The organism is Dorea formicigenerans, assembly GCF_025150245.1.
Lineage (GTDB): Bacteria > Bacillota > Clostridia > Lachnospirales > Lachnospiraceae > Dorea > Dorea formicigenerans.
The window spans coordinates 3137886-3188304 of record NZ_CP102279.1; the positions used below are offsets into that span (position 1 = coordinate 3137886).

At 36.8% G+C, this 50419-nt stretch carries 52 protein-coding genes and 2 pseudogenes (1 of these 54 running past the window's edge); 27 read left to right on the plus strand and 27 right to left on the minus strand.

The genetic code is table 11. From position 1 onward, the window contains the following. From NQ560_RS15310 to NQ560_RS15340, 7 genes are all read left to right on the plus strand, one after another. Positions 1–627 carry the 3' portion of a hypothetical protein gene (locus NQ560_RS15310; protein ID WP_040015611.1) on the plus strand. The gene continues 129 nt to the left of window position 1, outside the view, so 627 of the gene's 756 nt are visible here — the last part of the coding sequence; its start codon lies off the left edge, out of view; the stop codon is at positions 625–627. A gap of 642 nt (positions 628–1269) precedes the next feature. Next, complete coding sequence (locus NQ560_RS15315) at positions 1270–1683, plus strand: hypothetical protein (protein WP_005334777.1); 414 nt, start codon at positions 1270–1272, stop codon at positions 1681–1683. Between the two features lie 205 nt (positions 1684–1888). Further along, complete coding sequence (locus tag NQ560_RS15320) at positions 1889–2047, plus strand: hypothetical protein (protein ID WP_226901469.1); 159 nt, start codon at positions 1889–1891, stop codon at positions 2045–2047. Positions 2048–2078: 31 nt separating this feature from the next. Continuing rightward, complete coding sequence (locus tag NQ560_RS15325; RefSeq protein WP_005334774.1) at positions 2079–3281, plus strand: hypothetical protein; 1203 nt, start codon at positions 2079–2081, stop codon at positions 3279–3281. 33 nt (positions 3282–3314) lie between these two features. Further along, positions 3315–3512 (plus strand): hypothetical protein, encoded by a 198-nt coding sequence (locus NQ560_RS15330; protein WP_005334773.1) that lies wholly within the window; start codon positions 3315–3317, stop codon positions 3510–3512. A gap of 19 nt (positions 3513–3531) precedes the next feature. Beyond that, positions 3532–3813 carry a hypothetical protein gene (locus NQ560_RS15335; protein WP_005334771.1) on the plus strand — a complete coding sequence of 94 codons (282 nt, stop codon included), beginning with the start codon at positions 3532–3534 and terminating at the stop codon, positions 3811–3813. A gap of 97 nt (positions 3814–3910) precedes the next feature. Continuing rightward, entirely contained in the window at positions 3911–4642 is a 732-nt protein-coding gene (locus NQ560_RS15340) for a hypothetical protein (RefSeq protein ID WP_005334769.1), read from the plus strand. Positions 4643–4861: 219 nt separating this feature from the next. Here the strand turns inward: NQ560_RS15340 and NQ560_RS15350 are convergent, their stop codons facing one another. The 4 genes and pseudogenes from NQ560_RS15350 to NQ560_RS15365 all read right to left on the minus strand — a co-directional run bounded on the left by NQ560_RS15350 (position 4862) and on the right by NQ560_RS15365 (position 6646). Further along, positions 4862–5572 carry a DUF6040 family protein gene (locus tag NQ560_RS15350; RefSeq protein WP_008369915.1) on the minus strand — a complete coding sequence of 237 codons (711 nt, stop codon included), beginning with the start codon at positions 5570–5572 and terminating at the stop codon, positions 4862–4864. Next, a pseudogene (locus NQ560_RS15355) lies at positions 5550–5879 on the minus strand (MobA/MobL family protein); the annotation flags it as partial. The gene NQ560_RS15350 and the pseudogene NQ560_RS15355, both read right to left, overlap by 23 nt. A gap of 132 nt (positions 5880–6011) precedes the next feature. After that, positions 6012–6341, minus strand: coding sequence for a type II toxin-antitoxin system RelE/ParE family toxin (locus NQ560_RS15360; RefSeq protein ID WP_005334765.1), 330 nt, complete (start codon positions 6339–6341; stop codon positions 6012–6014). Next, entirely contained in the window at positions 6338–6646 is a 309-nt protein-coding gene (locus NQ560_RS15365; protein ID WP_029471590.1) for a type II toxin-antitoxin system RelB/DinJ family antitoxin, read from the minus strand. Before NQ560_RS15365 ends, NQ560_RS15360 begins: the two co-directional genes overlap by 4 nt. Before the next feature lie 389 nt (positions 6647–7035). On the opposite strand from NQ560_RS15365, the gene NQ560_RS15370 reads away from it, so the two are divergent. The 5 genes from NQ560_RS15370 to NQ560_RS15390 all read left to right on the plus strand — a co-directional run bounded on the left by NQ560_RS15370 (position 7036) and on the right by NQ560_RS15390 (position 10884). Next, positions 7036–7590, plus strand: coding sequence for an RNA polymerase sigma factor (locus NQ560_RS15370; RefSeq protein ID WP_005334762.1), 555 nt, complete (start codon positions 7036–7038; stop codon positions 7588–7590). Continuing rightward, positions 7580–8335, plus strand: coding sequence for a hypothetical protein (locus NQ560_RS15375; RefSeq protein WP_005334761.1), 756 nt, complete (start codon positions 7580–7582; stop codon positions 8333–8335). Before NQ560_RS15370 ends, NQ560_RS15375 begins: the two co-directional genes overlap by 11 nt. Beyond that, positions 8326–9192, plus strand: coding sequence for an ABC transporter ATP-binding protein (locus NQ560_RS15380; protein WP_005334760.1), 867 nt, complete (start codon positions 8326–8328; stop codon positions 9190–9192). The genes NQ560_RS15375 and NQ560_RS15380 overlap by 10 nt, the downstream gene beginning before the upstream one ends. Positions 9193–9196: 4 nt before the next feature. Next, positions 9197–10363 carry an ABC transporter permease subunit gene (locus NQ560_RS15385; RefSeq protein WP_005334758.1) on the plus strand — a complete coding sequence of 389 codons (1167 nt, stop codon included), beginning with the start codon at positions 9197–9199 and terminating at the stop codon, positions 10361–10363. Between the two features lie 80 nt (positions 10364–10443). Next, the gene (locus NQ560_RS15390) at positions 10444–10884 is read left to right on the plus strand and encodes a hypothetical protein (RefSeq protein ID WP_005334752.1); all 441 of its coding nucleotides are present in this window, start codon (positions 10444–10446) and stop codon (positions 10882–10884) included. Positions 10885–11044: 160 nt separating this feature from the next. On the opposite strand, the gene NQ560_RS15395 is transcribed toward NQ560_RS15390, so the two are convergent. After that, positions 11045–12340: a tyrosine-type recombinase/integrase gene (locus NQ560_RS15395; RefSeq protein WP_005334751.1), complete on the minus strand. Its 1296-nt coding sequence runs from the start codon at positions 12338–12340 to the stop codon at positions 11045–11047. 86 nt (positions 12341–12426) lie between these two features. Next, on the minus strand, positions 12427–13056 hold the full coding sequence (locus NQ560_RS15400) for a helix-turn-helix domain-containing protein (protein WP_003505395.1): 630 nt from the start codon (positions 13054–13056) through the stop codon (positions 12427–12429). A gap of 174 nt (positions 13057–13230) precedes the next feature. Between NQ560_RS15400 and NQ560_RS15405 the strand changes: the two genes are divergently transcribed. The 9 genes from NQ560_RS15405 to NQ560_RS15445 all read left to right on the plus strand — a co-directional run bounded on the left by NQ560_RS15405 (position 13231) and on the right by NQ560_RS15445 (position 20155). After that, positions 13231–13461 carry a helix-turn-helix domain-containing protein gene (locus NQ560_RS15405; protein ID WP_040015609.1) on the plus strand — a complete coding sequence of 77 codons (231 nt, stop codon included), beginning with the start codon at positions 13231–13233 and terminating at the stop codon, positions 13459–13461. A 144-nt stretch (positions 13462–13605) separates the two neighbouring features. Further along, positions 13606–13920 carry a relaxasome subunit MobC gene (locus NQ560_RS15410; protein WP_040015697.1) on the plus strand — a complete coding sequence of 105 codons (315 nt, stop codon included), beginning with the start codon at positions 13606–13608 and terminating at the stop codon, positions 13918–13920. Beyond that, positions 13920–14225 (plus strand): hypothetical protein, encoded by a 306-nt coding sequence (locus NQ560_RS15415; protein WP_040015608.1) that lies wholly within the window; start codon positions 13920–13922, stop codon positions 14223–14225. The genes NQ560_RS15410 and NQ560_RS15415 overlap by 1 nt, the downstream gene beginning before the upstream one ends. Beyond that, positions 14201–15922 carry a MobA/MobL family protein gene (locus NQ560_RS15420; RefSeq protein WP_040015607.1) on the plus strand — a complete coding sequence of 574 codons (1722 nt, stop codon included), beginning with the start codon at positions 14201–14203 and terminating at the stop codon, positions 15920–15922. The genes NQ560_RS15415 and NQ560_RS15420 overlap by 25 nt, the downstream gene beginning before the upstream one ends. After that, the gene (locus NQ560_RS15425; RefSeq protein ID WP_005334741.1) at positions 15900–16610 is read left to right on the plus strand and encodes a DUF6040 family protein; all 711 of its coding nucleotides are present in this window, start codon (positions 15900–15902) and stop codon (positions 16608–16610) included. Before NQ560_RS15420 ends, NQ560_RS15425 begins: the two co-directional genes overlap by 23 nt. Positions 16611–16767: 157 nt before the next feature. After that, positions 16768–17553: a response regulator transcription factor gene (locus NQ560_RS15430; protein ID WP_233420480.1), complete on the plus strand. Its 786-nt coding sequence runs from the start codon at positions 16768–16770 to the stop codon at positions 17551–17553. Next, positions 17554–18486 carry a sensor histidine kinase gene (locus NQ560_RS15435; RefSeq protein WP_005334739.1) on the plus strand — a complete coding sequence of 311 codons (933 nt, stop codon included), beginning with the start codon at positions 17554–17556 and terminating at the stop codon, positions 18484–18486. It begins immediately after the preceding gene. Between the two features lie 63 nt (positions 18487–18549). Next, positions 18550–19461: an ABC transporter ATP-binding protein gene (locus NQ560_RS15440; RefSeq protein WP_040015606.1), complete on the plus strand. Its 912-nt coding sequence runs from the start codon at positions 18550–18552 to the stop codon at positions 19459–19461. Position 19462: 1 nt separating this feature from the next. Continuing rightward, positions 19463–20155, plus strand: coding sequence for an ABC transporter permease (locus NQ560_RS15445; protein ID WP_005334737.1), 693 nt, complete (start codon positions 19463–19465; stop codon positions 20153–20155). 167 nt (positions 20156–20322) lie between these two features. Here the strand turns inward: NQ560_RS15445 and NQ560_RS15450 are convergent, their stop codons facing one another. Next, positions 20323–20562 (minus strand): DUF6061 family protein, encoded by a 240-nt coding sequence (locus NQ560_RS15450; RefSeq protein WP_015515747.1) that lies wholly within the window; start codon positions 20560–20562, stop codon positions 20323–20325. Positions 20563–21014: 452 nt separating this feature from the next. After that, positions 21015–22211, minus strand: a complete 1197-nt coding sequence (locus NQ560_RS15455; RefSeq protein ID WP_005334733.1) for an ATP-binding protein — start codon at positions 22209–22211, stop codon at positions 21015–21017. Positions 22212–22482: 271 nt separating this feature from the next. Between NQ560_RS15455 and NQ560_RS15460 the strand changes: the two genes are divergently transcribed. The 3 genes and pseudogenes from NQ560_RS15460 to NQ560_RS15825 form a co-directional block, all read left to right on the plus strand. Beyond that, positions 22483–23379: a helix-turn-helix domain-containing protein gene (locus tag NQ560_RS15460; protein WP_005334731.1), complete on the plus strand. Its 897-nt coding sequence runs from the start codon at positions 22483–22485 to the stop codon at positions 23377–23379. Between the two features lie 253 nt (positions 23380–23632). After that, positions 23633–25036 (plus strand): alanine/glycine:cation symporter family protein, encoded by a 1404-nt coding sequence (locus tag NQ560_RS15465; protein ID WP_005334730.1) that lies wholly within the window; start codon positions 23633–23635, stop codon positions 25034–25036. A gap of 77 nt (positions 25037–25113) precedes the next feature. Beyond that, positions 25114–25182 (plus strand): annotated as a pseudogene (locus tag NQ560_RS15825) (LPS biosynthesis protein); the annotation flags it as partial. Positions 25183–25302: 120 nt separating this feature from the next. Here the strand turns inward: NQ560_RS15825 and NQ560_RS15475 are convergent. Next, positions 25303–27063, minus strand: coding sequence for a diguanylate cyclase domain-containing protein (locus NQ560_RS15475; RefSeq protein WP_005334728.1), 1761 nt, complete (start codon positions 27061–27063; stop codon positions 25303–25305). 211 nt (positions 27064–27274) lie between these two features. Here NQ560_RS15475 and NQ560_RS15480 point away from each other — a divergent pair, with 211 nt between their 5' ends. Continuing rightward, the gene (locus NQ560_RS15480) at positions 27275–29338 is read left to right on the plus strand and encodes an ATP-binding protein (protein WP_005334726.1); all 2064 of its coding nucleotides are present in this window, start codon (positions 27275–27277) and stop codon (positions 29336–29338) included. Between the two features lie 64 nt (positions 29339–29402). On the opposite strand, the gene NQ560_RS15485 is transcribed toward NQ560_RS15480, so the two are convergent. From NQ560_RS15485 to NQ560_RS15505, 5 genes are all read right to left on the minus strand, one after another. Continuing rightward, positions 29403–30116 (minus strand): hypothetical protein, encoded by a 714-nt coding sequence (locus tag NQ560_RS15485; protein WP_005334724.1) that lies wholly within the window; start codon positions 30114–30116, stop codon positions 29403–29405. A 138-nt stretch (positions 30117–30254) separates the two neighbouring features. Then, positions 30255–31580, minus strand: a complete 1326-nt coding sequence (locus tag NQ560_RS15490) for an AAA family ATPase (protein ID WP_005334723.1) — start codon at positions 31578–31580, stop codon at positions 30255–30257. Positions 31581–31725: 145 nt separating this feature from the next. Continuing rightward, a complete protein-coding gene (locus NQ560_RS15495; RefSeq protein ID WP_005334722.1) occupies positions 31726–32664 on the minus strand; it encodes a PP2C family protein-serine/threonine phosphatase in 939 nt (312 codons plus the stop codon). Continuing rightward, positions 32651–33883 carry a hypothetical protein gene (locus tag NQ560_RS15500; protein ID WP_005334721.1) on the minus strand — a complete coding sequence of 411 codons (1233 nt, stop codon included), beginning with the start codon at positions 33881–33883 and terminating at the stop codon, positions 32651–32653. Before NQ560_RS15500 ends, NQ560_RS15495 begins: the two co-directional genes overlap by 14 nt. Next, on the minus strand, positions 33876–34874 hold the full coding sequence (locus NQ560_RS15505; protein ID WP_005334719.1) for a serine/threonine-protein kinase: 999 nt from the start codon (positions 34872–34874) through the stop codon (positions 33876–33878). The genes NQ560_RS15500 and NQ560_RS15505 overlap by 8 nt, the downstream gene beginning before the upstream one ends. 201 nt (positions 34875–35075) lie before the next feature. Between NQ560_RS15505 and NQ560_RS15510 the strand changes: the two genes are divergently transcribed. Both NQ560_RS15510 and NQ560_RS15515 read left to right on the plus strand, forming a co-directional pair. After that, positions 35076–35273 (plus strand): hypothetical protein, encoded by a 198-nt coding sequence (locus tag NQ560_RS15510; RefSeq protein WP_005334717.1) that lies wholly within the window; start codon positions 35076–35078, stop codon positions 35271–35273. A 115-nt stretch (positions 35274–35388) separates the two neighbouring features. Next, on the plus strand, positions 35389–36378 hold the full coding sequence (locus tag NQ560_RS15515) for a serine/threonine-protein kinase (protein WP_005334715.1): 990 nt from the start codon (positions 35389–35391) through the stop codon (positions 36376–36378). A gap of 1324 nt (positions 36379–37702) precedes the next feature. Here the strand turns inward: NQ560_RS15515 and NQ560_RS15520 are convergent. The 13 genes from NQ560_RS15520 to rpmH all read right to left on the minus strand — a co-directional run bounded on the left by NQ560_RS15520 (position 37703) and on the right by rpmH (position 50227). After that, positions 37703–38578: a DUF3881 family protein gene (locus tag NQ560_RS15520; RefSeq protein ID WP_005334712.1), complete on the minus strand. Its 876-nt coding sequence runs from the start codon at positions 38576–38578 to the stop codon at positions 37703–37705. Positions 38579–38580: 2 nt separating this feature from the next. Further along, positions 38581–39867, minus strand: coding sequence for a serine--tRNA ligase (gene serS, locus NQ560_RS15525; protein WP_005334710.1), 1287 nt, complete (start codon positions 39865–39867; stop codon positions 38581–38583). Positions 39868–39881: 14 nt separating this feature from the next. Continuing rightward, positions 39882–40421: a DUF4446 family protein gene (locus tag NQ560_RS15530; protein WP_005334708.1), complete on the minus strand. Its 540-nt coding sequence runs from the start codon at positions 40419–40421 to the stop codon at positions 39882–39884. A 1-nt stretch (position 40422) separates the two neighbouring features. Continuing rightward, entirely contained in the window at positions 40423–41331 is a 909-nt protein-coding gene (locus NQ560_RS15535; protein ID WP_005334706.1) for a ParB/RepB/Spo0J family partition protein, read from the minus strand. A gap of 17 nt (positions 41332–41348) precedes the next feature. Continuing rightward, complete coding sequence (locus tag NQ560_RS15540) at positions 41349–42113, minus strand: ParA family protein (protein ID WP_005334704.1); 765 nt, start codon at positions 42111–42113, stop codon at positions 41349–41351. Between the two features lie 907 nt (positions 42114–43020). Further along, positions 43021–43740, minus strand: coding sequence for a 16S rRNA (guanine(527)-N(7))-methyltransferase RsmG (gene rsmG, locus NQ560_RS15545; RefSeq protein ID WP_005334703.1), 720 nt, complete (start codon positions 43738–43740; stop codon positions 43021–43023). Between the two features lie 135 nt (positions 43741–43875). Continuing rightward, on the minus strand, positions 43876–45798 hold the full coding sequence (gene mnmG, locus NQ560_RS15550; RefSeq protein WP_005334701.1) for a tRNA uridine-5-carboxymethylaminomethyl(34) synthesis enzyme MnmG: 1923 nt from the start codon (positions 45796–45798) through the stop codon (positions 43876–43878). Further along, entirely contained in the window at positions 45764–47176 is a 1413-nt protein-coding gene (gene mnmE / locus NQ560_RS15555) for a tRNA uridine-5-carboxymethylaminomethyl(34) synthesis GTPase MnmE (protein WP_005334699.1), read from the minus strand. Before mnmE ends, mnmG begins: the two co-directional genes overlap by 35 nt. 317 nt (positions 47177–47493) lie before the next feature. Continuing rightward, positions 47494–48375 (minus strand): RNA-binding cell elongation regulator Jag/EloR, encoded by an 882-nt coding sequence (jag, locus tag NQ560_RS15560; protein ID WP_005334695.1) that lies wholly within the window; start codon positions 48373–48375, stop codon positions 47494–47496. 14 nt (positions 48376–48389) lie between these two features. Continuing rightward, positions 48390–49451 carry a YidC/Oxa1 family membrane protein insertase gene (locus tag NQ560_RS15565; protein WP_040015605.1) on the minus strand — a complete coding sequence of 354 codons (1062 nt, stop codon included), beginning with the start codon at positions 49449–49451 and terminating at the stop codon, positions 48390–48392. Positions 49452–49484: 33 nt separating this feature from the next. Next, positions 49485–49697 (minus strand): membrane protein insertion efficiency factor YidD, encoded by a 213-nt coding sequence (yidD, locus tag NQ560_RS15570; protein WP_029731685.1) that lies wholly within the window; start codon positions 49695–49697, stop codon positions 49485–49487. A gap of 7 nt (positions 49698–49704) precedes the next feature. Further along, entirely contained in the window at positions 49705–50043 is a 339-nt protein-coding gene (rnpA, locus tag NQ560_RS15575; RefSeq protein ID WP_005334689.1) for a ribonuclease P protein component, read from the minus strand. Between the two features lie 49 nt (positions 50044–50092). Beyond that, entirely contained in the window at positions 50093–50227 is a 135-nt protein-coding gene (rpmH, locus tag NQ560_RS15580; protein ID WP_005334681.1) for a 50S ribosomal protein L34, read from the minus strand. Between the last annotated feature and the right edge of the window lie 192 nt (positions 50228–50419).

Consider the following 50419-nt stretch of genomic DNA (forward strand, 5'->3'; position numbering starts at 1 on the left):
TATGTTCCGGAAGAAGAAAATAAAGATAATGAATACGTGGAATTTACGATAAATGATTATGATAAAAATAATGCCAAGCTTGTATATTATGACACGATTGAAGAAGCTATTCAACTTTCCACTTTGAATGCTGAAAATGAGGAACTTTCGGTTCCTGCTGATTTTCTTAATCATGTTGATGAAACCTTGCATATATGGCAAGGCAAAAAATATGATACGATTTTCTATCGGGCTGGAAATGATAACGATGATATTCAAGGCTTAGTAATGGCTCGTTGTAAAAAGCAGATACAGAATGGGCATACACAATACGCATTTATAAATGCTACACCGGTTACAACGAAACGAGATAGAATTTTGTTAGATGATATTACAGAGCTTATTCACTCTTCTTTGAAATTAAGTGATTTCCAACAAGACTTAAACCCCGATTATCCAAGCAAGCGTTTTGTTTACGGCTATGCACATGATAAAGAAATCTATTCATTGGAAGTAGAAGGACAAAAACCGGACGGTGTAATTGAAATCAATGTATATGACAGAGTCATGTATCTATGGTATTACAATGACTTACAAAGTAACAAAAGAGGTGACTGTTTAAGCTATTCGGTAGATGTACCTAAATAAAATGACATTTTTACATAATACTATATTATTAGTTAGGCAGACGGAGTGATCCAGACACGGTGGCAGGAAAATCTTTCAGATTTTTCTGCCATGTCTTGCAAGTGGCTGGTTTACTTCGTCTGTGAGCGAGCCTGTGGCGAGCGAAGATTAAGCCCCCGTTATCTAACAAGGGGGGCACAAAAAACAAAAGACACTATACACTAACAGGCGGAAAACGCTGTATTTACAAGGCAAAACCGCATTTTATAAGATGTGATATAAAAAGTATCTATTTCACAAAAGAAAAACAATAAATTTAAACATTATAATATTTTAATTTTTGTGGTAATGATATGCAAACTTTTTAGGAGGGAAGATATGGATTGTAAAATGACTGATATTATTGCTATTATTTCAAGTATCATTGCTATTGGTTATTCAATTTATTCCATAATTACTAAAAGTTATATTCGTCAATACAACCTTGAAAAATTTGAACATTTTTCTTTAAATCAGAAGAAAGTTTGTATTGTTTTCAATTTTATTATGACACTTATAATTGGGATAAGTGGGGTGTATATATTGCTATTATACTTATTCTAATGGGATTGAAAGCATTTATGTAGCAAATAGCAAAATTTTATAAGTGAAACGAGGTACTCTATGGAAAAAAAGGAACTTATCAAACTATATTTACAAAATGTGGATAAAATGTTTGGATATGCCAACATGAACGCATATATTGATGAGCGATTAAAGAAGTATACGAAATACTGTCAAAGTAAAAAGCCAGAAGAACAGATTATTATATGGCTGAAATTATTGCATGAAAATTTCGGAAAAAAGATTGTTTATTTAGGAAGTTACTTAGCATTACAAGAAAAGGATATGAGCTATTTAAATAATGCGTTCAATTCGGCAGTAACATGGGGACAACTCACAATAACAAACAGCGGTTGCGACCATTCCATTCACGCTTGGAATATTTTACCACATATATTCTGTGCAAACCGCTTTCGTGACATTGAAAAAATATTTCCAAAAGAAAACGGACTTAGTAAGAATGCAGATTTATGAGTGGTTATAAGAAGTATCTGCCAAAAAGAAAACACCGATAAAGCCTGTAAAATAGGGATATATCGGTGTTATAAGAACTTATGAAAAGATAATTAGAAATTTATTTTATGTTTTAATGGACAAAACAATTGTCAAGGATGGATGGCTATATAGAAATGGATTTTTAAGGAAGAACTGTAAAATAAGATTAACGGATATTACCCAGATGAAAAGAAAAAAGAATTTATTTGGAGAAGCTCTTATTTTATATAAAAATCAGAAAAAAATCGCTAAAATTTCTGCCCGAAATAGAAATGTGGACTGGCTGCAAGTAAAGATTGCAGAAATAAAAAAGGATAAGAAGAAATTAGAACGTAAAAAATGAAAAATGTGAATCATATAGGGAGATTGAGTTTATGGATAATGTCATTAGATTAAGTAAATTTGTAAAAAATTTAGGAATAGTAACAACAGTTCTTTTTTTAATAATCGTACTGGTAACATTTGTTACAGGAAATATGGGGGTTGCGATATGTTTTATGCCTTTTGTATTTTTAGGTATTGCTTTAATTTTGGCATACAAGAAACAAATAATTGTAGTAAATGAAGATGAAATTGTATTTAGCTATCTGGTTAAGAAAACTCAGCATATAAAATATAATGATATTCGTTGTATTTTAATGATTCCATTAAATGGTAGAACAGATGTCATATTAATTGATAAGATGTACAATAGACTTGTTACTCTGGAGCAAGTGTATGTAAATTATGATATTTTATATGATACACTTATAAAACATGAAATAGATCTTGTGGATTTTGGTGAGTTAGTTGAACAGAACAAAGATGTATCAAAGTATGTACCTGCTTTAAACTGGATAGAAAAGAATTTCTATAAATCTATATGTAATGAGAATACAACTATCAAAAATATGTCAAAAACAATAGAAAAAGAAAAGCGTAAAAAAACAAAGCAATTTTTAAAAGCTTTAGGTTGGATTCTAATAATTGCTGATGCGGTAGCATTTTTTATTGGTGGCAAAACAATGTTAGTTATATTTATAATGGTTTTGATGATTACATATGCAGTGTATATAAAATATTATCCATATATATTTATAGAAGTCACCACAAAAAAAGGACAAGAACTGGCGTATCAATTACCATTTATGGGTGCAGCAATAGCAATGCTTTTATCCCTGAATACGAGTAAACTCTTTAATTATGAATTTGGAAACTATATGAAGATTACGGCAATTATTACTGCTTTACTTGCACTGCCATTTATTATTAAATCTTTAAAAACAGATGTACCACAGAAATTTGGACGTAAACTTTCAGTTGTATTTGCTGCTTTTATAATCGCATTTACAATTAGCTTCCCAATAAATTTTTTATTTACATTTGATGGGGCAACTCATGAAATTGCAATTGTAACAGACAAAAAGATTAGCAGTGGTAAAACTAGAGATAGAGAGTTATATGTAAGTTGTAATGGTAAAAGAGAAATATATACTGTTTCAAACAGTGAATATGAAAATACATCAATAGGCGATAGTAAAAGAATTTGTAGAAGAAAAAGTGCATTAGGATTGGAATATAGTACGATACATGATTAATATTTATTTAAAGATAAGGAAGGAATATATAAGATGAAAATATTGTTAGCAGTAGTTGGAGGATTATTATTACTGATATTCCCTTTTATAGTTATGAAAAAAGCAAAAGTAACAAAAGAAGAAAATACTGATGAAGCAAGGAAAAAATTTAATGTGTTTCTCATTTGTATGATACCTGTTCCTCTAATAGGCTTCATATTTCTTTTAATAGGGCTTAGAAGTTTTTTATAAAATTAAATAAAGGAGAAAAATGTTAAAAAACAATGATATATCAATACCAGAAGCCTGCTATGCAGATTTATGTAAGGTGGGTTTTTTTGAAAGAAAACAGGTTAAATTAACAATTATATGGAATGAAAAAATAAGCAGAAATAAACAAATACTTACACTTAAGAAGTTATATCCTGAATTAAATAAAGTGTCTACAGTTGAAATCTATAAAATTACAAAAAAACGAAGAAATGGCAATTTGCAGAGATGGGATGGGGATTTGCTGTTGACTTTTCGCATAAAGCAGAAAAAGCGGGGATAAAAATATTGTTAGAAGAATAACTAAAAATCTTGCTAATGTATAAGTTAAGTAAAAAATAGAATGAAAAATAATCATATAGCAGAGGAGATTGGGTAATATGAAGGAACAAAAGAAATCTTCTTGGGGAGCGGTTCTGGTGTCATTTTTAAAGGAATTTCTATTAAACTCATTCGAAGCCCCAGGTCATCTTTATTATGATGAAAATTTAACTAATGAAGGAAAAAGAAAGAAAAATTATATTTGGAGGGTGCTTCTACTGGTGACTGCGGTAGGAGTAGCTTTGCTTCCTGTTATAGCTTGGAACATGTTTGTTCCAGATGTGCTATGGGCAAAAATAGTTACCGTTGTAGTGTGTGAAGGCTATGTTGTTTTTATAGTAAGTATGGAGATTATCCAAATAAAGGATGAGCTAAAGGAAGATATGTTAAAAATAGGGGGATATAAAATTACTCCCAAAGGAAGTATTTCCCTATTTAAAGAAATTGATTTTAAGATTGCTCAAACAGAGTATTCTTATACAATATTGATTTCTAAGAAACCTTTAAAATGGCTTTATAAGAAGTTTTATGTTACAATCTATGGAAGACATGGAAAAGTAAAAAAGATTGAATTGGTTCGAGCAGACAAAAAGTATTCTACGAAATATGAGACAATGAATGGTACAGTCTTAGAAAAGTTGCAAGAAGAAAATAATAGGTTTTTAAGGAAATGCTTAGGTACTCCCAGTAAAAAGAGTATGACAGGCGTCGAATATTATTATGAGTGGGGACAAATACAATCCTTCTATGATGATCGTTCTTGTCAAACAGGAATTGTAATTATGTTTTAAAATAAGGAATATTGTATCTCTTGCTTCCGTATGCAGAAAGATTACATCGGTACAGAGAAATGTGGTAGTGATACACCAAAGAACACAGGCGAAACCTTATATCTCGGTTCCACAAGTAGCGAATCTTTCAAAAGAGAGAGATGGGTAAAACTTCGCTGTTTATATAATAGTAGGGGACGATGTTTTATCCCCTGCTATTATACGTTTTTTAGCATGTTTTCACCAATATTGCTTGGTACCTAACCGATTTTTCAAATAACATCTGATTCCAAGATATACTCCCTGAGAAAGTACGAAAAGCAATAGAAGATTTACGGAAAGTGCTTTTTTAATTGCTTCTCCAAAATAAATGATGACAGCAGTACTTGTCAGTATCATCAGTAGAGTAATAACATCCCAACAGTTTTTCTTATATAATTCTATAACCTTTATTTCTATCAGTATCGCCAGTATCCCTGTCCCTGCCACACATATTCCGACAACCAATATCAGAAATAACCAATATACCATTCCGGCTATAAAAGGATTTGGAATTTTTGTGCTAATCTGTGCCACAGATTGCCCGGCATCAATTGTCCAACCGATAAAAGTTTGTAGGAATGACGCTGCATCATGGAAGAATGATTTACAATCGGAAAGGAACACATCGGACTGTACTGCCTGAAAAAGAGTGGTTGTCAGCGAATACCATGCAAGAAGGAACAAGGTTGTTTGGAACATTACCGTTTTTGCTTTATACTGTCCGGCAAGTCGCTCTTTTTGTGTTCCGTATTTCGCTTTTTCATTCTGATAGGCTGTCCGGTCACAGGATTCACATTTTTCATAGAGTACCGGCTTTTCTACCGGTATCTCTACGATTTTCTGATGTGTCCGGGCATAATCCCGTTGTTGTGTTAAACAGCGTATTTTATTTTGATATTCCCCGATCATGACGTTTGCGCTTCGCAGCTTCTCTTTCTCGTTCCGCAATGCTCTGTCTGCCAGCTTCAAGTCGTTCTTTAATGCTTGAATATTCCCGGCTCTGTTCTCTTTGTTTAATTTCTCGTTCAAGATCAGAGATTCGTTGAGCTGCGTCTTCAGTTCCACGATAAGCTGGTCTTTCTGTTCCAGTTCTTCTTGTATCTCCTCGGTCAGGAGCAGAAGCTCTTCCAACTGTTCGGCGTTCTTTAATTCTCTGGATTCGTTCATCTATATCACGTCCTTTCTCTATCTGCTGTTCCAGTTCAGCAATTCGGTGTTATCCTCTGCTGATTTGGTCGTTTCAATCAATACGCTACATTCTTCCATCGTAATTCAGCCCTTTCTTTTTAATTTTGAATATGAAAAAAGCAGTCGATCATAAATGAAAGGCTGCTTTAAATCATATCCTTTATTGCTTTGTGTGGAGATTTAACTGATTGTCTATGTCCCGTCCGGCATACATTACTCTAAGTATTGTTACAACTTTTTTATCGCTGTCTGGAATATAAAGTACCACATAATTGTCTACTGGTAATACACGAAGTCCACGACTTTTCCACGGTTCTTTTTCATATTTTCGATAACGCTCCGGCATCGTATCCAGACTTAATATCTGTTCTTCCAGACGGTCAAGCTGTCCGCTTGCATTTTCCGGCGATTGTAATTCAAAAGAAATATATTCAAAAATCCCTCTCAAATCACTGTCAGCCTGTTCGGATAATTCTACTTCATATATCATAAGCCATAATCCTTGCGAATGTCAGCAAATGCTTTCTTCGCATTTTTTGTCCGTCCAGCCTGCATATCCGCATATCCTTTCTCCAATTCTTCATTGAACTCTGCTTCTGATAATGTGCTGATATCAACAGGTCTGTCAGATGGTATTTTTACTTCAAACGGAAGTCCTCTCTGTAAGATAATCTGTTTATAAAACATATTGATAGCACTGGAAGCAGGGATACCAAGTGTAGACAGGATACTTTCTGCTTTTTCTTTGACATCTGGTTCAATCCTTGCATATAAATTTGCTGATTTTGTAGCCATATAAAACATCTCCTTTCGTGAGTAGTATTTCCATCTATCTTTATTATATGCAAATGTCCGCACAATAGCAATACTAATTTTATGCTCCAATAATCTTATTGAATAACTGTAACAATACATCTTTTACGCCGGACGCATTGAATACAAGACCAACGGCTACTAAGGCAACTACCAAGAATCCGATAAGTTTGGAAAACTCACGCTTACAGGATAATCGAACTACTGCATACTAACCGCCACAGGGAACTCCTAATCCCTTGCTCATGAGGGGAAGAATAGTTTATCATATTGTAAAAAAATATAAAAAAATATAAAAAGTTTTTGTGTTTTTAAATGATTTGTTAAGGTTAGTTGTTTATATATAGAGAAGAATAATTAAGAGAAAAGTGATGGATATGATACAAGACTGGATGATAATAAACAAAATTAAGATGGGAGATCCTGATGCATGGGATATTTTAGTACATAAATATTATGATAGTGTGTATTTTTATTGTGTTCGCAGATGTTATGGAGACTGCGATATAGCTTCTGATTTAACACAGGATATTTTTTTAAAATTGGTAGAAAGTTTACCTAGATACCGATTCATAGGAAAATTTCAAAATTATCTATACACTATGGCTGTCAATACTTGCAATAATTATTTGAAAAAAAGACATATTGAGCAAATAGAACTCACAGATAATTTTACAACTGATTTAGACACTTCATTGATTGATGAAATATTACATGATGAGAGAAAAGAAACGGTTCAAAAAGCACTTGATTTACTTCCTGAAATACAACGAGAGGTTGTGATACTACGGTATTATCACGATTTAAAGGTAAAAGATATTGCGACAATTACTGGCGTGGGGGTATCTACTGTACAGTCACGTATTTATCAAGGCCTTAGAAAATTAGAAAAAGTTTTAGAAAGAGAGGAATTTTATGATGGATAAAAAAGATATTATATCGAAATTGGCTGGTTATAAATTAGAAGGTGATATAGAAGGACGTGAAAAAACCATCGAATTAGGATATGAAATAATGATTAGACTTGAAATGAGTCGACATTCTTACTTTGAGCTATTCCTGTCAACTTTTCGCTTCATACATGTTCATACTTGGATAATTCAATTATTCATCTTTCTATCAGGGATAACTATGGCATTAAATTTTAAAAATTTACAGCCGATAAGTGAAATAATGTTATGCATTACAGGTGTAATATTCATTTCGGCTTTATTTTTTTTAGATGAATTATTCAAAAGTTTTACTACAGGAATGTGGGAATTGGAACAGACATTCAAATATGATTTGCGACAACATATTATGATGAAATTATTGATTTTTGGCATTATTGATATGGTAATTGTTATTTTGCTTTCTCTTATGACTAAATCTATAGTATCTTTGCCTTTGTATCAGATATTAGTCTATGTACTTGTTCCATACAATATTGTTTGCATTATTTTATTTTCGCTTATAACTATATGGAGAAAGCAATTACATAATTATTTCCTATGGTGTATATCGGGAAGTATTTGTGTCGCAGTTATTTTAATTGCAAATATCTTTAAAATATATGAAATCCGAATGCTTTATTGGGGAATAGCATATTTCATTACAACGACAATATTAGGGATTATCTTATATTCTCAAACTAAAATAATCAAATGGGAGGTAGCTTCAGTATGGAATTAACTATTAATAATATAACAAAACAATATGGGAATGTAACTGTGCTTGATGATGTGTCGTATCGATTTACTCCTGGAATTTACGGAATATTAGGTGCTAATGGGGCGGGTAAAACAACTTTATTTCGTATTATTTGTGGACTGATGAGAGCAAATTGTGGAAATATACAATATGACCATAAAGATATTGCTCTGCAAGCAGAATATTATCGCTCGATTCTTGGATTCTTACCACAAGATTTTCGATACTATCCTGATTTTACAGGATTAAATTTTATGATGTATATCGCTTCATTGAAAGGCTTAAATGGGAAAATAGCAAAAAAGAGATGTTTAGATTTATTGATTCAGGTTGGCTTAGATGATGTGAAAAATAAAAAAATCAGAAAGTATTCTGGCGGAATGAAACAGAGACTAGGTATCGCTCAAGCAATGATTAATAATCCGGAAATTTTAATATTAGATGAACCTACGGTAGGGCTCGATCCCAAAGAGCGAGTTAAATTTAGAAAACTGATAAGTTCGTTTGCATCAGAAAAAATAGTATTATTGTCTACACATATTGTATCAGATATAGAATATATAGCAGATGAAATCATTATTCTAAAAAAAGGTAGAATTGAAAATACAGGCACAATAAGATATTTGTTGAAAGATATTAACAAGTGTGTATGGGAATGCCTGGTTCCAGAAAAAGAAGTAAATCGAATTGAGCAAGTATATACAGTAAGTAATCGTAAATATGGAGAAGACGGAGTTGTTCTTCGACTTATTTCAAGGGAAAAACCTTTTGCAAATGCGAAACAAGTTGATCCGGTTTTAGAAGATTTGTATTTGTTTTATTTTAGAGAGGGGGAATGAGAGTATGACATCGCTAATTAAGTTTGAACTTGGGAAAATATTGAGAAACCGAACTGTATTTGGTGGGATTGTTGTAGGATGCTTAGTCCTTCTGGGGATTTTTTTTGTTGGGTATCACTATTCACAGCTATCAATGAGTGAAGCGAGTAATAAGAAAAAGGGGTTTGAAAAGAGCCTCGATGTAATAATAGATGAAAAATATTCTGGAGAGTTTACAGATGAAAAAGTTAAAATGATTCTGTCTGATTCTATGAATAATTTCCAAGAGAATGAAGAGAAAAAAGTTGTTAATAAGCCTTTTTATCCATTTTATTGGGAAATGGGAGATACTTTTTTTTCAAAAGATGCCGAAAATGTTTATTCAGAAATGATTGAACAGGTTAATAAAGGCCAAAGATTAACAATAGAAGACGTGGATTTATATTCATTGGACGAGGTTGGATTTAAAAAATTTGATACTCCTTTGACATTAGGAAATTATGTTCCATGGACAGACTTATATCGAGTACTTGGATATATATATGCTCTTTTGTCCATAATTACAATATTGGTATCTTCCATAGTGTTTTCAGATGATAATTCTAAAAATATCAATCAGATTCTGTTAGTTACAAAATATGGAAGAAACAAAATGATATTTGCTAAATTGATTGCGACAAGTATTATTACAGTGAGTTTATTTATTATTTTTCAATTGGTCAACATAGGTGTTTTCTCTACAATGTATGATATGAGCGGATGGAATTCAGACATACAAACAAATTTGTCGTTGGGATTATTTGACTTCCCTTTGCAATATAACCATATTCAAATATACTTTTTAATTCTTGTCATGCAATTAGTTGGTATTGGATTTGTTGAGAGTGTAACATTGTTAATATCAGCTCTTATGCATTCATCTATGTCAGTATTAGCTGTTTCATTAGGGGTATATATATTACCATTATTGCTGGTGCAAATGATAAAAACAGGGGTAGGTAACAAAATTTTGTATTTGTTTCCAATAAATAATTTGAATGTACAAAATATATTAGGTATTCTATATTCAAAAGATGCTTTTTTCTTCCATTCCTTCTTCATTAATATAGGATTTATATTTATTTTTCAGCTCTTAATACGAGTAGGGATGCAACTATATTGCTTTATTTATATTAAACATTGGAAGTTTTAATGATTTTTTCAATGAAAATGCAATTGAAGAAAAAATATGATATCATGTGAGTAACAAATCGGAATTTGTGTGTGGAGGTGATGGTTGTGAAGAAAAAAGTAACAATAGCGTTTGTCATCACTGGCATTCTTGCTATAAGTACAATGATTATATTTTCAACATATAAGTCTTCGGAAGCCTATCGAAAAGCAAAAGCAAAGACACAGTGGGAGTGTTCTGTGGTCTGTGCGGAAAAGTCAACGCCTGATTCCTATGTAATTACATATTCTGACGCAAAAATTTTGTCTAATACAGGCGTGTTGACAGTTCAGAACAGAAACGATTTTGACATTACTGTACATCTGCTCTGTGAAGGAAAACAGGAACTTGTATCTGACAGTATTCCTGCTGGCGGTTGCTATTCTTTTCAGAATGTTACAGATAAAGAATACACGGTAGGTATTCATGCTGAGGTTGATGAAAATACGGATATAAAAGCATTTGTATATGATGGAAAAGACACTGAACCATATACAAGATAAATGGTTTCTAATTGCAAGATAAATTCAAGTTTGCCGAAATATTTTTATAACTTTCCCTATTTTACAGGCTTTTTAGCCTATTCATTAGTGAAATGATATGTATTTTCCCTTATTTTTGCCCTTATGAGATAATCGTAAGGGAAATAAGGGAAAGTTTTATTTAGTCGTTGCCTGCCACTTTATCAAGTAACTTTGCGGATTCCCGTTTGGCTTTTCTCGTGGAGTGGGCGTAGACATTCATTGTGGTACTGACATCTGAGTGCCCTAACAGTTCCTGCACATCCTTTGGTGCTGCTCCGTTTGCCAGAAGGTTGCTTGTGTAGGTGTGTCGCAACTGGTGAAAATGAAATCCTTCAAATCCATCCAGTTTCTGAGCAATCTTCCTGCAAACAATTCCTAACGTACTTGGCAGTTCCAGACTTCCATCCGGTCTTAAGCAGACAAAGGATATTTCCTTATAATCTTCTGGAACATTCTCTGTTCCGTCCAGATGATAGAACTCATAGTAAACTCTGTTTTTGTCTTTTACTTCTCTGTAGTAGTTTTTGTGGTAAAGTTCTCCGTACTGCATTCGGTTTTTAAGTTGTTCCTTTCGGGCATTGCGAAGAATCTCTGCCAGTGTATCTCCAAAATCAACAATCCTTACCTTTTTTCGTTTGGTTGGTCCGATGATATTCTTGTGCCTTGAACCATCATATCGGATACTGCGTCTGATTGTAAGGCACTGTTCTTCAAGATTTACATCCTGCCATGCCAGACCACAGGCTTCACCGATACGAAGTCCTGCATAATAAGCTATCTGGATTGGAAGAATTGCCGGTGGATTGTAATCCTGTAGAAATTCAATCAGTCTTTCATAATCCTCTCGTGGAATTGGCTGTATATCGCCATCCATGTCATCATCGGAAAACAAGTCAACCTCATCCGTCTGGTATTTCAGCTTAATATACTGCATAGGATTGAAGGTGATATATTGCTTTGGTGATACTGCAAATCGAAATGACTGCTGTAATACTGCCGAGAAAGAACGAATGTAATCTTTGCTGTAGCCTTTTCTTTCTGAACCATCGGGATAAGTGCCACCAAAGGAAAGCAGATCGAAGAAGGCTTGTAAATGCTCAGATGTTACATTTTTCAGCTTTCTTTCTGAAATTGGATGCTTCTTGATATTGGTAATAGCACCGAGGTAATTCTGGACTGTCCCATTACTGAGCGTACCGGTTTTTAATTCTTCCTCTGCCCATATATCAAGTAGTTCTCCAACTGTAATATTTTCCGACTTTGCAATGAATTTCTTGCTTTCGTAATCGTCCATTGCCTGACGGAGCAGTTTTTCCGTTTCATTTTTACTTTCTGTTCCAGCGTATTCTTTTTGAACAAGATTGCCGCTTGCATCTTCTACATAGAAGCGGTAGTACCATTTCTTTCCTTTTTTTCTTACAGATCCTTTTGCCATAATCGTGTGTCTCCTTTCGATATCAGACAATCGGAACTGATGAAATGCTTCTTGCGTGTAAGTATATCATAACTCCGGTTGTCGTTCTATACCGAATCGGAATCCTCATACAAAACTTCTGATAAAAGATTTTCAAGCCTTTGTTCTGCCATTTCCGGTTTCTTGGAATAGAGCCTTACAATATCTGCCATGTCATTAAAGGCATTAACAGTATGGGTGATCTCCCGGAGAAACATAATCTCGTTATATTCATCATTCGATTCAAACCCCATTACCTTTGCAATATCCGCTTCATTCGTGTTACCCTTGTAATTCTTGCAGGCAAACTGGAATGATTCCAGAAACAGGTTATATTGCTTTAACATCAACAGCAGTAAATCTTTGGAAAAAGCATCTTCCTTTTTACTAAGGTCGAGAGGTAGCTGTTTGAGAATATCGCCCATTGCATCACGAATCTGTAATTCTTTCTTATCCGTAATATCGGTTTCGTATTCATCGGTTTCACCTCTGAGCCATTCAATAGATACATGAAGTGCTTCCGAAAGACCTTCCAGCACCATCTTTTTGGTATTGTCAATCGAACCATTCTCATAACGCAGGATTGTGGAAGCGGTAACTCCCATCTTCTCTGCAACATAAGGCTGTGTCAGATTTAATTCCAGACGACGCTGTTTTGCTCTGCTGCCTATCAGCTTGCGTAGTTCTTTATCTTTCATGCTGATTGCCTCCTTTTTCGGTATGTATGAATTATAGCATGTACCTTATATGATTGCAATATGCAATTTAATGATTATTTTTAAAATTTCATAACGCTTGACAACGCAATATAAAACCGCTATACTAACAGCACAACAGAAATTGCATAATGCAATTTGCAAGGAGGTGACGAGATGACGGAAAGAAAGATTGCATTATCCATCGAGGAAGCAGCCGACTATACAGGGATTGGCAGAAACACTTTGAGAAAACTGGTTGAATGGAAGAAACTTCCGGTATTAAAGGTTGGAAGAAAAGTCCTTATTAAAACTGACATTCTGGAAAAGTTCATGGAAGTCAACGAGGGACGAGATCTGAGGGATAAAGGAAATGTAAAAGCTGTCACAAGAAATGTGGCAACTTAAAAAGGCGGCTTCTTACGAAACCGCCAAAGGTTCTATCAGACCGAAGCCATGATATACCTACACGCAAGAGGATTATACCATGTGCTTCTCCTGATATGCAACCGGGAACTGTTGTTTATCGGAAAAAGAAAGGATGAAGACGATATGGCGAAATCAACAAAGACTTATGAAGAAAGAATACGTGCATTAGAGAAAAAGGAACAGGAAAGCATTGAAGCTACAAAAAAGCTCATAGCACAGCGGAAGGAACTGGAAAAGAGAAAGAAAGCCGAGGAAAGTAAAAAACGAACCCACAGGCTCTGTCAGATTGGCGGTGCGGTGGAATCAGTTCTTGGATGTCCGATTGAGGAGGAAGATTTACCAAAACTAATCGGCTTCTTAAAAAGGCAGGAAACAAACGGAAAGTTTTTCTCAAAAGCGATGCAGAAAGAACCAGTCACAGACATGGAGGAAGTGTAATGGCGGAGGGAGTGGGTTTTCCATTCCCTTCATTGCCTTTGAATGAAGGGCGCACTTATGGACAACCAGAGGTCGTCCTTATAAGTTTGCCACAAGTGGCAACCGGTCTGCGCTTACGCTTGCCGGGCTCGTTCCGTCGGCGGGGCTTTCAGCCAGACCTGCTCATGCCGCAGGGGGCACTCTTGCGCAGAGGGCGTTCCGACAGCTTCACTCCTGTCAAACCTGAAGAAAGTGCTGTCGGAAATCAATGCCGGATACGGCAGAAAGGGGGAATCGTATCATGGCGATATTTCACTTTACAGTAAAGATTGTCGGACGCAGTAAAGGAAAATCTGTCATATCCGCATCGGCATATCTTAATGGAGATGTGATGAAAAATGAGGAAACAGGCAGGATCAGCTACTACACTTCCAAAAAGGAAGTCGTCTACACCAGTCTGATGATGTGTGAAAATGCACCTCCTGAATGGCTGCATGTACCGGAAGAAAATATAAAAAGGTTTCAACAGTCTATCCGTTATAAAAGGGCAGGCGATAAGGAAGCCGCACTGGAAAAGTTTAAAATCACATTTCAGAAACAGCGGCTATGGAATGAGGTATTGAAGATAGAAAAAAATGCAGATGCACAGCTTGGACGCTCGTTTGAATTTTCCTTACCGAAAGAATGGAGCAGACAGGAACAGATTGATTATACAACCGAATATATTCAAAAAACTTTCGTGGACAAGGGAATGTGTGCCGATTGGAGCATACACGATAAGAACGATGGAAACCCACATGTCCATTTACTTGTAACCATGCGACCATTCAATCCGGATCATTCATGGGGCAACAAAGAAGTCAAGGACTGGGATTTTGTCAGAGATACTGAGGGAAATATCGTGGTTGATGAATCCCACCCGGATTGGTGGCAGGATAAGAAAAATCCAGACCGTCATGGAATCCGTATTCCGGTACTTGATGAAAACGGAGTACAGAAAGTCGGGGCAAGAAATAGGAAACAATGGAAACGGGTTCTGACCGATGCTACCGGCTGGAACAATCCAAAAAATTGTGAGTTATGGCGAAGCGAATGGGCAAAGATGTGTAACTGGCATTTATCCATAGACAATCAGATTGACCACCGCTCTTATGAAAGACAGGGCAAATTAAAAGTCCCTACTATCCATGAGGGTGCAGACGCAAGAAAGCTTGAGCAAAAATATCTCAACGGACAAATAAGGAAAGGTTCATGGAAGGTCGAGGAAAACCAGATGATTAAAAAACAAAATGCACTATTGCAAAAGGTAATTGAAACCTTTGGTAAGGTATCCGGTGCATTGTCGATGTGGAGGGAGTGGCTGAATGACATTAGAAGAAAGCAAAGAAGTAATTCCCATGATGGAAGCAATGATTACACAGATAGAGGAACAGCAGAATATCATGGCAGAGATGCTTCAGGAGATACAGGAAAAGGACGAGAAGCTGATGTGTTTTCAGGAGCAGGAAGAACGATTGAAGCAATTAGAGAGCGAATTATCAGAGCTGCTTCAAATCTTGCCGGATACAGAAGAACTGTTGATGCTTCTGGAAGAAAAGACAGACCAGATACAGAAACTCACAGACGAAAATCAGCAATGGCAGAAATTGGCACAGAAATTAAACAGCGAGAACCGGCTATTGCAGAAACAGAACAGCGAATTACTGAACTTGAACAGCAATTAGAGAAAGGAAGGTTGATTGATGAACGAATTAAGAAACTCAAAGAGCGACGATCAACTGGAAGAGTTGCTTCTGCTGACAGAGCAGATGCAGGAAGAACTCGACCAGAAAGACCGGACTATTCGGGAACTGAAAATGCAGCTCGACGAATCGCTGACCTTGAACGAGAGGTTAAACAGCGAGAACAGAGCAGGGAACATTCAAGCCTTAAAGAACGACTTGAGGAAAACAAAAGAATTGTTGCAGAGCGAGAAAGAGAAAACGCACGCTGCCGAAATCATGACAGAGGAATGTCAAGATAAGCTAAGGCAGGCAGAACAGGAACGGGACTATGCACTCTCTCATCAGAAAAAAGTAGAGATACCGGTTGAAAAGCCGGTACTCTATCAAAAGTGTCAGAATTGTAATCAGACAGCTTATCTGAAAGCCAAAGAAAAGTATGATACGCAAAGGGAAAAACTGGCAGGCAGATATAAAACAAAAACAGTCATGTATGAAGCATTGATGTTTCTGCTGATATGGTATTCCGCATCAACTACTCTTTTTCAGATGATACAGTCAAAGGTATTTATTTCTGATTGCAGAATATTCTTTGATGCAATCGGAACTTTCACACAGACTATTGCTGGCTGGATTGCACTGATAGGAAAGAATGTGGCACAGATTAGTAATGGAATATCCAATCCAGTCATTGCCAGAATTATATACTGGCTGATAAGAATATTGATTTGCGGTGGATGTCTGGTGGGGGTAGGAATACTTGTAGCGTTTATAGAGATAAAGATTGCAGGGTTATATAAAAAATACTGTTGGGACATAATTACCGTACTGGTGATACTTATAAGCATCGCAATAGCAATCTATTTCGCAGATTGGATAAGGACAATATTACCAGTCAATCTACTGTTTCTATTGTTATTGGTACAGGTAATATATGTCGTGATAAGATGGTATGTGAAAGGCTGGCGGGAAACAAGGGGATATTACTAAAACATACTATACCATGCCTAAAACTGTTAAACAATAAATCGGCATAATTGGTCATTTCATGATGCAAGATAAAAAGACTGATTATGTCGATATACAGATTCTGTGAGTGAATGAAAGTGGATAACTTGTTTTGTCCGAGCAAGGGAACTATAATGTTTTGGTAGAAGTAAAAAAGACAACCATTTGGTTGAGAAAAAAAGATGCAGAAAAACCTATTGACGGAATAATAAAAAATCAAGGAGTAATCATGATAGAAAACAAGATAATATTGATTGAAGATGATAAAGAAATAAGAGGAATGATAAACGATTATTTATCAGGAGAATTTGAAGTGACAGCTTTTAATGATGGTATGTCAGCTATCCAGAAAATTACAAGCTATGATGAATATGCGCTTGCGCTTATTGATCTTATGTTACCGGATATAAGCGGGATGGAGATTATTAAGATAATTCGTAAAGTCAGCAAGATACCAATTATTATTATTACTGCTAAAGACAATGATATAGACAAATCATTAGGATTGAATTTGGGTGCTGATGATTATGTGGTAAAACCTTTTTCACTCATTGAGCTTACTGCTAGAATAAAGGCTAACATCAGACGAGCAAGAACCTACCAGGCGTTACCGAATAATTCAATTATCAAAATTAAAGATATAGAAATCGACCCTCATAGTCACATGGTTCAGCGCAAAGGAGTAACCATAGATTTAACGCCAATTGAATTTCAAATTTTATACATTTTAGCAAGCCATCCGGGGCAGGCTTATTCAAAGGAAAGGCTATATGAACTGATTTGGAAAGAACCATATTTTGGAAATGAAAATGTGTTGAATACACACATCAATCGTCTTCGCTTGAAATTGAAGAGCAATGCAGAAGACAGTACAGCCTATGTTAAAACTTTATGGGGCATTGGATATAAGATGGAGGAGAAATAGATGATGATTTTATTTGTGGTTCTTTCATTTGTTATGGTTTTTATATTGATCTGGCAACAGATACAGCATAAAAAATTAGTACGAGAAATTGATTATATTACAAGTAGGCTTGATACTATTTCTGTCATTTCTGAAAATGGCTTTGTACTTGTACCTACAGATAATGATAGTATCAAGAAATTAAGCGCTGCACTTAATAAGCTGCTTCAGGATTTTTATACAAAAAAGTCACAATTTGAGCAGAGTAAACAGGCAATGGCGAAAGTCCTTACAAACATCTCTCACGACATCCGAACTCCACTCACTGTTCTAAAAGGAAATAGTGAAATGCTTTCCAATATAACAAACACTTACTCTGCATCTGAAAATGTTCATGCTATGGCTGTTAAAATAGACCAAAAGGCTGATGATTTAATCTCAACAATTAACGACTATTTTACAATGTCTAAAATAACTTCTGGAGATTTTTCTATTAAAATGAAAAAGGAAAATATATCAAGGATTTGCCAAGACACAATTTTGGACTACTATGACCTTCTTGAACAGAAACAATTTGAAGTCAATATTCAGATACCGGATACACCGATTTTTGCCTATACAGATAACGAGGCGTTACAACGCATTTTAAAAAATCTGATAGACAATGCCATCCGACATGGTGGTGATGGTAAGTATATTTCTTTAAGGCTCACCACATCAAATGGAAAAAACATTATTGAAATAGAAGATCGAGGAGATGGGATATCACCACAGCAGCAAAAACAGATCTTTGAAAGGAATTATACAACAGCCCGAAAAACTTCCGGCAGTGGTTTGGGGCTTTCAATTTCAAAATGTCTTGCTGAACAAATTGGGGCAGACTTAGAAGTTTATAGTGTACAAAATGAGCAAACTATTTTCTCAATCATCTTGAAAAAGTTAGAAAATCGTTAGATTTATGACAGAGAAAAGAGAAGTCCATTTTGTATAATGGCAGCTATAAAGGAGGCACACAAAATGGATTATATTATGGAAACCGTAGGTTTGCGAAAAGCCTACAAAGATAATATTGTTGTAGACGATGTAAATATGCATATATCTAAAGGGGCAATATATGGCTTTGTTGGTCCAAACGGCGCAGGAAAAAGCACGGTTATGAAAATGATTTTGAGTCTTATCCAGCCAGATGCTGGAGAGGTTCAGCTTTTAGGCGAAAAAGTTACCAGTCACAGTTATGAAATATTCAAAAAGGTTGGTTCTATTATTGAGAATCCATACTTTTACGATAAAATGACTGCCAGACAAAACTTAGAGCTGCACTGTGAGTATATGGGATTTCCCAACAAGGAACGAATCGATGAGGTTTTGCATTTGGTGGACTTGCAGAATGTCGAGAAAAAACAAGTTTGTCATTACTCGTTGGGTATGAAACAACGACTTGCTATTGCAAGAGCTATTCTGGCAAAGCCAGAATTTTTGATTTTAGACGAACCGATCAATGCTTTAGACCCTGAGGGTATTCGTGAAATGCGAACTCTTTTTCAACGGCTAAATCAAGAAGATGGAACAACTATTTTTATATCCAGCCACATTCTATCCGAAGTGGATCTTCTTGCTGATACGATTGGAATTATTCAACACGGAAAACTCTTAACAGAATTACCTATCGAAGAAATCCATAAGCATCAAACAGATTATATCAGCTTGCAGGTTGACGATGTGACTCGTGTTGCTGCACTGCTTGAAAACATGAGAATCACGAATTTTAGTGTATTAGATAAAGAATTTATCCACATTTATGATTCTGATATTTCAGGTAAAACTCTGTCAAAAGCCATCATTGAGAACGGGATTGGTTTGGAGAGCATGGGACGCAAGCAAGACACACTGGAAGATTTCTTTTTCCAGCTTACAGAGGAGGAAAAATGAGATGACACATTTGATCAAACTGGAACTGAAAAAATTTGGTATTGCACAAAATATTATCTTTATGTTTGCAGCAATTCTTTTCAGCATCCTTTTCATTACAATATCTTTATGGGATAGCATGACAGACCCCAAACAGGTCAAAGACACATTTGAAAGCACATACCTTGTCATTGGCTTATTGATGTCATTCATTTTTCTTGTGTACTCGTCGGTCTTAACGGCAAAGCTGGTTATTGGAGAATATAATCATCGAACAATTACGATTATGTTTTCTTATCCTTTAAACAGAATAAAATTGATTGCCAGCAAATTAACTATAATCATGGTTTATACAGCGATTTCAATGACGATTGGATATATCTGTTGTAGCAGTTATATTATATTTGCGGATAAATCCTTTAATATGCTGGAGGGAACATTTCAACCATCAATGCTCCGAACATGGATACCAATGGCAATAACCACTGTGATTATATGTATGGTGCTGTCTCTGTGGTCATTTATTATTGGCATGATCAGAAAATCTGTTCCTGCAACAATCGTTACTTCTTTGATTGTTATTGTGTTACGGCAAGTTATTATCACCAAAAACACAACCAATCAGGAGTCCATAATGCAAGTTATCTTAGTTGCTATTGTTACCGTCATTGCTACACTACTTATCTTTAAAAGAAAAGTGCCTGAACTATATTGATTATTTCTATTTTTACAAATGGTAAAAGAAAAAGCCGTCGCAAAGCAGATTCAATTTCATGTATTTATATAACGGCGGCTTTGATTTTTAAAGTCAATGTTTTTAGTGATTACACAAACAGATGACAACTTACATGTATGTGGTAGCTGACGTAAGTTTGGATTATTTTAAAAGATTTCCAATGAATCTTCCGCATCTACCCACATCTGCATATTCCCATCCAGATATAATCGTACATATTCAAGCGGTTCATCAATTGCAAGTGCATTTAATGCACAATCTGAGCCAGGCGTAGTTTTTAAATCCTTTTCTGCTTCCCAACAGTCAATGCGGAGCATATAGCTCGCAGAGGTATAAACATCAACACTATTACGTTGTGGATTGTATTCTGCAAATATTGTTCTCATTGTATCAAATCTCCTTATCATTCAATCAATCATTTCTTACAAAAATCAGAAGCGTTTCAATCAGTTCACCATGTCATTTTCATTTTGTGCTATAATGTGTTATCAGTTTTTTTGCCCTTGTATTTGCCCTTATCAGAGTTCGTAAACACTGGTGGGACGATATAACACAAGGGAAACAATAAGGGAAAGCTCACCTGCGCCAAACTTAGTGTTTTCAAAGGCTTGAGAGATATTTGATAATAAAATATAACAATTATTAAATCCCTTGGAATACATGAAATCTCAATTCAAGTTTGTTGAATTAAAAATGAAATAAAGTTCCAGTAATCATAGAGTGTATGGATTCAATTCCATATGCTCTTTTTCTTTACTGAAAAATCTAATGTTACGAGTTTCTTACGAGTGGTATTAAAAAACTCGCAAGAAGACTCGTAAAAGATATTTCGCCCTGCTTATTCTTGTAGTAACCAATCAGCTATATCGTGAATTTCGATTCCTTCATAACTATATTGGGGATGTTTGGTTCTGGCAATAATCATTTTCGGATAAGCATCTCGAATCTGAAGCAGAGGAGAGTATTCTCTCTCAAATGTTTCCTGCCCGGAAATGTTGTCGCTGACCTGAATATAAATCTTCTCGCCGCCTCTCTGAGCAACAAAGTCGATTTCCTTTTGATAGAGCTTGCCGACATAAACATCATATCCACGGCGAAGAAGCTCGATGCAAACGATGTTTTCATATACTCTGCCATAATCCATATTTCTGCTTCCCAGTATTGCATATCGAATACCGCTGTCACACAAATAGAACTTTTCAGAGCTTTCAAGGTATTTCTTACCTCGGATGTCGTATCTCTTAATATCATAAAATACAAAAGCATTGCACAAATACTTAATGTACTTGCCGACGGTTACATGATTGGTTGGAGTCTCATTTGCTGTCAGCAGCTGACTGACCTTGTTAGGAGAAGTCAGATTGCTGATATTGTCCATCAAGAACTCGCTCAGACGCTGCAAAACCAAAGTGTCCGGCAGAGCATATTTCTGTACTAAGTCCCGTGTAACAATGGTTTCGTAGACTTCTTTTATATAGTTTGTTCTGTCTTTTTCAGTTTTATAAGCATAGGAACCGGCTAAACCGCCCTTGATAGCGTACTCATCAAAGAGCTTATCTTTGTCACTAATATCATCATAAAATTGGCAATATTCCTGGAAGCTGAAAGGAAACACATGAATTTCAATATAGCGTCCGGTAAACAGAGTTGCCAGATCCGCACTCAACAGGAAAGCATTAGAGCCTGTTACATAGATGTCGTATTTTCCCTTAGAGTACAGGCTGTTGATTGCCAGCTCAAACTTGGGACACATCTGAACCTCGTCCACAAACAGGTAGTTCGTTTTGCCTTCCTGATAATGTTCTTCCACATAGGCGTGTAAGGCATGGTATTCCTTGATTTCTTCATACATTAAATCCATGAAGTCAATGAAGATAATATTGATGTTTTCAAAGTTACTTTTCAGATACGCAATATACGCCTGCATCAATTTGGACTTACCAGATCGACGAATACCCGTGATAATCTTGATGTCAGGAGTGCCATTCAGTTCAATGATTCTATCGAGATATTTTGCTCTTGTGATTGTTTTCATTTAGTCACCCACTTTCAAAAATTGAAGTTTTTTTTATTTTTCGAAACCGCTTCGTTGTACTTAGTATACTGTCTGCTAATAGTATATGCAAGATGTCGCTTTCAAAAGCACAAAATTTTTTATTTTTTGAAAGTGGAAACTATGGATTCAAAATTCCATAAAAAAAAGCAATTTCCAGCTAACATTTGGCTTAAAAAACATATTCTACCTTCGAGGGGTATGTTTTTCCTCTAAAATAGAGTACGATTAATATAAAAAAGGGGGTAACTGGATGGATCTTATTAAAATTGGAAAATATATTGCAAGTAAGCGAAAGTCATTGGGGATGACCCAAAAGCAACTGGCAGAAAAATTAGGTATGAGTGATAAGTCTGTTTCTAAATGGGAGCGAGGAGTTTGCCTTCCGGATGTATCTGTTTATAAAGAACTTTGTTCAATTCTTGGTATTAGCCTCAATGAGTTTCTGGCGGGAGAAGATATAGCCCAAGAGAATTTGATTCAGAAGTCAGAAACAAATATTATTGAAGTAATCAAAGACAATATAAATAAAGAGAAATGTCTAAAGGTTATGAAATATATATTATTAGTTATATCTATTTTTGCGTTATCAGTACTTGGATTTGCCATATACCGTTTGAAAAAACCACAGAATTATATTTCTCCTGTTGCAAAGGATAGCATAGAAATTCAGACCGCAGAACTGCTTGCCGGACCGGATGGAGCATTTGTCTACAAGTTTATCACAACGGATGAATATAAAAAACTTAGATTACATATTTATCGATACGAATCAGGAAAATTGATTGATCAGGACAAAGTTGAAATGGGATTTGAAGATATTAGTTCGCCCCAAAGTGGTGAAATTGTAATGGTACCTGATTTCAATAATTATATAATTAAGTTAATTATTTCTGGAGATGGTAATAAGTTGTCAACTGAATTTCCTGTTTTAGAAAATGTAGAAGATAAAGAATACTATGGCAGAGCAGCAACTGAAATAAAAAATGTCGTAGACATTAAATATAATAAGCAGCAACCACTCATTGCTTTTGTTTATGATAATGACGAAATGAATGTTCCAACTTTAGACAATTTTATAAATAGCCAAACAGATTTTCTTTCAAAAAATGATTATGTGTACTATGTAGCATTTGAGTTTTGTAAGTAATAGATATATACGGAGAAGCATCGGCGAACAAATTTCACTTCACAACGAACACCCTGCTGTTCGGCTATACACTTCCCACTATCCGTGATCAAGGAATGTTTCTTCTATTGTTGAAACCGTTTTATCTCTTACCTTTTCTGATAAAATAATAAGGCTGAACTGTTACCAATCAACAGAGGAAAATACGAAAAAGCTTGCAAATCCACCTTCTTTCCTTTAATATATTGACAAAAATATAGAAAGGGAAGAAGGTATGTTTCAAACGATTATTAGTACAATCAGTTCTTTTATGTACAGCAAGCTGCTGGTCATTATACTGATTGGTGCGGGAGTGTATTTTACAGTCCGCACAAGATTTCCGCAGGTAAGATTATTTAAGAGAGCTTGTGGATCCGTAATGGAAAAGCCGGAGGATAAAAAGGCAATTTCCTCTTTTCAGGCACTTATGGTTTCAACAGCATCCCGTGTGGGAACGGGAAATATTGTCGGAGTTTCATCGGCGATTTGTATAGGAGGATTTGGTTCTGTATTCTGGATGTGGGTGATTGCGATCATCGGAAGTGCATCTGCTCTGATTGAGAGTACATTGGCACAGATTTATAAGAAAAAAGGAGAAGACGGAAGCTGTTATGGAGGACCGGCTTACTATATTGAAGCGGCACTTCATTGTCGCCCACTGGCAATTGTTTTCTGCGTTGCAATGATTTTAACCTACGCATTTGGATTTAATATGCTGGCATCTTATAATCTGCAGTCTACATTTTCAGTATTTTCCTTTTATGAAGCAAAGATAAGTCCCTGGATCATCGGTGGAATTTTGGCAGTGCTGACAGGCTGGTGTCTGCTTGGCGGCGGATCACGTATCGTAAAAGTAACATCAATGGTTGTACCGGTAATGGGGATTGCGTATATTGGGATTTCACTTTTGGTAGTAATTATCAATATTCAGAATGTGCCTGCAATGTTTGTGCGCATTTTTGAAGAAGCATTTGATTTTAAAGCAATTTTCGGAGCATTTTCCGGTTCGGCCATGATGCAGGGAATCCGCCGGGGTCTCTATTCCAATGAGGCAGGTATCGGTTCGGCTCCGAATGCATCAGCTGCGGCAAATGTCAGCCATCCGGTAAAACAGGGGCTGGTACAGATGTTATCCGTATTTATTGATACCTTGCTGCTTTGTACAGCAACAGCTATGATGTGTATGTCATCTGGAATCGATCCGGCAAAAGAATTGCAGGGAGCACCATGGGTGCAGGCATCACTTCAGGAATCACTTGGTTCTTTCGGGCCGGTCTTTATTACAGTTGCAATGGTATTTTTTGCATTTACAACTCTGCTTGGGAACTGTTTCTATTGTGACAATCTTTTAATCTACATTCACAAAAAACAGCCGGGAAAAGCTTTTATGAAAGGCTTCAGACTGGTATCGGCACTTGCAATCTTTCTGGGAGCAGGAATGGAGATGTCTCTTTTGTGGGATCTTTCCGATGTACTGATGGGTGTTATGGCGCTCATTAACATTCCGGTTATTCTGATTTTATCAGGAATTGCAGTTAAAGCGATCCAAGATTATGAAGTACAGTTAAAACAAGAAATCAACCCGGTTTTTAAAAGCGCAGACATCGGTCTTAGTCAAAAAACAGATTTCTGGAGCTAAATTTAACAAAAGCTAAAAGATATTATGAAAAATCTATGATTATATCCATTATCCGGTATGGCTGGCAAAACATGGACTTGTCAGAATTAACAGAACATACCTTGGCAAATGAAATAGAAGCTCCACATGAGATTTTAAGAAAATAGGCAAGTCAACTTCCAGTAAAACGGAATATTTAACAGCGTAATAGAAAAATCCTGTTCAATATATGAATATGAGCAGGATTTTTCTATTTACAACAATATTTTTTACAATATTTCCTTTGATTATCCGGAAAATTTTTCACTGTAATGACTATTCATATCCTCCCAGTCCATGAACAATACATAAAATACTTTGCCATATTGCTGGCTCTCAACAATTCTCCCATGGTCAAGCACAGACAGATACGATTCATCCGCTCTTCGTAAATGAAAGTGGATATAATCATTTTCATTGCCATTATCAATCTGTTCCCAAATGCTTGCTTCTATCTTCTTCTGCTCATCTTCGCGTATCAGGTTGCGGAAACTTTTCTTTGTAAGTCTGAATAGTTCATCCATATCTTTATACCCGGCCATATGAAGAAACTCCTGATTTGCATAAAAGAGTTCGTCATCTTCTTTGTCTGCTCTGTATATGATAAATGCTCCTGGAAGGTTCTCGGAGATATCCTTGAATGCAAATCCACGTTGTTTACGAGCCCTTAATTCAAGCCCTTCCTTATAAGCCATACAGCCATTTTTCCCATGAAGTTTTATTTCGTAAAGGGCTGCATCTGCACAGCGCATAAGCTGTGAACGATTAGACGCAAATGTCGGATATTCCGCATATCCAAGAGAAATAGAAAATTGATGTTCTTTTCCCTTGTATGAAAATGTCTTTGGAGCCATAGTGAATTGCTGTAGCTTCTCTTTTACATCATCGTAGGAATAATCTTTTAAAAGAATAACGAACTCATCGCCGCCGTTTCTTCCTAATAACGCACCAGACGGGAAAAAAGCTTTCATACTGTCTGCCAGACTCTTTAATGCATTGTCTCCATAGACATGACCATAGATATCATTAACAAACTTAAAATCATCAATATCAAGGAGTACAGCCACAAATTTTGCTTCCGGATTTTTAGTAATCATCTGTTCTGCCAGTTCATCGAATCCATAGCGGTTGTAAATACCTGTAAGAGAATCTGTGTGCGCCAGTATTTGAAATTTGTTTTTATTTTCTTTTGATACCAGCCATACCCGGGTAAGAACTGCCAAAAGCAAGGTAATCGCAATAAAGAAAACACCGATTACTGCTATTAATGTATTGTTTCCCCAGCCATTTTCAGGCGTTACTTCAAACTTCCAGTTCTCCTCTCCTATCATAAAGTCATAAGAAACCGGATCCGTTAATTGATGATCTGACTGATAAACAACTTTATAATGATCACTCCATGGATTATCCGTTTTTGAAAGACTATATTCATATCCAAACTTCGAAAGTGCACTTGTTGCATCTGAAAAAATATCCGGAACACGAAGGATAACAATGGTAAATCCCCAAAAATATTCCTGTCCGTTTTCATCTTTCAGATAAATAGGATTGCGGACAGCAATTCCATATCCCCCCTGTTTCAATTCAAAAGGCCCCTGTGTAACGATTGTATGATGATCTCTTGCATATATGGAAATTTCACCACGGTCTTTATCATGAATCAGATCAATCTTACCTGTCTCATTTCCCTCGGCCGGATAAATATCCGTTACAATGCCAGCCGGAGCAAGCTGTATGCTTTCAACAGAATCCGACATAATATTTTCTGCAATTGTGTCAAATTGATTGATTTCTCCATTTTCACTGATCAAAAGCTGTTTCAGAACATCTGTAATCTCTATTCCATTTGTAATCTCATTCTTTATACGTTCCCCATAGGTTGTTACATTTAATTGTGCTGTTGTGCGGCTCTGCTCTTTTTCATGGGTATCTGTTTTGTATACAACTAAACTAACAAGGCATATGCCCAGTAAAAAAACGATAAGAGGCACAAGCGTTTTTTTCTTCACCTGATTTACCTCGTTTTATCTATCTAATGTTTTTATAATAAAGCATTATATCACAGAAGTAAAAAATTTGAATAGATTTTGCCCAAAAGTTATAGGACGTTTTTCTATTGTACTGACAACGTTTTCCTTGCGTACAATGGAAATATTGGTGTAAAATGCAATTAGTTCTTAACGTAATTTTAAATGATTGAAGATGACGAGGCAACCGCGAATGAAAAAAAGAAGTAGCGCTTCTAAACAAATAAAAAAATACAGTTTGATTGTTGGATTACTTGTTTTTATTGCATCCTTTCTTTTTGGATATATTAATTTAAAGAACATAGAAAAAGGAAAAAAAACAGCCGCCACTTATACTGCCCAAAGTACAGTAAGACGAATCAATGCACAATTGAATCAGTATGTTGAACTTTCAGAGTTTCTTGGAAATGTAGTTCTCGCAGGATATAACCTGGATCAGACTTCATTTTCAGAATTGGCGGAAATGCTTCCAAATGAGAATGGTATTGTGAAAGCTTTTGAACTTGCACCAAATGGAGTTGTTACTGATGTTTTTCCACAGCAGGAAAATGAGAAAGCCTTTGGAATAAATATGCTGACAGATCATAACCGTAAGGAAGATGCAAACCGTGCGAAAGAAACCGGAAACTATACACTTGGCGGTCCATATAAATTAAAACAGGGAGGAACCGGTGCTTTACTGTTCCATCCGGTTTATAAAAGCGATTCTATTGACAATGACTCTTTTTGGGGATTTGTGATTATGGTCATTGACTGGGATAAATTTATAGATGAAATAGGTTTGGACCGATTAAATGAAGCTTCCTATTGCTATGAAATATGGACAACTGATGAAACTACAGGCAGCCGAGTTGTTCTGACTCAAAGTCAGGAACACATACCTAAGAACAGCCTTACAGTAGAATGCGAAATTCCTAATGATACATGGTATGTAGATATTGTACCAGACGAAGGCTGGATTTCCATTTATCAATGGATTGCTGTTATTGCCGTTTCCTGTATAACGTCCTTAATGGGCGCCACTATTTTTAATCAGGTGCGCAGTAAAAAATATCGTGAAAACCAGTATGCAGTGGAACTGAAAAAGTCCGCTGAACAGGCAAGAGAAGCAAGTGAGGCAAAAACTCGATTTCTGTTTAATATGAGCCATGACATCCGAACCCCGATGAATGCGATCATTGGTTTTTCAGATCTTCTCGGAAAGAATCTTGACAACGAAGAAAAGGTACGAGAATATTTGGGAAAGATTAAGTCTTCCGGCAACATTCTGATGAGAATCATCGATCAGGTTCTGGAAGTGGCGCGTATTGAAAGCGAAACTGCTATATTAAAAACAGAAGCAGCAAATTTGAGCGAATTATTTTATTCGGTAAATACAGTATTAGAATCTGCTATCCAAATGAAAGGTATCCACTGTTCTATCGATGCAAATGTTCAACATAAATATGCATTTTGTGATAAGACAAAGCTCCAGGAAATATATTTAAATATCATGAGCAATGCCATCAAGTATACTCCTGACGGTCATGCGATTCATGTGACTATTAATGAGACGAATTTCGATGATAAAAAAGCACGGTATGTATTTGTCTGCGAAGATACTGGAATTGGAATGGCTCCGGAATATCTTCCTCATATCTTCGATGAATTTTCCAGAGAACATACAGCTACGGAGAATAAAGTCAGCGGTACAGGTCTTGGTCTTTCTATCGTGAAATCCTTTGTGGAACTGATGAATGGTAGGATTCATGTGGAAAGTGAGCCGGGAAAAGGAACAAAATTTACAGTAGAAGTCCCACTGGAACTTGCTTCTGAAGAAGATGTATGCAAAAAAGAACTGCCAGAGCAAACGTTTATGACCGATAAAAATATTGGAAAACGTATTCTTCTTGCAGAAGATAATGAATTAAATGCTGAAATTGCGATGGAACTACTGAAAGAAGAAGGATTTCTGATCGACTGGGTCAAAGATGGCCAGGAATGTTTTGATAAACTGGAAGAATCAGATGACGGATACTATGATCTGATTCTTATGGATATTCAGATGCCGATCTTGAATGGCTATGATACAACCGCAAAGATAAGGCAGATGGAAAACCCGAAAAAAGCAACCACACCTATCGTTGCCATGACCGCAAATTCCTTTGACGAAGATATTGAGATGACTCAAAAGGCTGGAATGAATGGATTCATTGCAAAACCATTAGATGCGGAAAAGATGTTCACTATATTAAAACAGAGTATTGTAGAGAATTAGTTATAGAATTAAGAATGTGCCTCGGCACATTCCAGCGCCTGCGGCTTTGCTGCCGCAGGCTTTTCTATTCCTCCCATTCAGGCGGCTCCTCACATCCCAATGGATCAAGCATGCAGTTTATTTCTATTCGAATATTTTCCAAATGATTATCCAACATTATATACACTTTCAAATCATGCATCAGAAGGAAAAGCAGCTCAAGAAAATGTCCCACAATAAAACGAATCATTATCTTATATTGATCTGACATCGTACCACAACAGACACTGAGTACTGAATTTAATGGTTGTATCCGATGAAGTCCTTCGCTGATTTTATCTGCAAATGTATGATATAACTCTTCATCATATTTTGTGAAGTCAACCTTGTATACGCCGTCATATTTAATAAAATCAACCTCATGTACAGCACTTTTTTCTGTTGGGAAAGATCTGTCAACAAATTCTGGATTCACTTCATAAGCCTGCATTTTATTATTCTTTTTTTCAGATTCATACATCACTTTAAATAACCAGTTTACAAGAACCGGTCTTGTCAGAAGTCCCACATAAAAGTACGGGAGTTCTTCAAACAGCCACTCATAAAAACGGTCTGTAATCATCTGATTTTCCGGAAGCCAGCTGCCTTTCTGATTCTGGTTCATATATTCGTCAATTTCATCATGAAAACTTCCCAATTCATCATCTTCCAGATCAAATACATCTTGAAAGCAAGCTTCCATAATCGTATAAACTGCTGCTTTAGATTTTTCAAATTCCAGATAATTGTTCTGTTCCATAATTTTTTATCTCCTATGTAGTATGATTTTATCTTGTTCTTTTATAGCCTTACAACATTGTGCAAGTAAACTATGTTTTTTTCCCTTTTTACTGTTATGTCATGTACTTTCTGTTTCAATACCAGGGATTTCCGTGGGCTACGCTGCGCACCACGGAAGTCCTTCTTCTTTCTCTTCCACAAGTGAAAGTTTGAAATTTCGGCAATCCGGATCGTCGAACATCTTCTCATCCAGCATGCTCTGAATCTGAGATCGCATGTAACGGCATCCGAGATTTTTTCCGGCAGCTTTTTCTGCCAGGATTCGTTTTGTCTTATCGTCTACGGAAAGATTCACCATATACAGCTTCTCAAGCTGACGAATCGGGGACATCTGTTTTCTGCTGTTCAGAATGTGCTCAAAATCATCGACGGTCAGAGCATTTAACGCTACGATCTGCTGGATACGTCCTGCAATCTCCCGACGGACATTTCCGTACTCAACGAGATCTTCGATTGTGATTGACTCTGCTTCTTCATCAGGAGCTGTGTTCTGGAAGAATCCGATGGTTGCCGGTTTGTCTTCACGGTTCTGAAGCAGCGTCTCAAAACTTCCGCAGAAGACAAATGAAACATGACTGCAATCAATTGTCGTCTTTTTGGCATCATTGCCTTCTGAGACGAAATCAACTTTATCTCCGTCCATAATCTTTAGAAATTCATTCTGGATTTTTCGGGAATAATCTACTCCGGCCGACCCGATCGATGGCTCAAAGAGCTTGTCTGCCTCATCGATGACAATCAGCATTTTTTTCACTTTTTCGGCAGGCTCCTCAAGGAAAATATCTTTTACGTGATAGCTGCCTTTCCAGCCGTCACAGGCAATCTGAGGACCATTCACGATTTTGATGAACGGGAATCTCTTCTGAAGGGAGCGCCAGATTTCTGTTTTACCACATCCGGTCGGTCCGGCAAGAATCATATTCCGTCTGCGTCCTTTCAAATGATTGTAGAGCATGATTGCTGCTGCTTTTTTTGCATTCTCCTGTCTGTAGACATTCTCGTCCAAATATTCGTAGATCATCTGTGGTGTCCATTCGACTTCGCCTTCGTCAAATGGCGTCTTATCAAAAGTTGTTTCGAACTCCGGCTCTGGCTTTATATACTTATAAGTCTTACGTTCTGATGCTTCAGCAAGAAGCTGAGCCAGCTTATCTGTTTCGCTGAGACTTAAATCTGTATTGACCAGTGCTTCAAGGAGAACCGCCCCGGCTGTCGCTTCCCGGTTTTTCTTCCAGAAGCTTGCAAGTTCTTCTGTAAAGTCCAGAAGTTCATAGTATTCTTCATCGCTTATGTCATCATACTCTCCGGCCTTTGCATCAGCTGTAAAGGTTACTGCCGGATTTGTCATCGTGACGTCAACTCCGCCCTTTGTCATAAGTCCGATATAAGTTTTCCAGAAATCAAAAGCTTTTTCTCTTAACATAAATGTACCCTCCCAGGTTTGTTTTCATTTTCGATTGAAAATATATGTTCAAATGTGTTTGTTTTCATGTGTTTCTTTGTTTATGTCTCTATCTTACTACATCACATTTTCACATCTGTAACCGGGAAGGGTACCTTCTCATCTTCTACACAACCTTCGCAATAATAAACGTTGCATTATCTTCCGCTCCCATGCGGTTGACTTCATCGACCATTTTTCCACGTGCTTCTGCTACCGGCATCTGCAAGATTTCTTCCAGGACTTCATCTTTCACCATATCCGTCACACCGTCTGTACAAAGCAGATACTTATCACCTTTCTGATATTCAAGCTTGTAGAAATCCATCTTTTTAAAATCATCTGCATACTCCGTTCCGATATAACCGACCAGCGCACTTCGTATATGCCCCGGATGGCGGTAAGTATGATCGGTGGACAACTGCGCAAGCTTCCCTTCACGCAGCCGGTAAATTCTGGAATCTCCAAGAGACATTCCGAAAATGTAATTCCGACCGAACTTTAACGCCGCCATGGTCGTCCCCGTTTGTCTTACCTTCTGCATTTTCTTCCATTTTATAAGATTGGCTTCCATTGCTTTTGCAATTTTCCACATACATGCTTCATAGTCAGCCTCTTCTCTCGATCTCCATGGGCATTCTGCCTTCGCAAGTGTCACTGCCGCAATATACGAAGCCATCTCTCCGCACGGCAGGCCGCCGATTCCGTCGAACACAGCAACCCATTTACCTGACACATCAGCCTCTGGCGCATGAAGGATTTCACCTATAGGATTATCTTCCAGTAATTCTGCCACATCGAAATCATCGAAATCCGGAATCTCCCCATTCTCTTCCGCTTCTCTATAACTCTCTTCAATAATCTGCAACATTTCTTCAGACAGTTCTTCTTCCTCCGGTTCCACTTCTTCCGGCTCTCCTGACGTCAGACGCAGCGCAATTCCCCCGTCCGAATCCATGTATTGCCCGTTAAAATAAAAATTGTCTTCGTTCGTGTCCCGGAACTCGCCGGTCATGCTGGTACATACCGCTTCCACTTTCACCAACTTTTCCTTATTCTTCGTCATATGACTTCTCCCATACTCCTGCAAATGTATCTAACAGATCTTCTGATACGACACACATCATGACAAATGCCTCATACGGGTTGACCGGATATAACTCGATCATTCCCGCTTCTATTAACAAATCATTGGTCTCATCTACAAATTCATTAAAACGTGCCGGTGCACTTTTCGTCAGTTTTTCTTCGTCCAATGCATAAATCAGGAAAATCAGTGTAATCAGATCAAATCGCTCAATCGGCTTACCACCTAAAATTCCATTGATTCTGGCACGGCTCAGACGTTTGCTCTTGAACTGTTCTTTCAGCTTTGCAAAGGACATCAGATTACCATTATCTGTTACAGCCACTCCACTATACAATATGCTCTCCATTCTGGACGGATTGATATCTTCCGCTTTCAGTTCCGCCTGTTTTCCATCTTTTTCAATCAAATCCGGATAACAGTTCAAATGCTTTGCACACAGCTTCTGCGCTCTCTCGTACAGTCTCATAAACACTTCCCGCGCCTGTGTCTCACGTTTTTTTGCAACGCCAAGCTGTTTCAGATAATGTAAATATTTCTCCAGACCTTCCTCGCTGCTCACATACATTTTCGGGTCATTCTGCATTGCCTGCCACATATGATTCTCCCGAATGGACGGATCTTCTGCCTGATTCTCATAAGCTTCAAGAAGCTTCTGCGCCTCCATCCAAGACTTTCCATTATACCTGCAGTGCCAGTAAATCGTTTCCGAAGGACTCGTAAAATCAAAATCCGGCTCCTTTAATACCAGTGTCAGGAATTCAGAAATCTGTTTATCATTCATATCCAGTCCAAATCCGATATAAAACATATTCTCACGCTTTACACTCTCTGATGTCAGCCAGCGGTTCGCTTTTTTCTTTAATTTCTTTTTTTCTTCTACATCGTTCGAATCATAGCAATCGTTTCTCGCAAAGATTTCCAACAGCAGCTCAGGATAATTTGTGACCTGATTAAAGTTTTCTTTAATCCCTGCATATTCATAAATATATCTTCTCAAAAAGTCTTTAAATGATACAATCTCCATGATGTTCGTCAGATACTTATAGATCGTATCTTCACTCGCTCCCTGGAACTGATCTGACTCAATCGTATCATAAAATTCCTTCATAGCTGTAAGCGTGAAGTTCTGTGGACGGATTGTTTTCTCCTCATCGTAATCCAGTATATTTTTCTTGGACATATTTTCCTTAGACATATTTTCTTATCTCCTTTTCCTTATTTCCGATACTTTTTGCATTTTCCAGATCTGCTCTCATATCTGCCGCAGACTGATAACGGTCTTTCGGTTCAAAGGCACATGCTTTTAAAATAATTCTTCTCAGCGGTTCAAATGCTATCTTGGGCTCCGGCAATTCTCCCTTACAACGAGCATTCATCTGAGCAACTGAATCATGGAGGTCCCAAAATGGCAGCCTCATATCATTTGCAAAATAATATAGTACCATTCCCAGCGAATAAATATCTGCACTTTTATCATAAAATGTATTATATACTTCCGGTGCCATATAATTTCTCGTACCAATTACTGTCATCGATCCATCATCCCACTCTCTCGCAAGACCAAAATCGCCAAGTTTAAAAGTTCCGTCTTTCGCAACCATAATATTCTCCGGTTTAATATCCCGATGCAATACATTTTCCTTATGGCAGACCTCCAGCGCCTGACAGATTTCAATTCCAAGCCGGATGATTTCCTCCTGATTCATGCGTTCCTCTGTAAATTTGAAATCCTGATTTTGTGAATCGCTGCTTTCCAAATTACTACTCTCTAAATCCTCTTCCTCCGGATAAGCATAGTCCATCAGCTCCGTAAGATATTCCATCTGTATGTAGGCACGCCAGTAATTTTCCTCCGGCATTTTTTCCAGACAACTGCCTTTAATTTGGACAATATGCTTCTCATCCATAAATGATTCCAATATATTAACTTTCCTTGCAAGCTTGTTAAATTCCTTACCAAAATCTCTTCTCGCGGCCGCTATGTCATTACGATATTGGAATCTGATTCTTTTTTTTGTAAGATTTTTCTCGATAACTTTTAAAGCCCAATATTCTTCCTGATCCGTTCCTTTATTTCTCACCATGCGGTAAACAGCTCCATAAGAGCCTTGCCCCAGTAGTTCATCAATTTCATATCCATGAGAACTCCACTGTCTTGGCAGCTCCGGAAATTGTAGATTTCTCATCAAAATCTTTCCTCCACAATGTATTCACAATATATTATATATGACATTGTATCAGTCCTCTGACAACCTTTCAACACACTTCCTCCTGTGGCGGAAAATTTATGGATTCCGTTGTCATTACAAAATCACTATTCGAATCCTTTACAATAACGTCATCAGATTACAAATGCAGCAATCCAAAGGATTGGAAAGGAGTTTACGATGATCATTGTATATGGTTTATTTATTTACAGTATTTATGAATTTCTCAAATTTTTGTTTTTAGCCACACTCGGAGATATCATCACCACAATCAAAGGTAATTACGACAGTCCTGAAAGGGACAGAGCCATCAAACGAGATCTGTGGACAGTTGCAAAGAGTATTATTGCTTTCATCATTGCCTGTATATTATTTTAAAGTTTAAAGTTCATTTTGGTATCTAATCTAGTAATTTTCAATCATCCAGAATATAATGAAAAAGTATCAGCTTTTTAATTAAAATCGCAATTCTAAAATAAAAGGAACAAAAAAGATGACATTTCCAAAATTACCAATACAGTGGAGCGAGAACGGCTATGAGATTACAGAAGAATTAGGTCATGGTTCTTACGGTTCTGTTTATAAACTAGTAAAAGATAAAGGAACGGAAAATGAAGAGGTTTCGGCCCTGAAAATTATAAACTGGACATTGGATAACAATACGGTACGGTATGAATTTACCAAGGATTGGGACGAAGCCAGAAAAAGCTACGCGCAGCGATTCGACCAGATGACACAAGAAGTGAATCTATTAGAATCATTTGTGGGAATGAAGACGATTGTGCAGTTGAAAGGAAGCTGTACGGAAAAAATGCCGGAGTTAAATTACTGGAAGCTTTATATCCAGATGGAATATCTGAAAGATCTGATGGATTTTGCAGACGAATGTAATGGACTTACAAGAAAACAAATTGTGAAGTTGGGAATTGATATTTGCAATGCCTTAGAAGTATGTCATGCAAAAAATATCATTCATCGTGATATCAAGCCGGCAAATATTATGGTCTCCCCAAAAGGTTACTTTAAACTGGGAGATTTTGGTGTTGCCAGACAGCAGATTTCAGGAACTATGACCGTGATTGGCTCTTATGATTTTATGGCACCGGAAGTTTACAAAGGAATGCCTTATGACCAGACCGCAGACATTTATTCCCTTGGTATGGTTTTATATTACCTGGCAAATGATTTCAAACTGCCTTTTTCTGAAATTCAAAGTTCCATAGACCGGATAAACCGGCGTATGAACGGAGATACCGAATGGGACTGGAAGCAAAAGCTGTCAAGCTGGGGAATTGCAACAAATATCAAACAAAAAATGTCTGAAGAAATCCTCTATGATACTGTAATGACCGCCTGTGCTAATGACCCGAAAGCTCGATATCAGTCAGCGACGGCAATGAAACGGGATTTAATGATATGCATGGATAAAATCTGTACATTAGAAAAAAGGAAGGATAACTGGGAAGCTGCGAAGAAGAAATAAAAAGAAGAACCTTGGACTTTGATTGCCTTGGTTCTTCCTTTTCTTCTCTCCTGTTAGTTTTCCACGTTATAGTCTCTGATTCATGTATTTTTCCACATTATCATCAAGAGTTATCCCACTCAATTAATTTCATAATTTTTTCACAGCATTTACCACCTTTGATGACAAATACATTTTCTGCCCTTTTTCCACATTAAAGTAGCCATTATAATTATCCTTAATTATAATGGCTACTTTATATTAAATTTCATTATATTCATATTTTTTATTATCGGAGGTTTCTGTTGATCTTGTTCCCTGCCTGTTTTCCTTTCTTTTAGAACTATAACATGTAATTCAAAGTCGCCGATTTACGCTTCATTGATTTGATTTATATAACCCTCATCTTCTATATTGAAGTTCCTTACTATTCCCTATCTATAACTTTCTCATAGTAGTTATCGCTATCATTCTCTTCCATGAGATTCTTCAATATACTCTACGACCATCCAGCTATTCCGTCTATAGCATCTCTTCTTTATAGAACTCATTTTTTATATAAATCTCGATTAGTTCGATGTTTCTTTACACATCTTCTAATTCCTTGAATTACTGCGGTATCTTTATCCTCAATATGTTCTGCAAATGTTTTCTCTTTTATACCGGTTATCTTTTCTTCTCCGATTTATCTTTTTTATTCAATCTTCTTACCGGATTTTTATGATCTATGGTTAAGGCTTATTCTGTGGGAACTTCCATTTGCCATACCACCAACATATTGACTATTTATAGATTCTGAATTGTCCAACGGTTTAAGCCTCCTTCCTTTCTATTTCGTTCGTCCCTTTCTCGTCAGGACTTCTATCGATGATTCCTAAGGAATTATTCTATCAAATCTTCTTATACGAATTTCGATTTAACCTTTTGGGTTATTTTAGGTTATTCTATCTTAATCTAAAATTTGTTGATTTAATTTTCGATTTAATCTTTTCATTAAATTTTTTTACTGAACTTTTTTGGTTCTTCTTTATCATTTAATTTTTTTGATCATATCTTATATTAAATCTTTTTTGATTTGATATTTTGTTTTCCTTTGGATTGACTATATAATACCATCTAGGTTTTATTTTGTCAATACTATTTATGATATTTATTTTAATTAATTTATAATTGTATTATTTCCATAGAATATTCTGTATATTTATATTTTATCAAGTTGTTTTCTGATGATGTTTCATGATTTTAGTGTGTGATACATAACCGTCTAATACACAAGAGAGCAGGTAATCCCCTGCTCTCTTGTTATCTTACATTTTCAGTCTTATAATCATCTTATAGTCAGATACTAATAATTAATATAGCCCTGAAGCCACATATTCGCCTTAAATCTGCGTCCTACTGCCGGTTCCCCAAGAAGTCCCTGTCTCGGCACGCAAACGTCAAATACGAGGCCATTTACGTCTAATTTCATCACGTAAACATTTTCCCCTGTATACTCATTCACGATTTCATGGAGTTCCTGAATCTCACCTAATATGGAATATCGGTCACACTCCACACTATACGGCATGATGTATGTATCCACAATGCTGAATACGTCTTCCGTCACCAGTCGCCTTGACACCTTTGAGTAAGTATCAATGTCTTCCAGTGTGAGCGTCTCGATTGCATTGGGATCTCCGGATTTTGCAGCAGAGAGAAGCTGCATGCGGTTATACACCTCTTCTCTCTGTCGTTCTTTTTGTGAATGATCTTTCTTTACCGGCAACAATATAGTCCCTGACTCGCATAATCCTGCAAGTGTTACAGATGTATAGTTCATCTTGTTACCGCTCAATTGCTTTTCTTTCAAATACTGTGGCACATTTTGCAGATAAAATATAATCGTAATTCCGATTTTTGCATCTTCACAGATTCCTACATAGGCCTCTCTGTCCATTCTGCGCTCAATCGTGATATCTGCATAGGACGTGATTCCTGTTCCAAGAAAATATGGATAATAATATCTTTTCGTAAAGTTATCCACAGAATCCATGTCTCCGCACAGACATATCCCCATTCCAGGTCCGAATTCCTTCTGATATTCACAAAAATCTAATTCTTCGTCCTGATATACAAGCTCATGACACGTATATTGCTGTTCTACTTTATCCAGTATCTCATATAATTCTTTTTTTGACTTCATGCTGCCAAATCCTATGGCATTCAGATATTGATGCATTTTTATTTCCTTTTGATTTCAGTCATACCACCCATATATGGACGAAGTACCTCTGGGATTCTTACAGAACCATCTGCCTGAAGATTGTTCTCCAGAAATGCAATCAGCATTCTTGGTGGTGCTACTACAGTATTATTCAGTGTGTTTGCAAAATATTTGTTTCCATCAGCGTCTTTTACACGGATTCCAAGTCTTCTTGCCTGAGCATCTCCAAGGTTAGAGCAGCTTCCGACCTCGAAGTATTTCTTCTGTCTTGGTGACCATGCCTCAACGTCACAGGATTTTACTTTCAGATCTGCCAGATCTCCGGAGCAGCACTCAAGTGTACGGACCGGGATATCCATAGAACGGAACAGATCTACTGTGTTCTGCCATAATTTGTCATACCACATCTTGCTCTCTTCCGGTTTACATACAACGATCATTTCCTGTTTCTCAAACTGGTGGATACGGTATACTCCTCTTTCCTCGATACCATGTGCTCCTTTTTCTTTACGGAAACATGGAGAATAACTTGTAAGTGTCTGTGGAAGCTGATCCTCTGTCAACATTGTATCGATGAATTTACCGATCATGGAATGCTCACTTGTACCGATCAGATACAGGTCTTCACCCTCTATTTTGTACATCATGGCATCCATCTCTGCAAAGCTCATAACTCCTGTTACTACATTACTTCTGATCATAAATGGAGGAATGCAGTAAGTAAATCCTCTGTCGATCATGAAATCTCTTGCATAAGAAATAACTGCAGAGTGAAGTCTTGCAATATCTCCCATAAGGTAATAGAATCCATTTCCGGCTACTTTTCCGGCACTTTCAAGGTCGATTCCATTAAAGCTTTCCATAATATCTGTATGATATGGAATTTCGTAATCAGGTACGACCGGCTCACCGAATTTTTCAATTTCAACGTTCTCGCTGTCGTCTTTTCCAATTGGTACAGAAGGATCGATAATATTTGGAATAATCATCATATTCTGTTTAATTTTAGCTTCTACTTCTTTTTCTTCTTTAGATAAAGCCTCTACTCGTTCTGCATTTTCCTGAACTTTTTTCTTTAATTCTTCTGCTTCTTCTTTCTTTCCCTGTGCCATACATGCACCAATCTGTTTGGAAATCTGATTCTTATCAGCACGAAGAGCCTCTACTTCCTGTTTAATCTCACGGTTTCTCTGGTCCAATTCGATAACTTCATCAACCAGTGGAAGCTTATCATCCTGGAATTTATTTTTGATATTCTGTTTTACGACCTCCGGGTTATTTCTGACAAATTTGATATCTAACATCTCTCATATCCTCCTTATTTTTCAATAATCTCGCTTTTTTCAATCTTTTCTATATCATGGAAGATGGCTTTATCCAGTGCCTCCGCCTCTTCCTCAGCAAGCTCTACATAGCTTTCACCTTTTACGATTTCTTTCACATAAGTGTAACATCCTTCACGACTGTGCATTGCATTGATGATCCAGCCGCTGTCATTTCCATCCAGCATAGCAAGTGCAAAACTCAGTTTTCCACCCATCTCGTTAAATGCATCGTATTTTACAATTCCGACTTTCTGGTAATTTGTCTCTAATTTACGGTTTAACTCACGGATTTCTGTTCTGTTCTGCTTTGTAAACTTAAGAACCGCCTCTGCTTCCTCGAATTTATCTTTCAGACTCTGCTCAAGGGATTTTCCATCTTTCCCTTTCATAAATGTTGCATAGCTGTTTTTCAAACGATTGTATTTCATGGTTACATTTACATATAGTATAAACAAAACTACGAATAGAATCAGCATAAACAGGAAAATAAATGCTGGATCTATCCCCAGTGCATTCAGTATCTTGCTTTCCATATTATTCTTCCTTTCCAATGCTCATAATCATATCGAACATTCGTTCTAATTCCTCATCAGAATAGTATTCTATCTCTATTTTACCTTTTCCATTCCCTTTAGATGCTATACTAACTTTTGTACCCATAACTTCTTTCATTTTATTTGCAAGGTCTTTATAAATGAAATCATTTACGGTCTTTACTTTTTCTTTTGTCTTTTTCGGATTTTTGATTTCTTTTACAAGCTTTTCTGTATCACGTACACTTAATTTTTCATCAAATATCCGGTTTGCCAGATTATACTGTTCATCCTTATCGTCAATTGCAAGTAATGCTCTTGCATGTCCGGTCGAGATCATGTCATCAATAATCATTTGCTGAACACGCTCGTCCAATTTCAGAAGTCGCATAGAGTTTGTGACTGCAGTTCTGCTTTTTGATACACGCTCGGCCACTTCATCCTGTTTCAGATTAAATTCTTCCAACAATCTCTTAAATGCCATTGCTTCTTCAATTGGATTTAAGTTTTCTCTCTGGATATTTTCAATTAAACCGATTTCTACTATTTCCTGTTCTGTATACTCTTTTACAATAACAGGGACTTCCTTGACTCCGGCCTGTTTGGCAGCTCTCCAACGTCTCTCTCCTGCAATAATCTCATAATAATCTTTATTCTTTCTTACAAGAAGCGGTTGCAGTACTCCGAATTGTTTGATCGAATCTGCCAGTTCAAGAATTGCATCTTCATCAAACTTTTTACGCGGTTGATCTCGATTCGGCTCAACCATATTGATTTTCATCATTTGAATACCCGAACCTGACTCAGACTTCCTCTTTTCTTCAGCCGGCTCTTTTGCTAATGGCTTATTTGATTTCTCAGGAATCAGACTATCAAGTCCTTTTCCCAATCCTTTTTTCTTAACAGCCATGGGAACCTCCTTATTTTTTATTCTTCTCTTTCGATAACCTCATCAGCCAATCTCATATAGCTTTCTGCTCCTGTTGATTTTGGATCATACTTATTAATTGGCAATCCGTAACTTGGTGCCTCTGCCAGTCGAATATTTCTAGGAATTATAGTTTTATATATATTCTGTTGCAGATTGTCTTTTACATTCTCAACTACCTGAAGAGACAGATTCGTTCTGGCATCATACATTGTAAATACGACACCTTCTATTTCCAATTTTGAATTCAATCTGTCTTTTACTAATTCAACTGTATGTATTAACTGGCTGAGTCCTTCCAATGCATAGTACTCACACTGAATCGGTACAATAACAGAGTCTGCCGTAGTCATAGCATTTATCGTCAGCATACTCAAAGATGGTGGACAGTCTATAATTACAAAATCATACTGATCTTTTACCTGATCAATTGCATTTCTAAGAATATATTCTTTATCATCTACACCAATCAATTCAATTTCTGCTGCTGACAAATCAATACTGGTCGGAATAATATCAAGATTTTCAAGAACTTCTTTATTAATTACTTCTTTGATATCAACTTCTCCAATAATCAGTTCATAAATAGACTTTTCCACAGAATCTTTATCTACACCCAGACCACTGGTGAGATTTCCCTGTGGATCCATATCAACAGCAAGAACCTTTTTTCCTTTTTCAGCAAGGCAAGCTGCAAGGTTGATAGATGTGGTAGTCTTACCAACTCCGCCTTTCTGATTAGCTACGGCAATAATTCTCCCCATATTATTAATTCACCTTTCATTCTACATTTCGTTACAAGTTATAGTATACCACAAATGTTTCACGTGAAACATAGTTTTTTGTCTGAATTTGTGAAAATAAGGATATAAGATTCAAGAATTCCTCGGCATTCTTGTTGCGAGGTGCGCATCATGCAATTGCATGACATACTTCTACTACGCTCCCATTACTTTTATTCTCGTGTTGAGAGTAACGAATCTGTGCTTTACTCTTTTTAATGTTTCACGTGAAACATATTATATATGTAAGAGCAGTGGCTAATATATAATAGAAAAAGGACTTTTTTCAAACATTGGTTGTTTTTCATTGTGAGTATAGTTTTATAGAAAAAATTACTATTTGAATCTCCTTGAGACGAATTTGTTTTTGATATAATCATATACGACTTAACACTGAATTGAAATGAATATTCTTATCTTTACTTCTTTTCAATGTTTCACGTGAAACATATTTATATAAAAGAGAGTTCTCAAACTTAGGTTGTTTTTTTAATTCATTACAAGTATAGTGTTATATCAAAAATTATCGTCTGAGTCTCTTTGAGACGAATTTAATTTTGATATAATTTATACAACGCACCAATGAATTAAGATGGACGTTCTTATCTTTACTTCTTTTCATGTTTCACGTGAAACATATTTTTATATAGAAAATAGTTGTGAATATGAAATAGAAAAAGAGAGTCCTCAAACTTAGGTTGTTTTTCAATTCATTGCGAGTATAGTTTTATATCAAAAATTACTGTTTGAGTCTCTTTGAGACGAGTTTAATTTTTGATATAATAATATACGACGCAGCAATGAATTGAAATGACCTGTTTGAGGACGCCCTTTTTCTATCAATCAATCCATATTTTTTATTTAATGTTTCACGTGAAACATCTCAATCTTATAATGGTTCTTTCGCCGGCAAGCCTGCTTTTCGTGGATATTTCTTTGCAGTATTCTTGTTCTTCTTTATTTTTACAAATGATCTTCCGATATCTGTATCTGGCAACTGGAATTTTACCACTTCTTCGATTTTTCCACCTAATATTTGTACTGCTTTTTTTGAGTTGTTTAACTCTTCATCAATTTCTCCGGATTTATAAGGTATAAAACATCCACCTACTTTTACATAAGGAAGACAATATTCTGATAAAGTCGCCAGATTTGCTACTGCACGGGAAACACACAGATCATATTGTTCACGGTAATCTTCTTTCTTCGAAAAGTCCTCTGCTCTTCCGTGTATTGTTTCTATATTTTCCAGCTCAAGTTCATCTATAACAGCATTTAAGAACTTAATTCGCTTGTTCAATGAATCTAATAATGTGATTTTTATCTCTGGGAATACTATTTTTAGTGGAATACCCGGAAATCCTGCTCCAGTTCCTACGTCAATAATAGTCGTTACATTATCAAATCCATTTACTTTTACAATAGACAAGCTATCCACAAAATGTTTCATAACTACCTCATCATATTCTGTAATTCCTGTGAGGTTCATAACCTTATTCCACTCTACAAGCATTTCATAGAATTTGATGAACTGAGATACCTGTTTATCCGTAAGTTCTACAGATATCATTTTCATGTTTTCGATTAATCTCTGTTCTTTATTTTTCATATCCGTTCCTAACTATTTTCATTTTTCTATATTCTTCTATTTATCCATATTAATTCAGTTCTTCATATATTAATTAAAAAATATTCTCGGCATTCTTTTTGCAAAATACGCACAATATACTAATCTCGAATTATTTTACCTGCCGCCTAGATATACAAGTAATACAGATATATCTGCAGGTGATACTCCGGAAATTCTAGAAGCCTGTCCAATAGAAACCGGACGGAATTCTTTTAATTTTTGAACTGCTTCGATTCTAAGACTCTTCACCTGATCATAATCTATATTTTCTGGTATTTTCTTATTTTCAAGTTTTTTGAACTGTTCTACCTGTTTTTTCTGGCGTTTAATATATCCATCATATTTAATTGATATATTTACCTGCTCAGAGACTTCTTCTGACAAATCTTTTGGAAATTCCGGTCTTGCCTCATCGATTGTAGTAAGTACCTGATAAGTTAATTCCGGTCTTCTGATAAGTTCTGCCAGTGAAATTCCGGAATTTAACGGTGTGCTTTGGTACTGCGCAAGTAAATTCTGAACCTTTTCACTTGTTCCTACATGCACATGCTCCACACGTGATACTTCTTCTTCAATCAGTTTTTCTTTTAATTTTAACCGTTCATATCTATCCTGTGAAATTAATCCGATCTCGTATCCTATCTCCGTCAGTCTTTGATCTGCATTATCTTGTCTTAGAAGTAACCGGTATTCTGCTCTGGATGTCATCATACGATATGGTTCATGACTTTCTTTTGTCACCAGATCATCAATCAAAACGCCAATATATGCCTGAGATCGATCCAGTACAACTGCTTCTTTTTTCTGAAGCTTTCTTGCTGCATTGATACCTGCAATCAATCCCTGGCATGCAGCTTCTTCATAACCGGAACTTCCATTGAACTGTCCTCCGCTAAATAACCCTTCAATCTCTCTGAATTCCAGTGATGGCTTTAACTGTCTTGCATCTATACAATCGTACTCAATTGCATATGCATTTCTTACAATCTTGGCATGTTCCAGACCTGCAACAGATCTATACATATCATACTGGACATCCTCCGGTAAAGAACTGGACATACCTCCGATGTACATTTCATTTGTATCAATTCCTTCAGGCTCTATAAATACCTGATGTCTGTTCTTGTCCGCAAATCTTACTACTTTATCCTCAATAGATGGACAATATCTCGGTCCTGTTCCTTCTATCATTCCGGAATATAATGGAGAACGATCCAGATTATTACGGATAATCTCATGTGTCTTTTCGTTAGTGTAGGTTAACCAGCATGGCACCTGGTCAATCTGAATATCATCCGGATTAGTGGTAAATGAAAATGGTGTGATTCTTTCATCACCATACTGCGCTTCCATTTTATTAAAATCTATAGATCTTTTATCGATTCTTGCCGGAGTTCCTGTCTTAAAACGGTACATGTTAATTCCAAGATTCTTCAGACATTCTGTCAGATGATTTGCAGCCTGCAAACCATTCGGACCGGTTGCATTACTGACTTCACCATATACACATCTCGCACGGAGATATGTTCCGGTACACAATACGACTGCTTTTACTCGATATATACCCCCAGAGAGTATCTGAACACCAATTACTTTTTTCTTCCCACTTTCACAGACTTCTTCAGTCAGGATATTTACCACTTCCGTCTGTCTGACATCCAGATTTTCCTGGTTTTCCAGCACTCTCCTCATTGTTCTGCTGTACTGTTCCTTATCTGCCTGGGCACGCAGTGAATGTACTGCCGGTCCTTTTGATTGATTCAACATCTTTGACTGAATAAATGTCTTATCAATGACCTTGCCCATCTCACCGCCAAGAGCGTCAACTTCTTTGACAAGATGTCCTTTTGAACTTCCTCCAATATTCGGATTACAAGGCATCATGGCAATACTCTCCACGCTGACGGTAAATACTACTGTCTTAAATCCCATTCTTGCAGCCGCCAGAGCTGCCTCACAGCCTGCATGTCCTGCTCCAATTACTGCAATATCATATTCGTCTTTATTTTCCCATACAGAATTTGCTGAATATTTCATTGACCAAATCTTCTCCTATCGTCTCTCCGGTTATACTTCCAAGTTCTTCGTAGGCATCCATCAGATCAATAGAATAAAAATCTTCCGGCATACCCATATCTATGCTTTCTTTTACCTTTTTTAATGCCTCATAAGCATTGTTCAATGCTGTTTTATGTCGCACATTTGTAATATAAATTTCATCGTTAAAAGATATTTTTCCTTCAAAAAACATCTCTTTCAATGTCTGTTCCAATTCACTGATCCCCTGCCCGTTTTTCGCAGATATCTCTATAATTGCAGGAAAAATATCACAACTTTCTAACTGATTAATCTCGGAATATTTCTTCTTTATCTCGTCTTTTCCAAGAATTGTATTAAGATCCGCTTTATTTAACAGAATAATAGCTTTTCTACCATAGATCATACGCATAATATCATCGTCATTCTCATCCAGTGGCGCTGAAGCATCAATGACATACATGATAAGGTCGGCATCCTTTGCATTTTCCTTTGCACGGTCTACACCAATCTTCTCTACCACATCCTCGGTATCACGGATTCCTGCTGTGTCTACGATATTTAATGAGATTCCCTGCAGATTCATATGCTCTTCCAGTACATCTCTCGTTGTTCCGGCAATCTCAGTTACAATTGCACGCTCTTCACCTAATAACACATTTAACAGGGAAGATTTTCCGGCATTTGGCTTTCCTACGATGACTGTCTTAATTCCTTCTTTGATCATTCTTCCATCATCACAAGTGGATAATAAATGTTTCAAGCTCTTCATATGATCTTCCACGACAACTTCAAGCTTCTCGCCATAACCGTCCACACTGATGTGTTCCGGATCGTCTAGTGCTGTCTCGATAAATGCTGTATGATACAGAATTTCTTCACGTATTTTTTGGATCTCTTTTTTTATATTCCCCTTCAACTGGCTGACGGAACTTCGAAGTGCATACTCATTTTTTGAAGAAATGAGATCTCCTACCGCCTCTGCCTGGGACAGATCCATCTTTCCATTTAAAAATGCGCGCTTTGTAAATTCGCCTGGATCTGCAGGTCTTGCGCCATATTTTATCACCGTCTCCAAAATTCTTCGCACAACATACACACCACCATGGCAATTGATTTCCACAGTATCTTCTCCTGTATAGCTGTGCGGTCCACGCATCAGCATCACAAGCACTTCATCAATCGTATCTTCTCCGTCTACAATATACCCGTAGTGAATGGTATGCGTAGGCTGTTTTGACAGCTTTTTTTCATTTTTCCCTTTATATATGCGCTCTGCAATCTCGACAGCTTCTTCTCCACTCATTCTGACAATTCCAATTCCGGAATTACTCATGGCGGTAGATATGGCTGCGATTGTGCCAGACTCATTTCTCATTCTATATCCTCCCTGTTATTTTCACCTGTACACATGATGCCTTACGAACTGCTTCGTGCTGTGCACTCTCGCACTTCTTTACCTCATTAAAGAATGCCTCGGCATTCTTGCTGCGAGGTGTGCTTCATGCAATTGCATGACATACTTCTACTGCGCACCTCTGCAAGTCTACACTCCGTTTCGGTCGGCGCAAAACCATTGTCCACCGGACGATGTGCGCCCTGCCGGAGGCTATATCGTAGAATTATCCTGGCATCATTATTTTATTGTACAAAAAAGCAGAGGTTTTTTAAACCCCTGCTTTGTAATTTTATCTTCTATTTGTCGTATTTCTCGTAATTATGAGAGCCACCGGATCTTCTTGCCAGTGTTACAACGACTTTTCTGTAAGGCTCTTCACCTTCACTGTGTGTAGATACAGCCGGATCAGACTGCAGTGCTGAGTGAATGATTCTTCTCTCATATGGATTCATTGGCTCAAGTGCAACTGTTCTTCTTGTTCTCTTTACCTTGCTTGCAATGTTCTTTGCAAGATTCTCAAGAGTCTCTTTTCTTCTTCTTCTATAATCCTCTGTGTCAAGTTTTACACGAACGTATCCATCCTGCATCTTGTTAGCTACACGATTGGTAAGATACTGAAGAGAATCCAGTGTCTGTCCTCTCTTACCGATCAGGATACCCATGTTCTTACCTTCCATAGTGATGCTCAGTGCACCTTCCTCATCAACTGTAGAAGTAACCTTTACCTCTTCCATATTCATGGCATTCAGAACATCTTCTACAAATTTCTCACAAGCTTCAATTGTAGCCGGCTCAACTTTTGCAAGTTCTGTCTCTTCTCTTACTTCTTTTTTCGGAGCTTTTTTGAAATCTTTCTCTTTCTTATGCTCTTTCTTAAATTCATTCTTAGTCTCAGTTTTTACTGGTTCTTTTTTCTCTGCATGCTCTGTCTTCTCAACTTTTGCTGCCTTCTCGACCTTTACAGGTTTCTCTTCTTTTTTCTCAGCTTTTACTTCGACTACAGGCTCTTCTTTTCTGCGGGCTTTGATAACGGCCTGTTTTCTACCGAATCCAAGGAAACCATCGCTTCCTTTTTCGATAACTTCATAATCAAGACGATCACTTGTTACTTCTAACTGAACTAACGCTTCTGTAATCGCATCATCAAGATTCTTTGCTGTTACAGTAATGTAATCCATGAATATATGCCCCCTTACTTATTCTCATTAAAATTCTTAACCATGTTGGCTTTTGAAGCAAGACTTCCCGGTTTCGCATTTGCTCTTGCTTTTTCGAGTTTTTCTTCTCTTTCTTTATCAGACATAGAAGAACTCTGTGTTGCAGAAGATTTGATGCTCTTTGTATTTGTCTGAGCCATAGCGTTGATCTTCTCTGCTTTTTCGCCACGTTTTTCTTTCTTCTTCTGCGCTTTTTCTTTATTCTTCTCGATCATGTCATCCACTGATATCTTACTGAGATGTTTGTTGATAAATACCTGCTGAACCATACGTACGATTGCACTGACGATCCAGTAGATACCGATACCAGTCGGTAATGTAAATACCATAACCAGTGAGAACAGAGGCATTGTCATATTCATAGTTCTCATTGTTGCTGCTGTCGGGTCATCTTTATCTGCCGGTCTGTTAGAACCATTTACTGCCATAGACAGTTTCATATTCAGATACTGTGTAAATGCAGATAATACCGGAAGTAAAATTGCTGTGATAACCAGCGCTGCCGCTGAATATCCCATTGTCTCTCCGCTTTTTGCCATGCTAAGCATGTTACCCGGAGTGATTGTCATATCCGGAATTGTGAGAAACTTATTTGCCTGAGCTGTAATATTTGGTACGTAATCAGAAATACTGTAAATGACCGGATACAATGCGAACAAAAACGGCATCTGGATCAGTAACGGAAGGCATCCTCCCATCATGGATACGCCATACTTGTCATACACCTGCTGTATCTCTTCCTGCTGTTTCAGCATTGAAGCCTGATCTTTTTTGTTCTTGTACTTTTTCTGGATAGCCATGACTTCCGGCTGTACAACGGCCTGCATCTTAGATGATCTCTGCTGATTAATTGTCATCGGCAGCATCAGGGTATATACAAGAATCGTATACAGGATAATAGATATACCAACCAGACCGGTGTCACTTGGAAGTGCGCCATCTAACATCGTATAGATAAAATTCATGACTTTACCTAATACCCAGCAGATCTGTCCGACAATCGGCCAATTTGCTGCACTTAGTAAACTTCCTACCATCTCTTTTTCCTCCATCGGATTTTGTAATTCTTTTTAAGGAACAGGGTCATATCCTCCTTTTGAAAAAGGATTGCAACGCAAGATTCTCCAGGCAGCAAGAAGGCCTCCCTTAAAGGCCCCGTACTTTTCAATTGCTTCTATCGCATATCTGGAACAGGTCGGATAATACTTACAGGAAGAATATCCCTTTGCTCCTGATAAATACTTTTGATAGAATCTGATGATACCAAGCAGAATCTTTTTCATCACGCAATTACCCCTTATATATATTATGAAGACGTGCCAGGTGGATCAGTGCGCTCTCTATGTCGCGGTAATTCTTACCCTTAGCTGCACCTCTTGCGATAACTACGATATCGCGCCCACTGCTGAACATGTCTTCTTGTAGCCGGTAACTCTCTCGGATCAACCTAGTTAATCGGTGTCTTACGATACTGTTTCCCACTTTTTTACTTACAGATATTCCCAATCGATTACCTTCCGTCTGATTCTCCAGTACATACATGACAAGATACTTGTTCGCATAAGAACTTCCTTTTTTATATACATGTTGAAAATCCTTATGTTTTTTCAATGATTCGGAATATTTCATGCTTTAATCTCCTATTTTTTGAAAGAAGAAAAGGCCACATATATGCGGCCTACGCTGATAATTTCTTTCTTCCTTTTGCTCTTCTTGCTGCAAGTACTTTTCTTCCGCCTGCAGTACTCATTCTTGATCTGAAACCATGTACTTTAGATCTTTGTCTCTTTTTTGGCTGGAATGTCATTTTCATAGATATCCACCTCCTTATATTTTTCCAAGGGTTGCCCCATATTTTTTCTTAAGACATCAGCTTTGATTATATAAAAAAAATCTTGATACGTCAAGCATTACCGATGATTTTCTTTACTTTTTAATTGCTTAAATACATATTTTGATGTAAAATAGATAAAGAGTAGACTTGGGAAGTAGGAGTTTGTTTAAA

Bases quoted from the DNA above. Each gene is read 5' to 3' on its own strand.
- NQ560_RS15315 (WP_005334777.1), top strand. From the start codon at position 1,270: ATGGAAAAAAAGGAACTTATCAAACTATATTTACAAAATGTGGATAAA.
- NQ560_RS15320 (WP_226901469.1), top strand. From the start codon at position 1,889: ATGAAAAGAAAAAAGAATTTATTTGGAGAAGCTCTTATTTTATATAAA.
- NQ560_RS15325 (WP_005334774.1), top strand. From the start codon at position 2,079: ATGGATAATGTCATTAGATTAAGTAAATTTGTAAAAAATTTAGGAATA.
- NQ560_RS15330 (WP_005334773.1), top strand. From the start codon at position 3,315: ATGAAAATATTGTTAGCAGTAGTTGGAGGATTATTATTACTGATATTC.
- NQ560_RS15335 (WP_005334771.1), top strand. From the start codon at position 3,532: ATGTTAAAAAACAATGATATATCAATACCAGAAGCCTGCTATGCAGAT.
- NQ560_RS15340 (WP_005334769.1), top strand. From the start codon at position 3,911: ATGAAGGAACAAAAGAAATCTTCTTGGGGAGCGGTTCTGGTGTCATTT.
- NQ560_RS15350 (WP_008369915.1), bottom strand. From the start codon at position 5,572: ATGATCGGGGAATATCAAAATAAAATACGCTGTTTAACACAACAACGG.
- NQ560_RS15360 (WP_005334765.1), bottom strand. From the start codon at position 6,341: ATGATATATGAAGTAGAATTATCCGAACAGGCTGACAGTGATTTGAGA.
- NQ560_RS15365 (WP_029471590.1), bottom strand. From the start codon at position 6,646: ATGGCTACAAAATCAGCAAATTTATATGCAAGGATTGAACCAGATGTC.
- NQ560_RS15370 (WP_005334762.1), top strand. From the start codon at position 7,036: ATGGATATGATACAAGACTGGATGATAATAAACAAAATTAAGATGGGA.
- NQ560_RS15375 (WP_005334761.1), top strand. From the start codon at position 7,580: ATGATGGATAAAAAAGATATTATATCGAAATTGGCTGGTTATAAATTA.
- NQ560_RS15380 (WP_005334760.1), top strand. From the start codon at position 8,326: ATGGAATTAACTATTAATAATATAACAAAACAATATGGGAATGTAACT.
- NQ560_RS15385 (WP_005334758.1), top strand. From the start codon at position 9,197: ATGACATCGCTAATTAAGTTTGAACTTGGGAAAATATTGAGAAACCGA.
- NQ560_RS15390 (WP_005334752.1), top strand. From the start codon at position 10,444: ATGGTTGTGAAGAAAAAAGTAACAATAGCGTTTGTCATCACTGGCATT.
- NQ560_RS15395 (WP_005334751.1), bottom strand. From the start codon at position 12,340: ATGGCAAAAGGATCTGTAAGAAAAAAAGGAAAGAAATGGTACTACCGC.
- NQ560_RS15400 (WP_003505395.1), bottom strand. From the start codon at position 13,056: ATGAAAGATAAAGAACTACGCAAGCTGATAGGCAGCAGAGCAAAACAG.
- NQ560_RS15405 (WP_040015609.1), top strand. From the start codon at position 13,231: ATGACGGAAAGAAAGATTGCATTATCCATCGAGGAAGCAGCCGACTAT.
- NQ560_RS15410 (WP_040015697.1), top strand. From the start codon at position 13,606: ATGGCGAAATCAACAAAGACTTATGAAGAAAGAATACGTGCATTAGAG.
- NQ560_RS15415 (WP_040015608.1), top strand. From the start codon at position 13,920: ATGGCGGAGGGAGTGGGTTTTCCATTCCCTTCATTGCCTTTGAATGAA.
- NQ560_RS15420 (WP_040015607.1), top strand. From the start codon at position 14,201: ATGGCGATATTTCACTTTACAGTAAAGATTGTCGGACGCAGTAAAGGA.
- NQ560_RS15425 (WP_005334741.1), top strand. From the start codon at position 15,900: ATGACAGAGGAATGTCAAGATAAGCTAAGGCAGGCAGAACAGGAACGG.
- NQ560_RS15435 (WP_005334739.1), top strand. From the start codon at position 17,554: ATGATGATTTTATTTGTGGTTCTTTCATTTGTTATGGTTTTTATATTG.
- NQ560_RS15440 (WP_040015606.1), top strand. From the start codon at position 18,550: ATGGATTATATTATGGAAACCGTAGGTTTGCGAAAAGCCTACAAAGAT.
- NQ560_RS15445 (WP_005334737.1), top strand. From the start codon at position 19,463: ATGACACATTTGATCAAACTGGAACTGAAAAAATTTGGTATTGCACAA.
- NQ560_RS15450 (WP_015515747.1), bottom strand. From the start codon at position 20,562: ATGAGAACAATATTTGCAGAATACAATCCACAACGTAATAGTGTTGAT.
- NQ560_RS15455 (WP_005334733.1), bottom strand. From the start codon at position 22,211: ATGAAAACAATCACAAGAGCAAAATATCTCGATAGAATCATTGAACTG.
- NQ560_RS15460 (WP_005334731.1), top strand. From the start codon at position 22,483: ATGGATCTTATTAAAATTGGAAAATATATTGCAAGTAAGCGAAAGTCA.
- NQ560_RS15465 (WP_005334730.1), top strand. From the start codon at position 23,633: ATGTTTCAAACGATTATTAGTACAATCAGTTCTTTTATGTACAGCAAG.
- NQ560_RS15480 (WP_005334726.1), top strand. From the start codon at position 27,275: ATGAAAAAAAGAAGTAGCGCTTCTAAACAAATAAAAAAATACAGTTTG.
- NQ560_RS15485 (WP_005334724.1), bottom strand. From the start codon at position 30,116: ATGGAACAGAACAATTATCTGGAATTTGAAAAATCTAAAGCAGCAGTT.
- NQ560_RS15490 (WP_005334723.1), bottom strand. From the start codon at position 31,580: ATGTTAAGAGAAAAAGCTTTTGATTTCTGGAAAACTTATATCGGACTT.
- NQ560_RS15495 (WP_005334722.1), bottom strand. From the start codon at position 32,664: ATGACGAAGAATAAGGAAAAGTTGGTGAAAGTGGAAGCGGTATGTACC.
- NQ560_RS15500 (WP_005334721.1), bottom strand. From the start codon at position 33,883: ATGTCTAAGGAAAATATGTCCAAGAAAAATATACTGGATTACGATGAG.
- NQ560_RS15505 (WP_005334719.1), bottom strand. From the start codon at position 34,874: ATGAGAAATCTACAATTTCCGGAGCTGCCAAGACAGTGGAGTTCTCAT.
- NQ560_RS15510 (WP_005334717.1), top strand. From the start codon at position 35,076: ATGATCATTGTATATGGTTTATTTATTTACAGTATTTATGAATTTCTC.
- NQ560_RS15515 (WP_005334715.1), top strand. From the start codon at position 35,389: ATGACATTTCCAAAATTACCAATACAGTGGAGCGAGAACGGCTATGAG.
- NQ560_RS15520 (WP_005334712.1), bottom strand. From the start codon at position 38,578: ATGCATCAATATCTGAATGCCATAGGATTTGGCAGCATGAAGTCAAAA.
- serS (WP_005334710.1), bottom strand. From the start codon at position 39,867: ATGTTAGATATCAAATTTGTCAGAAATAACCCGGAGGTCGTAAAACAG.
- NQ560_RS15530 (WP_005334708.1), bottom strand. From the start codon at position 40,421: ATGGAAAGCAAGATACTGAATGCACTGGGGATAGATCCAGCATTTATT.
- NQ560_RS15535 (WP_005334706.1), bottom strand. From the start codon at position 41,331: ATGGCTGTTAAGAAAAAAGGATTGGGAAAAGGACTTGATAGTCTGATT.
- NQ560_RS15540 (WP_005334704.1), bottom strand. From the start codon at position 42,113: ATGGGGAGAATTATTGCCGTAGCTAATCAGAAAGGCGGAGTTGGTAAG.
- rsmG (WP_005334703.1), bottom strand. From the start codon at position 43,740: ATGAAAAATAAAGAACAGAGATTAATCGAAAACATGAAAATGATATCT.
- mnmG (WP_005334701.1), bottom strand. From the start codon at position 45,798: ATGAAATATTCAGCAAATTCTGTATGGGAAAATAAAGACGAATATGAT.
- mnmE (WP_005334699.1), bottom strand. From the start codon at position 47,176: ATGAGAAATGAGTCTGGCACAATCGCAGCCATATCTACCGCCATGAGT.
- jag (WP_005334695.1), bottom strand. From the start codon at position 48,375: ATGGATTACATTACTGTAACAGCAAAGAATCTTGATGATGCGATTACA.
- NQ560_RS15565 (WP_040015605.1), bottom strand. From the start codon at position 49,451: ATGGTAGGAAGTTTACTAAGTGCAGCAAATTGGCCGATTGTCGGACAG.
- yidD (WP_029731685.1), bottom strand. From the start codon at position 49,697: ATGAAAAAGATTCTGCTTGGTATCATCAGATTCTATCAAAAGTATTTA.
- rnpA (WP_005334689.1), bottom strand. From the start codon at position 50,043: ATGAAATATTCCGAATCATTGAAAAAACATAAGGATTTTCAACATGTA.
- rpmH (WP_005334681.1), bottom strand. From the start codon at position 50,227: ATGAAAATGACATTCCAGCCAAAAAAGAGACAAAGATCTAAAGTACAT.